At 71.8% G+C, this 57,671-nt stretch carries 40 protein-coding genes and 2 pseudogenes (2 of these 42 only partly in view); 26 read left to right on the plus strand and 16 right to left on the minus strand.

Annotated elements, in window-relative coordinates; genetic code table 11:
- The 6 genes and pseudogenes from QEZ54_RS07820 to QEZ54_RS07845 all read left to right on the plus strand — a co-directional run.
- Positions 1 to 952, plus strand: the 3' portion of a protein-coding gene (locus tag QEZ54_RS07820) for a cytochrome P450 (RefSeq protein WP_281303807.1). 239 nt of this gene lie to the left of the window's left edge; only the last 952 of its 1,191 coding nucleotides appear in the window; its start codon lies off the left edge, out of view; it ends in the stop codon at positions 950 to 952.
- Positions 953 to 1,013: 61 nt separating this feature from the next.
- The gene (locus tag QEZ54_RS07825; protein ID WP_281303808.1) at positions 1,014 to 1,886 is read left to right on the plus strand and encodes a nucleoside hydrolase; all 873 of its coding nucleotides are present in this window, start codon (positions 1,014 to 1,016) and stop codon (positions 1,884 to 1,886) included.
- Between the two features lie 191 nt (positions 1,887 to 2,077).
- Positions 2,078 to 2,449: a YciI family protein gene (locus QEZ54_RS07830; protein ID WP_281303809.1), complete on the plus strand. Its 372-nt coding sequence runs from the start codon at positions 2,078 to 2,080 to the stop codon at positions 2,447 to 2,449.
- Between the two features lie 110 nt (positions 2,450 to 2,559).
- A complete protein-coding gene (locus tag QEZ54_RS07835; protein WP_281303810.1) occupies positions 2,560 to 3,654 on the plus strand; it encodes a family 43 glycosylhydrolase in 1,095 nt (364 codons plus the stop codon).
- Between the two features lie 40 nt (positions 3,655 to 3,694).
- Entirely contained in the window at positions 3,695 to 4,564 is an 870-nt protein-coding gene (locus QEZ54_RS07840) for an endonuclease/exonuclease/phosphatase family protein (protein WP_281303811.1), read from the plus strand.
- Positions 4,565 to 4,678: 114 nt separating this feature from the next.
- Positions 4,679 to 4,924 (plus strand): annotated as a pseudogene (locus QEZ54_RS07845) (helix-turn-helix transcriptional regulator); the annotation flags it as partial.
- 134 nt (positions 4,925 to 5,058) lie between these two features.
- Here QEZ54_RS07845 and QEZ54_RS07850 read toward each other — a convergent pair.
- Positions 5,059 to 5,682, minus strand: coding sequence for an ATP-dependent Clp protease proteolytic subunit (locus QEZ54_RS07850; RefSeq protein WP_281303812.1), 624 nt, complete (start codon positions 5,680 to 5,682; stop codon positions 5,059 to 5,061).
- Between the two features lie 4 nt (positions 5,683 to 5,686).
- Positions 5,687 to 6,283: an ATP-dependent Clp protease proteolytic subunit gene (locus tag QEZ54_RS07855; RefSeq protein ID WP_281303813.1), complete on the minus strand. Its 597-nt coding sequence runs from the start codon at positions 6,281 to 6,283 to the stop codon at positions 5,687 to 5,689.
- A 174-nt stretch (positions 6,284 to 6,457) separates the two neighbouring features.
- On the opposite strand from QEZ54_RS07855, the gene QEZ54_RS07860 reads away from it, so the two are divergent.
- Entirely contained in the window at positions 6,458 to 8,488 is a 2,031-nt protein-coding gene (locus QEZ54_RS07860; protein WP_281303814.1) for a glycosyltransferase family 39 protein, read from the plus strand.
- Between the two features lie 57 nt (positions 8,489 to 8,545).
- Here the strand turns inward: QEZ54_RS07860 and QEZ54_RS07865 are convergent, their stop codons facing one another.
- Together QEZ54_RS07865 and QEZ54_RS07870 are read right to left on the minus strand one after the other, a co-directional pair.
- Positions 8,546 to 11,389: a glycoside hydrolase family 9 protein gene (locus tag QEZ54_RS07865; RefSeq protein WP_281303815.1), complete on the minus strand. Its 2,844-nt coding sequence runs from the start codon at positions 11,387 to 11,389 to the stop codon at positions 8,546 to 8,548.
- A gap of 352 nt (positions 11,390 to 11,741) precedes the next feature.
- Positions 11,742 to 12,239 carry a hypothetical protein gene (locus tag QEZ54_RS07870; RefSeq protein ID WP_281303816.1) on the minus strand — a complete coding sequence of 166 codons (498 nt, stop codon included), beginning with the start codon at positions 12,237 to 12,239 and terminating at the stop codon, positions 11,742 to 11,744.
- 320 nt (positions 12,240 to 12,559) lie between these two features.
- On the opposite strand from QEZ54_RS07870, the gene QEZ54_RS07875 reads away from it, so the two are divergent.
- Complete coding sequence (locus tag QEZ54_RS07875; RefSeq protein ID WP_281303817.1) at positions 12,560 to 16,435, plus strand: ThuA domain-containing protein; 3,876 nt, start codon at positions 12,560 to 12,562, stop codon at positions 16,433 to 16,435.
- A gap of 259 nt (positions 16,436 to 16,694) precedes the next feature.
- Positions 16,695 to 18,116, plus strand: coding sequence for a PepSY-associated TM helix domain-containing protein (locus tag QEZ54_RS07880; protein WP_281303818.1), 1,422 nt, complete (start codon positions 16,695 to 16,697; stop codon positions 18,114 to 18,116).
- Between the two features lie 102 nt (positions 18,117 to 18,218).
- Here QEZ54_RS07880 and QEZ54_RS07885 read toward each other — a convergent pair whose 3' ends face one another.
- The 5 genes from QEZ54_RS07885 to QEZ54_RS07905 form a co-directional block, all read right to left on the minus strand.
- On the minus strand, positions 18,219 to 19,070 hold the full coding sequence (locus tag QEZ54_RS07885) for a geranyl diphosphate 2-C-methyltransferase (protein WP_281303819.1): 852 nt from the start codon (positions 19,068 to 19,070) through the stop codon (positions 18,219 to 18,221).
- Positions 19,071 to 19,134: 64 nt separating this feature from the next.
- On the minus strand, positions 19,135 to 20,334 hold the full coding sequence (locus QEZ54_RS07890; RefSeq protein WP_281303820.1) for a family 2 encapsulin nanocompartment cargo protein terpene cyclase: 1,200 nt from the start codon (positions 20,332 to 20,334) through the stop codon (positions 19,135 to 19,137).
- 35 nt (positions 20,335 to 20,369) lie between these two features.
- On the minus strand, positions 20,370 to 21,782 hold the full coding sequence (locus QEZ54_RS07895) for a family 2B encapsulin nanocompartment shell protein (RefSeq protein WP_281303821.1): 1,413 nt from the start codon (positions 21,780 to 21,782) through the stop codon (positions 20,370 to 20,372).
- 156 nt (positions 21,783 to 21,938) lie between these two features.
- Positions 21,939 to 23,615, minus strand: a complete 1,677-nt coding sequence (locus QEZ54_RS07900) for a copper resistance protein CopC (RefSeq protein WP_281303822.1) — start codon at positions 23,613 to 23,615, stop codon at positions 21,939 to 21,941.
- Positions 23,612 to 24,382: a YcnI family protein gene (locus tag QEZ54_RS07905; protein ID WP_281303823.1), complete on the minus strand. Its 771-nt coding sequence runs from the start codon at positions 24,380 to 24,382 to the stop codon at positions 23,612 to 23,614. Before QEZ54_RS07905 ends, QEZ54_RS07900 begins: the two co-directional genes overlap by 4 nt.
- Positions 24,383 to 24,601: 219 nt before the next feature.
- Between QEZ54_RS07905 and QEZ54_RS07910 the strand changes: the two genes are divergently transcribed.
- Entirely contained in the window at positions 24,602 to 24,826 is a 225-nt protein-coding gene (locus QEZ54_RS07910) for a tautomerase family protein (protein ID WP_281303824.1), read from the plus strand.
- A gap of 57 nt (positions 24,827 to 24,883) precedes the next feature.
- On the opposite strand, the gene QEZ54_RS07915 is transcribed toward QEZ54_RS07910, so the two are convergent.
- The gene (locus tag QEZ54_RS07915; protein ID WP_281303825.1) at positions 24,884 to 25,675 is read right to left on the minus strand and encodes an IclR family transcriptional regulator; all 792 of its coding nucleotides are present in this window, start codon (positions 25,673 to 25,675) and stop codon (positions 24,884 to 24,886) included.
- Between the two features lie 167 nt (positions 25,676 to 25,842).
- Here QEZ54_RS07915 and kduI point away from each other — a divergent pair, with 167 nt between their 5' ends.
- The 8 genes from kduI (at position 25,843) to QEZ54_RS07955 (ending at position 38,334) form a co-directional block, all read left to right on the plus strand.
- A complete protein-coding gene (kduI, locus tag QEZ54_RS07920; RefSeq protein WP_281303826.1) occupies positions 25,843 to 26,658 on the plus strand; it encodes a 5-dehydro-4-deoxy-D-glucuronate isomerase in 816 nt (271 codons plus the stop codon).
- A complete protein-coding gene (gene kduD / locus QEZ54_RS07925; RefSeq protein ID WP_281303827.1) occupies positions 26,655 to 27,434 on the plus strand; it encodes a 2-dehydro-3-deoxy-D-gluconate 5-dehydrogenase KduD in 780 nt (259 codons plus the stop codon). Before kduI ends, kduD begins: the two co-directional genes overlap by 4 nt.
- Before the next feature lie 136 nt (positions 27,435 to 27,570).
- Positions 27,571 to 28,656 (plus strand): sugar ABC transporter substrate-binding protein, encoded by a 1,086-nt coding sequence (locus QEZ54_RS07930; RefSeq protein ID WP_281303828.1) that lies wholly within the window; start codon positions 27,571 to 27,573, stop codon positions 28,654 to 28,656.
- A gap of 98 nt (positions 28,657 to 28,754) precedes the next feature.
- The gene (locus QEZ54_RS07935) at positions 28,755 to 29,651 is read left to right on the plus strand and encodes an ABC transporter permease (RefSeq protein WP_281303829.1); all 897 of its coding nucleotides are present in this window, start codon (positions 28,755 to 28,757) and stop codon (positions 29,649 to 29,651) included.
- Entirely contained in the window at positions 29,648 to 31,201 is a 1,554-nt protein-coding gene (locus QEZ54_RS07940; RefSeq protein WP_281303830.1) for a sugar ABC transporter ATP-binding protein, read from the plus strand. Before QEZ54_RS07935 ends, QEZ54_RS07940 begins: the two co-directional genes overlap by 4 nt.
- Positions 31,198 to 32,193 (plus strand): ABC transporter permease, encoded by a 996-nt coding sequence (locus tag QEZ54_RS07945; RefSeq protein ID WP_281303831.1) that lies wholly within the window; start codon positions 31,198 to 31,200, stop codon positions 32,191 to 32,193. Before QEZ54_RS07940 ends, QEZ54_RS07945 begins: the two co-directional genes overlap by 4 nt.
- Before the next feature lie 52 nt (positions 32,194 to 32,245).
- Positions 32,246 to 33,742, plus strand: coding sequence for an aldehyde dehydrogenase family protein (locus QEZ54_RS07950; RefSeq protein ID WP_281303832.1), 1,497 nt, complete (start codon positions 32,246 to 32,248; stop codon positions 33,740 to 33,742).
- A gap of 284 nt (positions 33,743 to 34,026) precedes the next feature.
- Positions 34,027 to 38,334 (plus strand): LamG-like jellyroll fold domain-containing protein, encoded by a 4,308-nt coding sequence (locus tag QEZ54_RS07955; RefSeq protein WP_281303833.1) that lies wholly within the window; start codon positions 34,027 to 34,029, stop codon positions 38,332 to 38,334.
- 101 nt (positions 38,335 to 38,435) lie between these two features.
- On the opposite strand, the gene QEZ54_RS07960 is transcribed toward QEZ54_RS07955, so the two are convergent.
- On the minus strand, positions 38,436 to 38,636 hold the full coding sequence (locus QEZ54_RS07960; protein ID WP_281303834.1) for a hypothetical protein: 201 nt from the start codon (positions 38,634 to 38,636) through the stop codon (positions 38,436 to 38,438).
- 23 nt (positions 38,637 to 38,659) lie between these two features.
- Here QEZ54_RS07960 and QEZ54_RS07965 point away from each other — a divergent pair, with 23 nt between their 5' ends.
- Entirely contained in the window at positions 38,660 to 39,463 is an 804-nt protein-coding gene (locus QEZ54_RS07965) for a Calx-beta domain-containing protein (protein WP_281303835.1), read from the plus strand.
- Here the strand turns inward: QEZ54_RS07965 and QEZ54_RS07970 are convergent.
- Complete coding sequence (locus QEZ54_RS07970) at positions 39,388 to 42,519, minus strand: BTAD domain-containing putative transcriptional regulator (protein ID WP_281303836.1); 3,132 nt, start codon at positions 42,517 to 42,519, stop codon at positions 39,388 to 39,390. The genes QEZ54_RS07965 and QEZ54_RS07970 overlap by 76 nt on opposite strands.
- A gap of 165 nt (positions 42,520 to 42,684) precedes the next feature.
- Between QEZ54_RS07970 and QEZ54_RS07975 the strand changes: the two genes are divergently transcribed.
- The 4 genes and pseudogenes from QEZ54_RS07975 to QEZ54_RS07990 all read left to right on the plus strand — a co-directional run bounded on the left by QEZ54_RS07975 (position 42,685) and on the right by QEZ54_RS07990 (position 48,130).
- A complete protein-coding gene (locus tag QEZ54_RS07975) occupies positions 42,685 to 43,530 on the plus strand; it encodes a hypothetical protein (RefSeq protein ID WP_281303837.1) in 846 nt (281 codons plus the stop codon).
- 220 nt (positions 43,531 to 43,750) lie between these two features.
- Complete coding sequence (locus QEZ54_RS07980) at positions 43,751 to 46,189, plus strand: PQQ-dependent sugar dehydrogenase (RefSeq protein WP_281303838.1); 2,439 nt, start codon at positions 43,751 to 43,753, stop codon at positions 46,187 to 46,189.
- 66 nt (positions 46,190 to 46,255) lie between these two features.
- Positions 46,256 to 46,723: pseudogene (locus QEZ54_RS07985) on the plus strand (CBM35 domain-containing protein); the annotation flags it as partial.
- Between the two features lie 33 nt (positions 46,724 to 46,756).
- Positions 46,757 to 48,130, plus strand: a complete 1,374-nt coding sequence (locus tag QEZ54_RS07990; protein WP_281303927.1) for a cellulase family glycosylhydrolase — start codon at positions 46,757 to 46,759, stop codon at positions 48,128 to 48,130.
- 72 nt (positions 48,131 to 48,202) lie between these two features.
- On the opposite strand, the gene QEZ54_RS07995 is transcribed toward QEZ54_RS07990, so the two are convergent.
- Complete coding sequence (locus tag QEZ54_RS07995) at positions 48,203 to 50,137, minus strand: KUP/HAK/KT family potassium transporter (RefSeq protein WP_281303839.1); 1,935 nt, start codon at positions 50,135 to 50,137, stop codon at positions 48,203 to 48,205.
- Between the two features lie 338 nt (positions 50,138 to 50,475).
- On the opposite strand from QEZ54_RS07995, the gene QEZ54_RS08000 reads away from it, so the two are divergent.
- Complete coding sequence (locus QEZ54_RS08000) at positions 50,476 to 52,443, plus strand: glycosyl hydrolase 53 family protein (protein WP_281303840.1); 1,968 nt, start codon at positions 50,476 to 50,478, stop codon at positions 52,441 to 52,443.
- A 47-nt stretch (positions 52,444 to 52,490) separates the two neighbouring features.
- Here QEZ54_RS08000 and QEZ54_RS08005 read toward each other — a convergent pair whose 3' ends face one another.
- Positions 52,491 to 53,147, minus strand: coding sequence for a response regulator transcription factor (locus QEZ54_RS08005; protein ID WP_281303841.1), 657 nt, complete (start codon positions 53,145 to 53,147; stop codon positions 52,491 to 52,493).
- Positions 53,144 to 54,298, minus strand: coding sequence for a histidine kinase (locus QEZ54_RS08010; protein WP_281303842.1), 1,155 nt, complete (start codon positions 54,296 to 54,298; stop codon positions 53,144 to 53,146). Before QEZ54_RS08010 ends, QEZ54_RS08005 begins: the two co-directional genes overlap by 4 nt.
- 369 nt (positions 54,299 to 54,667) lie before the next feature.
- Here QEZ54_RS08010 and QEZ54_RS08015 point away from each other — a divergent pair, with 369 nt between their 5' ends.
- Together QEZ54_RS08015 and QEZ54_RS08020 are read left to right on the plus strand one after the other, a co-directional pair.
- Positions 54,668 to 55,462: a MerR family transcriptional regulator gene (locus QEZ54_RS08015; protein ID WP_281303843.1), complete on the plus strand. Its 795-nt coding sequence runs from the start codon at positions 54,668 to 54,670 to the stop codon at positions 55,460 to 55,462.
- 13 nt (positions 55,463 to 55,475) lie between these two features.
- A complete protein-coding gene (locus QEZ54_RS08020; protein WP_281303844.1) occupies positions 55,476 to 56,396 on the plus strand; it encodes a hypothetical protein in 921 nt (306 codons plus the stop codon).
- A 65-nt stretch (positions 56,397 to 56,461) separates the two neighbouring features.
- Here QEZ54_RS08020 and QEZ54_RS08025 read toward each other — a convergent pair whose 3' ends face one another.
- A protein-coding gene (locus QEZ54_RS08025) for a ThuA domain-containing protein (RefSeq protein ID WP_281303845.1) crosses the window boundary here: on the minus strand, positions 56,462 to 57,671 show its 3' portion. It continues 2,222 nt past the right edge of the window; only the last 1,210 of its 3,432 coding nucleotides appear in the window; its start codon lies beyond the right edge, outside the window; its stop codon occupies positions 56,462 to 56,464.

Genomic DNA, 57,671 nt, shown 5'->3' on the forward strand with positions numbered 1-57,671 from the left:
CCACATGCTCAATGCCGACCCGCCGCAGCACACCCGGCTGCGGCGGCTGGTGTCGCGGGCGTTCACCGCCCGGCGGATCGAAGGCTTGCGCCCCCGCGTCGAACAGCTCGCGGGTGAGCTGCTGGACCGGCTGGAGGACAGGCCCGAGGCCGACCTCATCGACGACTTCGCGTTCCCGCTGCCGTTCCAGGTGGTCTGCGAGCTGATCGGGCTGCCCGACGTGGACCGCGACGCCTTCCGCGGCTGGACGAACACGATGGTCGCCGGCGCCGCGGTCGCGCCCGAGCAGACCCACGCGGCCGGCAGGGCCGCCGCCGGGTACGTGGCGCGGCTGCTGGAGCGCAAACGGGCAGAGCCGGACGACGCCCTGCTGAGCGGCCTGATCCAGGCCAGCGACGCCGGCGACCGGTTGACCGCGGACGAGCTCAGCTCGATGGTGTTCGTACTGCTGCTCGCCGGGCACGAGACCACGGTGAACCTGATCGGCAACACGATCTGCCTGCTGCTGCGGCGACCGGAGCTGATGGCGGCGCTGCGGGCCGACGAGTCGCTGCTGCCTCGGGTGATCGAGGAGACCCTCCGGTACGAGAGCCCGGTGAAGAACGCGACCCTGCGGCTGACGGTCGCGCCGGTGACCTACGGGGACGTGACCATCCCGGCTGGGGAGATCGTGGTCCTCTCGCTGATGTCCGCCAACCGCGACGGGGCGTCCTTCACCGACCCCGACGGGTTCGATCCGGGCCGTCCCGACGCCGACCGCCATCTCGCCTTCGGCCACGGCATCCACTTCTGCCTCGGCGCACCGGTCGCCCGGCTGGAGGCCCAGGTGGCCGTCGGTGCGCTGCTGCGCCGGTTCCCCGCCCTCAGCGCTGCGGTGCCGCTGGAGCAGCTGGAGTGGCGGCCGGGCCTGCTCATGCACGGCCCCGTCCACCTGCCGGCCCGGCTGGTCTAGGCGGCGCCCGCCGCAGGCAAATCGGTGGACATCGCTCTGCCGGCACGGTGTGATCATTGCCGTGCTCGACGTGGTGTGGGACATGGAGACCGGCGATCCCGACGACTTTCTGACCTTGCTGCTGCTCGCCGGGCATCCCGAGGTCAACCTGCGGGCGGTGACCGTGACGCCCGGGTCACCGGCTCAGATCGGCGTCGTACGCCACGGGCTGGCGCTGCTGGGGCGCACCGACGTACGGATCGGCGCGTTCAATCTCGCCCACCCCAAGGCGTGCGTGTCGCCGTGGCACTACCGCGTCCTGGGCGAGGTGGCGCCCTCGCTGGACGCCGAGCCCGGCGGGCGGCTGCTGGCAGAGGTCTGCGACGAGGGGACGACGCTGGTCTGCGGGGGGCCGCTGAAGAACCTGGGCGCGGCGATCGCCGGCGGCGACCTGCGGCTGGGCACCCTGGTGGCCCAGGGCGGGTTCGCCGGTGAGGGGGTGGTGCCGGCGGACCGGCAGCTCCCGAAGTTCCGCGGGCTCACGACGTGCCCCACGTACAACCTGAACGGGGACCCGCGGGCGGCGCTGGCCGTCCTGGCCCATCCGGGCATCCGGGAACGCTGGTTCGTGTCCAAGAACGTGTGCCACGGCGTGGTGTACGACCAGGATCTGCACGAACGCGTCGGCGCCGTCGCCCACCGCGGTCCCGCCCTGGCGCTGATCCACCGCCTGATGGGGCAGTACCTGGCGCAGCACCCGGACGGCAAGAAGTTCCACGATCCGCTCGCCGCCTGCTGCGCGATCGACCGGGGCGTCGGCACCTGGGCGCAGGTCGAGATCTACCGAGCCGGCAACGAGTGGGGCGCCCGCCCCGCCGCCGACACGCACACCTCGATCATCACGGACTACGACCCGCACCGGTTCTTCGACATCCTCACGCGCAGCCGCACCTAGGCCGCCGCCGCCGAAGCCGGTGCCTCGGCACGGCGTGCCACCGACCTTCAACCGAGGTTCCTAGGATGCCTAGCGGGTGTGAGCTTGACCCCGGCCGGAGAATCCCTCCGAGCCGTGTCGATCGGAGGGCCGCTCGTTCGACCTGTGTCGGGTGAGGCCGACAGGCGGCCCGCCCGGGTGAGGAGAGTGCGATGGCGAAGTACATGCTGATCATGCGGGGCACCGACGAGTCGAACGCCGCCATGATGGCCGACCTCGAGAACATGATCACCGCGACCCGCCAGTTCATCGACGACATGGCCAAGGCCGGTGCCTACGTCGCGGCCGAAGGGCTGGACGATCCCGGCCAGGGGGTCGTGGTCGACTTCAGCGGCGAGACGCCGGTGGTGACCGACGGCCCGTACGGGGAGACGAGGGAGCTGTTCGGCGGCTTCTTCCTGGTCGACGTCGCCTCGAAGGAGGAGGCGGTCCAGTGGGCCAAGCGGGTCCCGGCGGCGCCCGGGTCGAAGATCGAGGTCCGGCGGGTGCCCGAGGGTGACGAGGTGCCGCAGGTCGGCGAGTGACCCGCGGGCCCGCGTGGTCGCAGGTGACCGCGACCACGCGGGTCGGTACGACGCGCCGCCGTGTAGCCGCTCTGTAGCGGCCGTGGAGACAGGCCTGCTTCGATTGTCCTATGCAGACTCTGCTCGCTGGAGTGGTGCTCACTCTCATCGCGGCGCTCGGCACCGTCCCGGCCGCCGGGCATGCGGCGGCGGTCCTGGACCCCACCGACGAATCGCAGGACTTCCGGTTCCCGGGCGCGGACACCATCGCCCTGCACGACGGGTCCGGCCAGTACATCACCTACGGCGCCAGCGCCCACGGACGCAACGTCCCGTACGCGGTCTCCGGCTCGGGCGACGAGGTCGGCACCTCGCCGGTCATCGCGGGCGACGCCATGCCCGGCGGCGGCGGCGCCTGGGTCGAGCCCGGCTCGGGCATCTGGACCCCCGGCGCCTGGTACCACGTCAAGGACGGCGTCGGCCGCTACTACCTGTTCTACACCGCCACCCGGCGCGACGACGACGGCCGCAAGTGCGTCGGCGTCGCCCGCTCGCAGAACCCGTTCGGCGGCTTCGTCGCCGAGGACGACCCCATCGCGTGCCCCGACAAGGGCAACCGGTGGGCGCTGGACGCCGACGTCACCGCCGGCCCCGAGGGGGCCGTGTGGATGACGTGGCGCGACGGGCAGCGGGCCGAGGGCCAGGAGTCCGCGCTGTCGGTGATGATGCTGAAGTTCAACGGCAACGGCACCGTCGACCGCAACTCCGATCCGGTGGTCATCCTCCGCAGCGACAACCTGGCCTGGGCCAAGTACCGCGACACCAGCGGCGTGACCGTGATCGAGAACCCGAGCGCGCTCTACCACAACGGCTCCTGGTACCTGTTCTACTCCGGCAACAGCTGGAGTGAGAACTACTACTCGACCGGCATCGCGTTCTGCGGCGACCGGATCGACGACGGGCTGTGCTCGCCGATGCCGGGCCCGAACCGGGCCTGGTTCTCGTACTCGGGTCCAGCCGCGCACCTGCCCGACGACCTGCGCAGGTACGGGCTGCCCGGCAACAGGCGGGGCCCGGGCGCCATGGACGTCTACCGCGCCCGCGACGGCAAGCCGTGGGTCACCTGGAACTACCTCGCCGACGACGGCAGCGGGCGGCGCAGCCGCACCGGCCGGCTCGTCATCACCGGCTCCGGCGCCGCCGCCGACTTCAAGGTCCAGCTCTGAATCCGGGCCCGAGCAGCCACAGCAGAAGGGGAGTCACCAGATGAAACCGAGAAGGATCCGACTATCGATCGCCCTGGCCGGCGCGGTGGCCATGCTGGCGACCGTGGTGCCGGCCGCGCCCGCGCAGGCGGCGAACGCGGTGTTCCGGGCCGGCACGCTCAACATCTACAACGGGCTGACCCACGCCCAGTTCCTGGCGGACCTGCAGCTGATCACGTCGAAGGCCGACCTGGTCGGTCTCAACGAGGTCAACGCCCGCAAGGACTTCCTGATCGACTGGGCGCAGAACAACGGCTGGTGGTTCTACGCCCCCGCACCGTCGCAGGCCGAGAACGAGGCGCTGCTGGCCAGGAAGAGCATGTTCGACGTGCTGGACAGGGGGTCGGACTTCGTCTGCGACACCAACGGCCCCGACGAGGTGCCGCCGGCCCGCTACAACAACTGGGTCAAGTACCGGCACAAGGCCAGCGGGCGCGTGGTCTTCCACCTCAACTTCCACGCCAACGCCAGCATCGAGGAGAACGGCCGCCCCGTCGACATCCCGCGCACCCAGTGCGCCGAGCAGCAGTTCCAGGCGATCAAGAGCCTGGCGGCACGGAAGAAGGACGAGGGGCAGGTCATCGTCAGCGGCGACCTGAACGTCGACTTCAGCGCCGACCGGGCCGTCGGCTACGCGAACTTCCCGTGGCGGGTCTTCGAGGCCAACCAGCTGCCGAACCTGCGCTCGGTCTACAACCTGTTCGGCGAGCGCGGCACCGGCACGCACGGCAACCGGCACATCGACTACATCTACTTCTGGAAGCGGGTCGAGGACCATCAGCTGATGTGGATGACCGACTACGGGCTGGTCGTCAACACCAACTCCGACCACAGGGGCGTGGTGGCCGACTTCGCCATCGACATCGCCTGACGCCGAGGCGGCCCGGACCCCCGGGCCGCCTCTCCCGGCGGCGGAGCCCGCCGGCGGCTCTGCCGTCAGCGAACTCGGCTGTCCGGCGGCGGCGGGCCTGGTTATAAAGGAGCCATGTCGAATCCCGCCGAGCGTGCCCGCTTCCAGGAGATCCCGCGTCGGGTGCTGCTGCGTTCGGCGCTGGGGGAGTCGCTGCGGCGGCTGCGCCTGGCGCAGGGGCGGACGCTGGCCGAGGTCGCGGTGGCGGCGCGGATCTCGATGCCGTACCTGTCCGAGGTCGAGCGCGGGCTGAAGGAGATCTCCTCGGAGGTGCTCGCGGCGCTGTGCGCGGCGCTGGGCATCGAGCTGCCGGACCTGCTCGTCGACGTCGCCTTCCACCTGTCGGCGACCCGGGTGACGGCCGTCGCGCTGCCGGAGCGCCGTGCGGCCGCGGTGCACCTGGACGTCGCGGTGCCGCCGACCCGGCGGGCCGGCGACACCTACGCCCTGGCGGCCTAGCCCGCCGGGGTCGTCTTCACGGTCGAGATGACCTGGTCGGCCAGGCCGTACGCGACGGCTTCGGCGGCGCTGAACGTCTTGTGCCGGTCGAGGTCGTGCCGGATCTTCTGCGCGGGGTGGCCGGTGTGCCGGCTGAGGATGCCGTCCATCTCGGCCCGCACCCGGGACACGTCGCGGGCCCGGATCGCCAGGTCCGGCAGTGTGCCCTGGGCGACGTCGAAGGAGCCCTCCTCGGTGGAGGGCTGGTGGAGGACGACCTTGGCGTGCCGCAGCACCGACCGCTTGCCGGCCGTCCCGGCGGCCAGCAGCACGGCGGCGGCCGAGGACGCCTGCCCGACGCAGAGGGTGGCGACGTCGGGCCGGACGTACTGCATGGTGTCGTAGATCGCGGTCAGCGCGCTGTAGGAGCCGCCCCGGGAGTTGATGTAGAACGAGATGTCCAGGTCGGCGCTCTCGGACTGCAGGTGCAGCAGCTGCGCGATGATGACGTTGGCGACGTCGTCGTTGATCTCGGTGCCGAGGAAGACGATCCGCTCCGACAGCAGCCGCGAGTAGATGTCGAAGGCGCGCTCGCCGCGCGAGGTGCGCTCGACGACCGTGGGGATCGTGTACTGGCCCATCGCGCTACACCCCCATCCGCTGCTTGACCGCGTGCGGGCGGATGTCGTCGAGGTGCGCGACGATGTGGTCGACCATGCCGTAGTCGAGCGCCTCCTGCGCGCTGAACCAGCGGTCGCGCTGCCCGTCCTCGACGATCGTGGCGACCGGGCGGCCGGTGTGCCCGGCGGTCAGCGTGCTCATCAGGTTGCTGAGCCGGTCCAGCTGCCCGGCGTAGATCTCCACGTCGGCGGCGGTGCCGCCCAGGCCGGCCGAGCCCTGGTGCATCAGGATCTGGGCGCTGGGCAGCGCGTACCGCTTGCCGGGTGTGCCGGCGCAGAGCAGGAACTGCGCCATGCTGCCCGCCAGCCCCATCGCCACGGTGATCACGTCGTTGGGGATGAGCCGCATCATGTCGTACACGGCCAGCCCCGCGAGCACGGATCCGCCGCGCGAGTTCAGGTACAGCGCGACGTCGCGGCGCGGGTCCTCGGCGGACAGGGTCAGCAGCTGGGTGCAGATCCGGTTGGCGATGTCGTCGTCGACGTCGGATCCGAGCACGATGATGCGTTCGTGCATCAGCCGTTTGTTGAGTTCGTCGTCCAGTGTGGCGGTGCCAGCCATGCGGGTGCTCCTGTTCCTCGGGCCGTTCACTCCACGATCAGGCCCGGGCGGGGCGGCGGCCAAGGGGATCTGCTCTCAGCGACTTAGCCCAGGGCAGATCGGACGTGCTCGCCTGCCGGGCGGTACCGCCGGGGATCCGCTCCGCACGTGACTTAAATGCGATATACCGTTTCTGTGGTTATTACTGCTGTTACGTCCACCATCGACGCGCCGGCCCAGGGCAGACGGCTGCTGCGCGCGGTCTGGCGGTCGCCTCCGGGCCAACCGAGCTGGGCGCGGCCGGCGCTGCTGCTGATCGCGGCGGCGGCCGCACTGGTGTACGCGTGGGGCCTGTCCCGCAACCCGCTGCACCCCTACTACTCGGCCGCGGTCAGGAGCATGTCCGACAGCTGGCAGTCCTTCGCCTTCGGAGCGCTGGACCCGGCCGCCTCGATCACCCTGGACAAGCTGCCCGGCGCGCTGATGGTGCAGGCGCTGTCGGCCCGCGTGTTCGGCTTCCACACCTGGTCGGTGCTCCTGCCGCAGGTCGTCGCGACGGTCGTCACCATCCTGGTCCTCTACCGGGCGGTGCGGCGCTGGCAGGGCCCGCGGGCCGCGATCCTGGGCGCCGCCGCCTACGCGACGATGCCGGTCGTGGCGGTGCTGGCCCGCAGCCAGATCTCGGACACGCTGCTGGTCATGCTGCTGGTCCTGGCCGCCGACGCGTGGACCCGGGCGGTGGCCGAGGGCCGGCTGCGCAGCCTGCTGCTGTCGGGCCTCTTCGTCGGGCTGGCGTTCCAGGCGAAGATGGCGCAGGCCTGGGCCGTGCTGCCCGCCCTGGCCGTCGCGTACCTGGTCGCCGCTCCCGTGCCGGTGCGCCGCAGGCTCGGCCACCTCGGCCTCGCGGGCCTCACCACCGCGGCGGTGTCACTGCTCTACGTCAGCGCCGTCACCCTGGTGCCCGCCGCGCACCGCCCCTACGCCGACGGGTCGCCCGACAACTCGCTGTTCTACACCGTGTTCCAGTACAACTTCCTCAGCCGGTACGCCGTCGGCGCGCAGGCCGGGCCGGACCTGGGCGGAGCGCCGTTCATGTTCAGCGACGGCGTGGCGCCGCAGGTCGGCTGGCTGTACCCGGTGGCCCTGGCCGGTCTGGTCGCGGGCCTGGCCTGGCGCGGCCGTGCGCCGCGCACCGACCTGGCCCGCGCCGGCTACCTGATGTGGGGCCTGTGGCTGCTGATCCACGCGGTCGCGTTCTCCGCCGGCCGGGTGGCGCACGAGTTCTACGTCATCGCGGCGGCCCCGGCGATCGCGGCGCTCGCCGGTGGCGGCGCCGTCACCCTGTGGGCCGCGTGGCGCCGCGGCGGACCGCGTCGCTGGGCCCTGCCGGCCACGATCGTGCTCACGCTGGGCTGGACGCTGCACCTGTCGCTGCGCTTCCGCACCTTCCTGCCCTGGCTGGCCTGGTCCGCCGTGGTGCTCGGGGCGCTCTGCGCCGCCGGGCTGGTCGCGGCACCGGCCCTGCGTGCCCGCTACCGGCGGCTCGGTTCGGCGGTCGGGATGAGGCGCAGTGTCCGGCTCGCGGCCCTCAGCGCCGCGCTCGGCGTCGTCGCGTGCCTGAGCACACCGGCCGGCTGGGCGGGGTCCACGGTCGACAGCGCGTACCGGGGCGGCGGGGCCGGTCCGGCCGCGGGCCCCCGCACCGAGGCGGGGATGGGCGGCCCGCCCGGGTTCGCCGCCCAGATCCCAGGGGCCGGGCAGCCGGGCGGACCGCCGCAAGCCGGTGCCGGCAGCTCCACGTCGGTGAGCGGGACCCCGGCCGGGGGCGGCGGCTTCTCCCTCGACGCCACCGACCGGCCGAGCCGGCAGACCACCGCGCTGCTGGAGTATCTGCGCAGCCGGCAGCCGGGCCGCACCTACCTGTTCGCCGCCCCTGGGCTGCAGGCCCTGCCGTACCTGGTCGCGGGCGCGTCGGTCCTGCCGCTGGGCGGCTTCTCCGGCCGGGTGCCGTTCCCGACGGTCGACCGGCTCCAGCGGCTCGTCGCCACCGGCGAGCTGCGGTACGTGCTGATCGGGGCGAGCGGCTTCGGCGTGTTCAACCGGTACGCGGCCGCCAACCGGGGCGGCGCGCCGGGTATCGGGGCTGCCCTGGCCGCCTGGGTCACCGCCCACTGCACCGGCATCGACGCGGCCGGGACGCGGCTCTACGACTGCGGGGCTCGCTGATCGGCGGAAACGGGTGCCCGCGCCGCCACCGGGTGGTGGCGGCGCGGGCCGATGGCGTCAGCCGATGGTGCAGGTGACGCCGTTGAGGGCGAACGCGGCCGGGCGCGGGTTGCTGCCCGTGTGCGTGGCGTTGAAGCCGAACGACGTGGACGCCCCGGGCGCGAGCGTGCCGTTGTAGCTCTCGTTGGTGATCGCCACGTTCGCGCCGGTCTGGGTGTACTTCGACGACCAGGCCTGGGTGATCTGCTGACCCGCGGTGAAGCTGAAGGCCAGTGTCCAGCCGTTGATCGTGGCGGTGCCGGTGTTCTTGACCGTCACGTTGCCGGTGAAGCCGTTGTTCCAGTCGGTGGTGCCGTACGTGATCTGGCACGCCGACGGCTGCGGCGGTGCCGTGGTGGTCACCGACACCGGGCTGGACGCCGCGGAGGCGTTGCCCGCCGCGTCGAGGGCGACCACGTAGAACTGGTACGCCGTCTGCGCGGTCAGCCCGGTCACCGCGTAGGTGGTGGCGGTGACGGTGGCCAGCAGCGCGTCGGTGGCGCCGGCCTCCCGGTAGACCCGGTAGCCGGTGACGCCGACGTTGTCCGTCGACGCCGTCCAGGTCAGCGTCGCGCCCGAGGACGTGACGGCGGACGCGGCGGGGGTGCCGGGCGTGCTCGGCGGGGTGGTGTCCACCGGGTCGGCGGCCAGCGTGGTGAAGGTCGCCGGGGTCGAGGCCGCCGAGCGGTTGCCCGCGCCGTCCTTGGCCACGACGTAGTAGGTGTAGGAGGTGCTCGGGGTGAGCCCGGTGACCGGCAGGGCCGCCGTGGTCGGCGAGCCGATCAGCACGTCGGTGGCGCCGGCCTCGCGGTACACGTCGTAGCCGGCCAGGCCGCTGCCGCCGGTGTCGGTGGAGCCCGTCCAGGCCAGCGTCAGCGCGGTGCTGGTGACGCCGGAGGCGGTCGGGGTGCCGGGCGCGCTGGGCGCGGTGGTGTCCGGGGTGGTGGACGGCTCGTTGCCCCAGATCCGCACGCCGCCGTGGTACAGCGGCACGCCCGGGTTGACCCCCGCGGTGGCCAGGTACGACGGGTCGTTGGCGGCGTTCCAGGTGCCGCCCTCGCCGACGCCGACCTTGAACTGGACCTCCATCCGGTGCTGGGACTGCCCGGCCGGGGCGATGGTGTATCCGGTGCAGTCGACCTCGACGTACCAGAGGTTGCCCTGGGCCTGCTTGGCGGTGCTGGGCGACGGGCAGCCCTGGGTGTAGCCGGCGGTCACCACGACCGGGCTGGCGTCGTCGCGGTTGAAGTAGTAGCGGAACTTCGCCGTGGTCAGCGCCCGGGCCGGGAACGCGGACTTGTTGTAGACGATCGCCTTGACCCGGGTCTCGCGCAGGTCGGCGGTGAGCGTGGTCTCCACGGTCATCTCGTCCATGTCGGGCGCCTCGACGCCGGGGAACCCGGCCAGCGGGGTGCCGCCGTACTCCTGGGACAGCCGGGCCAGCGCGGAGGTCAGGCCGGCGTTGTAGTCGGTGGCGACCTCGTTCATCACGTAGTCGCTGCGCTCGTCCTTGTAGGCGTCGTCGGCCGAGGACGGGCCGCCGACGAGCGCGCCGTACAGCACGTGCCGGGTGCCGACCGGGACGGTCTGGCTGTCCCACCAGGACCCGTGGGCGGTGCGGTGGTGCGGGTTCTTGGGCGAGTTGGCCCCGAACCCGATCATGTACGAGGAGTTGCGCGGGTTGTCGCCGAGCGCGTAGTTGATCTGGCGCAGCGCGAAGTCGTGGTAGCGCTGCTTGCGGGTGGCGTCGGTGGTCTTGTCGCTGTAGACCAGCGCGGCGAACGAGGTGTTCGCGGCGTAGCGCAGCGCGCCCCAGCTGTCGAGCACGGCCATGCCGCCGGGGGAGGTGCGCACCTTCTCGCCGTTGACGCCGACGGTCCAGTAGTCGAGCCAGCGGTTGGCGTCGTCGACGTACTTCTGCTTGCCGGTCAGGTTGGCCAGCAGCACGTACGCGCCGAACTGCTTGTTGTCCCAGGCCAGCGTCCACTTGTAGGAGCGGGTGGTCGACTGCGGCTCGGTGCCCAGGCTGTCGTAGGCGGCCTCGGCCTTGGCCAGGTAGCCGGCGTCACCGGTGGCCCGGTAGAGCCAGATCCCGCCCCACACCAGCTCGTCGGTGTAGCCGCTCCACGACTTGTAGAAGTTCGTCGCGTCGGTGATGCACGAGTGGTAGGTCTGGCGCACCGTGTCGGCGAACGTGTACAGCTGCTTGGCGTGCGTGACCAGGGTGTCGGCGTAGGTCGGGTCGGTGGGGCGGAACACCATCGACGAGGCGGCCATCGCGGCCGCGGTCTCCCCGGCGAGGTCCGCGCCGCCGCAGCTCGCGTCGATCTTGTACGCGGGCCGGGCCATCGGCATCACCTCGGCCGGTCCCCACCACTTGTGGTCGTCGTCGCCCTTGCCGATCTGCCCGTAGAGCACGTTCGGCGACGGGTGCGCCTTGATGAAGTAGTCGTTGGGCACCCGCAGGTTGTTCAGCAGGGCGGTGAGCTGCCCGGAGGCCGCGTAGCCGGCCCGGTACTCCACCGCGCCCCAGGCCAGCATGGTGGTGGTGAACGCCATCGGGAAGCCGAACTTGACGTGGTCGCCGGCGTCGAACCAGCCGCCGGTCAGGTTGAGCCCGACGTCGGACCCGTCGTTCATGGCGGAGTTGCCGCGCCAGGAGACCCGGCTCCACGACGGCTTGGGCCCGGCGATCTGGGCCTCGTAGAAGTAGAGCGACTTCTGCAGTGCTTCGGCGTAGTTGAAGGTCGGGGCGGCGGTGGCCGGGCTGGGCGCCACGGCGACCGCGAACGCCGCCGCGGTCAGCGCGGCGGCCGCGGCCCCCGCGATGCGGCGACCCCAGCGGGGTCGTGCGTCAGGCATGACGGAACTCCTCGTACGTGGAGCCGTACCGGGCACGGCGGTTCCGGTGCGATGCGGGCGGATGTGGGCGCGTCCGTCCCGCCCGGCGCGCACGACCAGGCACGGTGGATGATCGGATCGAGTTATGGGAGCGCTCCCGTAACCACGATCAATGTAGCCGGACGCGACGATCCTGTGAAGCGGCAATGACAGGCGCGTATCCATTGGACGCCGCGTGCGTCCAATGGCGGCGTGCGTGTGCCGGAAACTTTCGGTGAACGGGACCGGCCGCCGCGCGGTGGTGGAGACCATCGCGCGGCGGCCGGGTTCAATCACTTCCAGGTGGTACGCCGCAAGCGCGTACCCCGCTGGATCAGGCGGCGCAGAGCGCCTCGAGCTTCTTGCCGGCCTGCTCGAACTCGGGGGCGTCGATCGCGTCGGTCGCCTTGTCGAAGTCGCCCGCCGCGGTCTCGATCGCGGTGGTGGCGGCGGTCAGCGCCGCGATGTTCGCCTCCAGGGCGGCCTTGACCTCGGCGTCGGCGCTGTCGGCGGCGGCCGCGGTGAGCGCGGTGCCGAAGTCGACCATGGTCTTCTTCAGCTCGCCGATGAGCTCCTGCTGCTTGGACTCGTCGGTGATGGCGTCCATGGCCTTGCCGAGGGTCGCCAGCATGGCCACCTTCGCGGCCATCTCGGCCTTCTCGTACGCCGCGCAGGTGGTCTTCTTGTCGGCGGTGCCGGCCGGCGCGGCGGCGGCGCTGGCCGACGGGGCGGCGGAGGAGCCCGGCCCCGCCTCGGTGGTGGGCGTGTCCGAGCACGCGGCGGTGCCGAAGACGGCCAGGCTGAGGGCGAGGGTCGCGATGACGCGGCGCATGAGGTGTTTCCTTCGGTTCGGCAGTGGGCGCCCGCGGACGGGGGCCGCCTTGAGTTGATCAATACGCAGCGTAGGACAGGCGGGTCACGGCCCGGTAACCGAACGGTCGCTGCTTGAGCCCTCCGTGCGATGTGCACGGTCGGCACACGATGAGCCTTCACAACCGCGGGGGAGTCTGTTTAACTGTCCACACCGTTCGGAGAGCGCTCTCCCGACGGTTTCTGCGGCCTCACCGAGCCATGGTGCGGGCGGCAGCCCACGTCCGGACGTGATCGGCGCACGTCTTCACCGTTCTCTCTACGCGAGAGGTGCAACCGATCATGTTGCTGCGCAGAGTGCTGCTCTGTGTCACCATCGTGCTGGCCGCGGTCGGCTTCAACGCCGCCGCCGCGCACGCCGCCCCCGACTTCTCCGTCCTGGTCTTCAGCAAGACCGCGGGCTTCCGCCACGACTCGATCCCGGTGGGCGTCACCGCGATCCAGCAGCTGGGCACCGCCAACAACTTCGCGGTCGAGGCGACCGAGGACGCCACCCAGATCAACGACACCAACCTGGCCCGGTTCAAGGCCGTGATCTGGCTGTCCACCACCGGCGACGTGCTCGACGCCACCCAGCAGGCCGCGTTCGAGCGCTACGTCCGCGCCGGCGGCGGGTACGTCGGCGTGCACGCCGCCTCCGACACCGAGTACGACTGGCCCTGGTACGGCAACCTGGTCGGCGCGTACTTCGCCAGCCACCCGGCGATCCAGCCGGTCACGGTGCGCATCGAGGACACCGCCCACCCGTCGACCGCCGGGCTGCCGGTGAGCTGGAACCGGACCGACGAGCTGTACAACTACCGCACCAACCCGCGCGCGTCGGTGCACGTGCTGGCCAACCTGGACGAGTCCACATACACCGGTGGCAGCATGAACGGCGACCACCCGATCTCGTGGTGCCGCGCCTACGACGGCGGCCGCTCCTGGTACACCGGCCTCGGCCACACCCAGGAGAGCTTCAGCGAGGCCAACTTCCGCACCCACCTGCTCGGCGGCATCCGCTACGCGGCCCAGGGCACCGGCAACTGCGCGGTCGCCCCGCCCACCGGCACGTTCAGCCAGGTGACGCTCGCCAAGGGCGTGGCCGAGACCGGCGAGCCGATGGGCCTGACCGTGCTGCCCAACCGCGGCGTGCTGCACACCTCCCGCGACGGCGTCGTCCGCTACACCGACGTCAACGGCAACACCAAGGTCGCGCTGACGCTGCCGGTGTACACCCACGACGAGGAGGGGATGCAGAGCATCAAGGCAGACCCGAACTTCGCCGCCAACCGGTGGGTGTACATCTACTACGCGCCGCCGCTGAGCACCCCGGCCGGCGACTCCCCGGCGACCGGCACCCCGGCGCAGTTCGCCCCGTTCAACGGCTCGAACAAGCTGGGCCGGTTCACGGTCCGCGACGACTACACGATCGACCCGGCGTCGCTGGTCACCATCCTCGACGTCCCGACCAGCCGGGGGCAGTGCTGCCACGTCGGCGGCGACATCGACTTCGACGCGGCCGGCAACCTGTACCTGTCCACCGGCGACGACACCAACCCGTTCGACTCCGGCGGCTCCGCGCCGATCGACGAGCGGGCCGACCGCAACCCCGCGTTCGACGCCCAGCGCACCGCCGGCAACAGCAACGACCTGCGCGGCAAGGTGCTGCGGATCAAGCCCGGCGCGACCGGCGGCTACACCATCCCGGCCGGCAACATGTTCCCGGTGGGCACGCCCAACACCAGGCCCGAGGTGTACGCCATGGGCTTCCGCAACCCGTTCCGGATGAGCGTGGACAGGGCCACCGGCGTCGTCTACCTCGGCGACTACGGCCCCGACGGCGGCGCCGACCCGCAGCGCGGCCCCGCCGGCACGGTGGGCTTCGACCGGATCACCCAGCCCGGCAACTTCGGCTGGCCGTACTGCTCGAACTACAACACCCCGTACCAGGAGTACACGTTCCCCAGCGGTCCGTCGGCCGGGCCGTTCAACTGCACCGGCGGGCCGACGAACAACTCGCGCAACAACACCGGCATCACCGTCCTTCCGCCGTCGCAGGCCGCCTGGCTGCCGTACGGCGGTGCGGGCCCCTGGCGGCCCGAGCTGGGCGGCGGCGGCCCGATGGGCGGGCCGGTCTACAACTTCAACCCGGCGCTGGTCTCCGACGTGAAGTTCCCGGCCTCCTACAACGGCAAGGCCATGCTCGGAGAGTTCACCAGCCGCTGGATCAAGGCGGCCACGATCAACGCCAACGGCACCGCCGGCGCGATCGAGCCCATCCCGTGGACCGGAACCGCGATCATGGACATGGAGTTCGGGCCGGACGGCGCCCTGTACGTCCTCGACTACGGCACGACCTGGTTCGGCGGCGACGCCAACTCGGCCGTCTACCGCATCGAGTACAACAACGGCGGCAACCGGGCGCCGATCGCCCAGGCCGCGGCCAACCCGTCCACCGGGGCGGCGCCGCTGACCGTGCAGTTCAGCTCGGCCGGCAGCAACGACCCCGACGGCGACGCGATCACTTACGCCTGGGACTTCACCAGCAACGGCAGCACCGACTCGACCGCGGCCAACCCGACGTTCACCTACCCGGCCAACGGCGAGTACACCGCGACGCTGACCGTCCGCGACACCGGCGGCCGCACCTCCACGGCCAGCATCGTCATCGGCGTCGGCCGGCCCGGGATACAGATCGTCGTCCCGGGCAACGGCACGGTGTTCCAGTTCGGCGACCTCGTGCCCTACGAGGTGCGGGTCACCGACCCGAACGTCGGCACCGTCGACTGCAACCGGGTCGTGCTCAACTACGTCCTCGGCCACGACAGCCACGGACACCCCATCACCAGCAAGACCGGCTGCACCGGCTCGATCCAGACCACGGTCGACGGCGAGCACGACGCGGCCGCGAACATCTTCGGGGTGCTCGCCGCGGTGTACACCCCGCCGACCGGGACCGCCGTCCAGGCCCAGCACGTGCTGCAGCCGCGCACCCGGCAGGCCGAGCACTACAGCACGATGAGCGGCGTCCAGATCGCCGCCAAGGCCAGCGCGCACGGCGGCAACGCCGTCGGCTACGTCGAGAACGGCGACTGGATCTCCTTCACGCCGTACAACCTGACCGGCGTCACCGGGTTCAAGGCGCGGGTCGCCTCGGCCGGGATCGGCGGCACGCTGACCGTCCGGGTCGGCTCGCCCACCGGCACGGTCGTGTCCACGGTGCCGGTCGCCCCGACCGGCGGCTGGGAGACCTGGGTCGACGTGACCGGCACGGTCACCGCGCCGGGCGGAACGCAGCTGCTGTACCTGGTGTTCACCGGCGGGGCCACCGGCTCGCTGTTCGACATCGACGACTTCACGTTCACCACCGGCGGCACCCAGCCGCCGACGGGGACCAACCTCGCCCTGAACCGCCCGGCGACGGCGTCGAGCGTCGAGGGCGCCTACACGGCGTCGGCGGCGGTGGACGGCTCGCTGACCACGCGGTGGGGCAGCGCGTTCGCCGATCCGCAGTGGATTCAGGTCGACCTCGGCCAGTCGTACGCGGTCAACCGGGTGAAGTTGACGTGGGAGGCGGCGTACGGGTCGGCGTACCAGATCCAGACCTCGCCCGACGGCGTGACCTGGACGACGGCGCGTTCGGTGACCGGCGGCGACGGCGGGGTCGACGACAACACGGGGCTGTCCGCCACCGGCCGGTACGTGCGGATCAACGGCACCGCCCGCGGCACCGCGTGGGGCTACTCGCTGTTCGAGTTCGAGGTCTACGGTGACGGCACCCCGCCCCCGTCGACGAACAACCTCGCCCTGAACCGGCCGGCCACCGCGTCCAGCGTGGAAGGCGCGTTCACGGCGTCGGCGGCGGTGGACGGCTCGCTGACCACGCGGTGGGGCAGCGCGTTCGCCGATCCGCAGTGGATCCAGGTCGACCTCGGCCAGTCGTACGCGGTCAACCGGGTGAAGTTGACGTGGGAGGCGGCGTACGGGTCGGCGTACCAGATCCAGACCTCGCCCGACGGCGTGACCTGGACCACGGTCCGCTCGGTGACCGGCGGCAACGGCGGCGTCGACGACAACACGGGACTGTCCGCCACCGGCCGGTACGTGCGGATCAACGGCACGACCCGCGCCACCGCGTACGGCTACTCGCTGTTCGAGTTCGAGGTCTACAGCTGACCGGCTAGGTTACGAAGTCGCCGGGCGTGGCGGACCGCGCAGGTCAACCACGCCCGGCCGGCGTGCTCAGTCCTTGGCGTAGGTGGGTGGGAAGCGGCCGGGCGGCGCGGTGTCCAGGAGCGGGACCGGTCCTTCAGCGAGGGGATCAGCGGCACTCATCGTGGGCCAGCCGCAACGACAGGAACTTCCACGCATTTCGTGACGACTACGTGGCAACCCGCTCGAGCAGCAGCTCGGTCCCTCCTCCCAGGAGCACGCCATGTCCACCGCCGTCCAAGCCCCGCCGACCTCACCAGCCGAGACGCCCACCGCCGAACCGCGCGGCACCCTGCAGACCGGACTGGGCCCGCTGCTGCGACGACTGCACTTCTACGCCGGGATCCTCGTCGCCCCATTCCTACTCGCCCTGGCCGTCACCGGCCTGGCCTACGCGTTCAGTCCGCAGGTCGACCAGATCGCCTACCACGACCAGTTGTACGTCGACACCGTCGGCACCACCGCGGTCCCGCTGTCGCAGCAGGTCGCGGCCGCGCGGGCCGCGGTGCCGGACGGCACACTGGTCGCGGTGCACCCGGCCGCCGCCCCCGACGCGACCACGAAGGTCGAGTTCGCACTGCCGGAACTGGGCGACAAGCAGCGCACCGCCTACATCGACCCGTACACCGGGCGGCTGCGCGGCATCCTCACCACCTGGTTCGGGGCGACTTCCGCCACCACCTGGCTGGATCAGATGCACTCCAACCTCAACCTCGGCGAACCCGGCCGCGTCTACTCCGAGTTGGCCGCCTCCTGGCTGTGGGTCCTGGTCCTGGGTGGCCTGATCCTGTGGTGGCGCCACCACCATGCCCGCCGCACCGCCCGCCGCCTGCTGCTACCCGACACTGCGGCCAGGGCCGGGGTCCGGCGCACCCGCTCCTGGCACGCCACCACCGGCCTGTGGGCCGCTGCCGTGCTGCTGTTCCTGTCCGCGACCGGCCTGACCTGGTCCCAGTACGCCGGAGCGAACTTCGGGTGGCTGCGCGGCACCCTCAACTCGGACTCCGTCGCGCTGAACCTCAGCCTCGACAACGCCACCGCGCCACCGGACGAGCACAGCCACCACGGCGGCACCACCGGCGGCGGCGCTGCGGACTTCGACGCCATCGCCGCCTCGGCCGCCGCGGTGAACCTGACCGGGCCGCTGACGATCACCCCAGGCGAGCAGGGCCGGGCCTGGACTGTGGAGCAGGTCGACAACGTCTGGCCCGTCCACCGCGACAAGATCGCCGTACATCCGCTGACCGGGCAGGTGGTCGACACCGTCGCCTGGGACCGGCAGCCGCTGCTGTCGAAGCTGACGACCTTCGGCATCCAGGCGCACATGGGGGTCCTGTTCGGCCTGGCCAACCAGCTCGCCCTGGCCGCCGTGGCGCTCGCGCTGATCGCCGTGATCGGGCGGGGGTACCGCATGTGGTGGCGACGGCGCCCGACCCGTGCCCGGTGGAAGCTCGGCTCGCCGCCGCAGCGCGGCACCTGGCGCCTGCCGCGCCCGGCCGCGACCGCCGCCGTCGTGGCCGCTGCCGCCGCGGTCGGGTTCGCCATCCCGTTGCTGGGCCTGAGCCTGCTGGCATTCCTGCTCGTCGACCTCGCCGCCGGTGCCGTGGCCCGGCTGCGGCCGACCCGGTCGGGCGCCGGCGGCTGACCGGGCGCCGCGCGGTCGGCAGCTGCGCGATTGCACGCTGCCGACCGCGTCGACGCCGCACGGTCATCGCGGGGTCGGCCGTCGGGGTGTCGGCCGGCCCGTTCAGGCGCGGTCGGCGGTGATCAGCAGATAGTGGAAGCTGCCCTCGCGGTACGCGGTGAGGAAGGGGTCCTCGATCCCGGTGGCCACCGACGATTTCGCCCGCAGCTCCCAGTAGGGGATGGTCTGGCTGGTCAGGTCGAGCACGCTGATCGGCACGAGCCCGTTGGCCGCCATCGCCTTGAAGTAGGCGCTGCGTGGATGGATGTTGCAGGTGTAGTGCTCGTCGATGCGGCTGACCGCCTTGGACCGTCCGCCGGTCACGTCGTTGTAGCAGCCGGTGATGCACACGTACCGGCCGCCGAACTCCAGCAGCCTGGCGAACTCGGCGAACAGCGGGAGCAGGTCCACGTACATGGTGGTCTCGTTGGTCCAGATCGCGCGCCGGGAGCCTGCTTCGAAGCCGGTGTCGAGCATGTTGCGGAAGTGGAACCGCACCCGGTCCGCGACGCCCCGCCGGACGGCCTGGTCGTCGGCGAACTCGACCTGCGTCTCGGAGATCGTGACGCCGTCGACCTGGCAGCCGAACCGGTCGGCTGCCATGAAGCTGGTGCCGCCGCGCCCCGACCCGGCGTCGAGCAGGCGGTCCTGGGGTGAGATGTCGCCGAGGTGGTCCAGGAGCACGGCGGCCTGCGCGGTCTCCAGCCGGTGCAGCTCCCGGATGATCCGGTCGTCGCGGGTCTGCTCGGGGCCTTCGAGCACGGACGGGTCGTAGTCGCCCAATCCGTAGTGGTGGTGGTAGAGGCCGTCGACCTCACCGAGTCTGATGTTCACCGGGTCGCGTTCGCTGTTCCAGTACGCGGCGACGGACCGCTGGTAGGCGCTGCGCAGCACGTTCGGCGTGGTCGTGGTCATGATGCTCCTCCGTCTGTCGGACTCTCGGATGGGGAAGGTCTGCCGGTCACGTCGACACCCGGGTTCAGGCGCCGCGGTAGCGCTGCGAGGTGTGGTGCCACTCGCGGTTGCCGCCGAGCCACGCCCACACGCCGGTCAGGAAGCGCCGCAACTGCGGCGGCCCCGCGGCGCTCAGCACTGCCGCCTCCGCCTCGAAGGTGTGCACCAGTTCGTCGTGGACTGCCGCGGCCCGCTCGACGGCCTGCTGCGGCGAGCAGCCGTCCTCCGCGGCGATGACGGTCGGCAGGCTGAAGTCGAGCCCGTTCCCGCGCCCCTCCTTGGCCATCGAATACAGGTCGTTGACGAGGGTGGAGGCGAGCGCGGCCAGCTTGACGGCGCGACGGACCGATGGCTGGGCGTATACCGCGGTGGGCAGTTCGTAGCCGCCGACCGCGTCGATGACGGCCAGGCAGGGCAGGAAGCTGTTCAGCTGCCGTGCCGTCAGGTATTCCCATACCGGTGGGATGCGGCCGGCGACCCGCCAGCCGGCTTCGGCCTCATATCCGAGGAACAGGCCCGCGATCTCGTGGGACAACCGGTGCAGTTGCGAGTCTGCGGCGTAGTCGGACAGGTGGCTGACACTGGAACGCAACGCGACCAGTACCGGATCGGCACGCATCGCCCGGTCCAGGTCCGGGCCGTATCTCAGCGGCAGGTGCGCCAGGTCGACGGCCGCCGAGGCCAGCGCGAGCCGGGGACCGATCAGGTCCGGCGCGGCCCCGGCGGTGGGATCGTCGCAGTAGGCGTCGTCGGTGGCCCATTCGGCGGTGGCGCACTTGGCCGCGGCCAGCAGCCGGTCGGGGTCGTCGGTGTCGGGGTGGCACAGCATGGTCATCCGGCCGAGGTCGGTGGCGCGCAGGGAGTCGAGGCGGTCGGCGTAGATGCCGACCCGCTCGGCCCAGGCGATCAGGCGGTCGTTGACCTCCTCGCCCAGGGCCGGGTCGTCACGGAACACCGGTGGGCAGTAGAGCGACGGCACCGCGGAGCCGCCCCGGCCCCGCGACGGCGCGTCGTCTCGGGCCGTGATCCGGGCGGCGGAGGTGCCGATGCCGGTCGGGCCCGGCAGCACCCTGCGTGCGGTTGGGGGATGCTCGGCCGGGTCGGGCAGCCTGCTCGGGGCGGCCTGGCCGGGGGCCGTCGTGTCCAGTGTGGACAGCAGTCTGGTGACCAGGTCGGCGAGATCGTGCCGGGCGGCGGGCGCGAACGCGCGGGACAGCAGCGACACCGGTTGCTCCTTCGTCGTCTGTGGGTCGTCGGTGCTCAGCTGAAGCGGTGCGAGACCTCGACGTTGTCGAGCACACCCAGCGCGTCGGGCACCAGCACCGCCGCCGAGTAGTAGGTGCTGACGAGGTAGGAGATGACCGCCTGCTCGTTGATGCCCATGAACCGCACGTTGAGGCCGGGCTCGTACTCGTCGGGGATGCCGGTCTGGCGCAGGCCGACCACGCCCTGCTCGTCTTCGCCGGTGCGCATCGCCAGGATCGAGGTCGTATGCGCGGCGCTGACCGGGATCTTGCCGCAGGGGAGGATCGGCACGCCCCGCCAGCCGGGCACGGTGCGGCCCTTGATCTCGACACCGTCGGGGTAGATGCCCCGCCGGGTGCACTCGCGCAGGAACGCGGCGATCGCTTTCGGGTGTGCGAGCAGCAGCCGGGTGCCGCGCCGCATCGACAGCAGCTCGTCGAGGTCGTCGGGGGTCGGCGGCCCGGAGTGGGTATGGATGCGCTGGCGCAGGTCGGCGTTGTGCAGCAGGCCGAACTCGCGGTTGTTGACCAGCTCGAACTCCTGCCGCTCCCGCAGCGCCTCGATGGTGAGCCGCAGCTGCTGCTCGAACTGGTTCATCGGCTCGTTGTAGAGGTCGGCGACCCGGCTGTGCACCCGCAGCACGGTCTGCGCGACGCTGAGCTCGTACTCCCTCGGGGCGAGCTCGTAGTCGACGAACGTGCCGGGCAGCTGGTGCTCGCCGACGTGCCCGGCGGACAGCTCGATGGCCGCCTCGCCGTGCTTGTTCTGCTTCCGGTGGGCTCTGGCCCGCGCTCGCGCGACCTGCCCGCGCATAGGTTCGGACTGCTCCAGGAGCTGCTCGAACGCCTGCCGGGACAGCGCCAGCACCGTCACCGCGGTCAGCGCCTTGACCGTGTACTCCCAGATGCCCGCCCGGTCGACCAGCGCCTGCTCGCCGAAGTACTCGCCGTCGGCCAGGACCCGCAGCTGGACCGGGTTGCCGTACTCGCCGACGCCCACCGTGCCGACCTTGCCGTGGGCGATCAGGTACAGGCAGTCGGCTGCCGACCCGAACTCGGCGATGACCTGGCCCGGCTCGAACTCCTCCTGCGCGAACCGCCCCGCCAGCGTTTCGAGCACCTGCTCGTCGGCGAAACCGCGCAGCAGCGGCAGCTCGCCCAGCTCGGCCGGCACGACCTGCACCCGCGCGCCGACATTGGTGAACGTCAGCCGCCCGTCGCCGATCAGGTACGTGAGCCGCCGGTTCACCCGGTAGGTGCCGCCGCCGACCTGCACCCACGGCAGGGTCCGCAGCAGCCAGCGAGAGGAGATCTCCTGCATCTGCGGCGCGGACTTCGTCGTCGTCGCAAGGTTGCGGGCCGCCGCGGTGCTGAGGCTCTGGCGCGATCGTGCCCCGTCGTCGAGTCCGGACTCCACCACATTGGTCATGGGACTTCACCACCTGTCGAGAACTGCGCCCGGCCCGGTCGAGCCGACGCCGCAGAACAGTTATATGCCCATTTCATGGTGGTATGGCAGGTGGGTAATCCTGGTGGATGAGCCTTTCACCGCCCGGCGGCGGCTGTGCAGCCCGGCCCGGCAGGCTCAACTCCCGACGACGAACTCCAGTGCGCCGACGGGGTTGGCGAACTGACTGACGCGCAGCGACACCTGCATCCGCCACGTACCGCCGACGGGGAGCACGACCCGCGCCGTGTACCAGCCCGCCGACACCTGCGTCAGCGGGACGGCGCCCAGCTCCGCTCCGTCGGAGGACAGGCGTACCACCGGCGGTGCGACACCCTCGGCGGGCTCGCCGGCCGCGGAACTCAGCCGCAGGGTGATGGTGTTGGACCCGCGGGTGAGCGGGGTGAGGGAGGCCCGCACCGTGATGTCACCCAGTGTCGTCTCCTGCGTGTCCGGATTGGCCTGGGCCGACACGCTCGCGGGCCGGGAGCCGCCCTCGGGACTCGTGTCGACGAGGAAGCCGGTGACGAGCAGGGCGGCGGCAAGGACGGCGCCCTCGATCGCGGTGGCGCGCACCACCGGTCGGGCGTGCGCCTGGCGGCCGGTCCTGCTCGCCGCACGCGCGAGCCGGGGGAGCAGCGACCACCTGTTCCAGGCCGCGACGGCGACAGCCGCCAGCACGATGGCGATCTTGGCCAGTACCAGCCGGCCGTAGGCGGTGCCGAGCAGTGCCGTCCAGGAGCCGAGGATCCGCCATGCCAGCAGCGTGCCGGTGGTGACCAGGGCCGCGAGGACGCCGGCGGCGGCGGTGGAGAACCGGGCGAGCACCTCGGCCGCGGCGGTGCCGCGACCGGGCAGGCCCGGCAGCGCCAGTGCCAGGCCGACCAGTCCGCCGAGCCAGACGCTGCCCGCGACCAGGTGCAGCGCGTCGGCGCCGACGACGAGGAGTTCGGGGCTCGCCGCGCGGGTGTGCCCGGCCAGCGCGGGGGCCATGACCGCGAGCGCGGCGGCCGCCACCGCCGCGAACCGTCGCCGTCGCGCTGCCGGTCCGGGACCGAGCAGGGCCGCGGCCAGCGCCAGTCCGCCGACGACGGTCCCCGTGACGGCGTACTCGGTCGGCGGCAGGGAGGACCAGGCCGCGCCCTCGCCGAGCCGCGCCAGCCCGCCGCCGAGCAGGTAGAGTGCGGTGATCGGCAACGCTGCCAGCCAGGCGGCGGCCCCGGCGGCCGCGGCGGCACGGGCCAGGGCGGCTATCCGGCGTCGGGGGCGGTCGGCGCCGGGGTCGGCGGGCAGGAACACGGCTGCGAACGCGATGAGCCCGGCGGCGAGCAGTAGACCCGCATAGCCCGCCACGCGGGCCAGGGTCAGCGTCCAGGGGACCTCCGGGACGGTGCCCGAGGCGGCCGGGGGCGGGGTGGTGACCGGGGTCGGCGCGCCGACGGAGAAGGTGAGGGCGCCGCTGATGGGATGCCCGTCCTCGGAGACGACCCGCCAGGTGATCACGGTCGTGCCGTCGCCCAGGCGGGCGGAGAGCACGACTTCGAGCTCGGCGCCGGTGACGGTCGGCTTCGCCTCGACCGGGTCACCCTGCGGGCCGTATACCTGGACGCCGCCTGGGACGCCGCGTACGGCTTCGTCGAACGTGAGCCGGACGCGGTCGGGTGCGGTCCGCAGGATCGCACCCTCGGCGGGGTCGCTGCCGGTGAGGTGCGCGTGCGCGTGTGCCCGCCCGGGCAGGCCGAGCAGCATCGCGGGTACGAAGACCAGGACCAGCAGGGCCGTCGTGCGGATTCGCCGCGCGCGCCGGCCGGTCATGCCCGGCGGCGCTGTCGGACGAGCGCCGTGCCGCCGAGCAGCGAGCCGAGCAGGCCGACCGCCAGGCTGGCGAACGTCAGTGCGCGGTCCGTTCCCGGTACCGGCGCAGCCTGGTGCGCCTGCCCGGAGTGCGAGCCGCCGGTGTCCGTGTGGTGGAGCATGCCGTCTTCGGGCGCGGAGGTGGTGAAGCTCGGGGCGGGCAGCTCGAGGTCGTCGACGTTCCGGCCGTCCTGGGCGACCTCGATCCAGGCGGCTTCGCCCTGCTCGCAGGTCTGGATGGTCGGGAAGGCGAGCTTGGTTCCCGGGGATTCGGGGAGCTGGACCGTGAGTTCGAGGACCTCGCGGTAGCCGTCCGGAAGCGGGGTCTGCGCGCTGAACGTGACCGAGGCGGTCCGCTGCACGATCTTGTTGCCGTGGGGGTCCACCGCGGGCGGGTCGACCGTCTCCGTCTGCTTGGCGATCGTCCAGAGTGCTGTCCGGGTGGGGGTCACCGAGGTGATCTGCGCCGGGATCTGAATGGTGATCCTGGTGGTGGGGGAGTTCCCGCAGCCGTGCCCGACGCTGAACCTCAGCACGGCGTGGGCGCCTGCCGCGGTGGTGGACGGGGTGACGGTGACGTGTGCGCTCGCCGGTGAGGCGAAGCCGAACAGGCTGATGGCCAGCGCGGCGGCACCGGCCTGGACGGCGCGCCGGGCCGGCCTTCGGGCCGGACGGCGGTCGCGCCGGTCGGCCTGGATCCGAGCGGATCCGATGTCACTGCGCCGCATGTCGCATCCTCGCACCTGGGCACGGGTCGGCTCGCCGTGTTGGTCCGGGTGCGGGTTCGCCGACGGGTCGCATTGATTCGACCAACAGGTCGAATCAATGTCAAGTATGTGAACCGATGACGGCCCTCGCATTGCGGCGGTGCAGGCAGCGCGGTACCGTGCGTTCACGAGGGTGAACTGAAGTCGATAACCTGGACAGCCGGTAAAGGGAGGGGCGCCATGCCCAACATCACCGTCGAACTGCTCGCGGGCCGGTCCGTGGAGCAGCGCAGGGCTTTCGCCCGGGCCGTGACCGACAACGCCGTCGAGATCCTCGGAGCCCGTCCGCAGGACGTCCGCATGGTGTTCACCGAGATCACCGCGGATGTCGTGGCCAACGGAGGTGTGCTGGCCAGCGAGGACGCCTCCCGCGCCGGTGTGCTGGCGGCGCTCGAGAAGCACTGACACCGCATGAGGCCGGCCCGTGGGGACGGGCCGGCCTCATCGTCGTGTCGGCGCGGGTCAGCGCACCAGCCTGTTGTCGCGCATCGCCGAGAGGCGGGCCTTCACGCTCAGCAGGGTCTCGATGATGAAGTCCTCCCGGCCCTTCTTGAGGCGGCTGATCGGGACCGCGATGCTCAGGGCGTCGACCGACTGGTGCGAGAAGGGCAGCGCGACGCCGAAGCAGCGCACGCCCAGGCAGGATTCCTCGGTCTCCTCGGCGTAGCCGAGCTGGGCGGCCTTGTCGATGGTCGCCAGCAGGGCGTCCCGGTTGGTGATCGTCTGGGCGGTGATCGCCTTGATCTGGTGCGGGACGAACGTGCCGCGGACGTCCTCGGGCATCTCCGCCAGCATGGCCCGGCCCAGGGCCGTGCTGTAGGCGGGCAGGCGGCGGCCGACGGCCGAGTACATGCGCAGCGGGCGCTTGGACTCGCGCTTGGCGGTGTAGATGACCTCGGCGCCCTCCAGGCGGCCCAGGTGCACCGTCTCTTCGGTGGCGGCCGCGATCTCGTCCATCACGGCGCTGGCGCGCGCCAGCACCGGGTCGCCGTCGATGTAGGCGGAGCTGACCGTCAGGGTGTGCACGCCGAGCCGGTAGACGCTGCCGGTCTGGTCGGTGTCCAGCCATCCGCGCGCGCACATGGTGCGCAGGAGCGCGTGCAGGCTGCTCTTCGGGATGCCGAGTCGGGTGGCCAGCTGCAGCTGGGTGCCGGGGCCGTTGGCCGCGATGTCGTCCAGGACGTCGAGGACGCGTGCCGCGGATTTGACCTCCGAGGTGGCGGAGCTGCTGGTGACCGTCTTGTCCGCGTCCACCGCGGCCTCCTCGTCAATCAATTCCGGTGCATGTTGGCGACGTACCACACTAAACCACAGTTCACATGGAGAGACCGACTTCGGCCCCTTGACTCGTGATCGAAGCCATAGGTATCGTCGCGTTCAGTTCACATAGCGGAACCGGGTTCACAAACGAGGAGCAAGTTTTGATCGAGGTAAGGTACTCCGCATCGCCGTCCAGCGTGGAGACGGCGACGAACGCGGACCTGCGGAAGAACTTTCTCGTCGACAGCCTGTTCCGCACCGGCGAGGTGCGCGGGGTGTACACCCACGACGACCGCCTGGTCGTCGGCGGCGCGGTCCCCGGCGCCGGCCAGCTCGAGCTGCCGGCCTGGGAGGTGCTCGGCACACCGTCGCACCTGACCCGCCGCGAGCTCGGCATCGTCAACGTCGGCCAGCCCGGCCACGTGCTGGTCGACGACGAGAAGTTCGAACTGCGCCACCTCGACGGGCTGTTCGTCGGCCGCGGCAGCGAGGTCGTGTTCGCCGGCGCCGAGGCGGCGTTCTACTTCGTCTCCGCCCCGGCGCACGCGGCCTACCCCACGGCCCTGCTGAGCCACTCGGCGATCGAGCCGGTCAAGCTGGGCACGCCGCAGGGCGCGAGCGAGCGCAGCCTCTACCGGTACGCCTGGGGCCAGGAACTGCAGACGGCGGTGCTCCAGTTCGGCGTGACCGTCATCGCCGACGGCTCCGTCTGGAACACGTTCCCGCCGCACCTGCACGACCGGCGCACCGAGGTCTACCTGTACGTCGACCTCGACGAGAACGCCCGGATCTTCCACCTGATGGGCCAGCCCGGCGCCGCCCGGCACCTCGTCGTCCGCGACCGCGAGGCCGTCATCTCCCCGCCGTGGTCGATCCACTCGGGCGTCGGCACCGGCTCGTACGCCTTCATCTGGGCCATGGGCGGCGAGAACAACGACTACACCGACCTGACGCCGGTGGCGCTGGAGGACCTGTGACCGCCCGGCCCGCCGCGGACCTCCGCTCGCCGTTCGACCTGAGCGGCCGCTGCGCCGTCGTGACCGGCGCCGGCCGCGGCCTGGGGCAGGCCATCGCCCGCGGGCTCGCCCAGGCGGGCGCCGACCTGGTGCTGCTGGGCCGGCCGGGTAGCCACTCGGCCACCCGCGACCAGCTGGCCGGGTTCGGCGGCACCGTGGCGACCGTCGACCTCGACGTCAGCGACCACGATGCCATCGAGCGCGTCGCCGCGCAGGTCAACCGCGACCGCCAGGTCGACATCCTGGTCAACAATGCGGGCGTCATCGACCGCGAGGACTCGGTGGACGTGAGCCGGCAGTCCTGGAACCGCGTGGTGGACGTCAACCTGACCGGCCTGTTCCTCCTCTGCCAGCAGTTCGGGCGCCCGATGACCGAGCGCGGGCAGGGCAAGATCGTCAACGTCGCGAGCCTGCTCTCCTTCCAGGGCGGACTCCGCGTCGCGGCGTACGCCGCCAGCAAGCACGGCGTCGCCGGGGTCACCAAGGCCCTGGCCAACGAGTGGGGCCGCTTCGGCGTGCAGGTCAACGCCATCGCGCCCGGCTACATGAACACCGACAACACGACCGCGCTGCGGGCGGACCCGGACCGCTCCCGGTCCATCCTCGAGCGCATCCCGGCTGGTCGCTGGGGAGACGCCGCCGACATCGCCGGAGCGGCCGTCTTCCTGAGCTCCGCCGCCGCCGACTACGTCAACGGCCACGTCCTGGTCGTCGACGGAGGCTGGATGGCCCGCTGACCCTGGCCTCCAGCGCACCGAACCCGCACCATACAACGACACTGCCGCCACCAGCCGTCCGGCGGCAGCTTTCGCTCTCTGCTTGTGCCACCCCTCCCGCCGGATCCTCCGGCACTGAAGAGAACGAGGAACCATCATGAGAATCGCGTTTCGTCCCACCGCAGTCTTATTGACCCTGTCGCTGGCGGCCGCCGCCCTGGCCGGATGCAGCGAGGAAGCAGCCGGGGACAAGGACCCCGCCAACGCGGGCGCCTGCAAGCCCGCTGACGTCAAACTGGTGGGCCAGGTCCGCAACGAGTCCAACCCCTACGAGGCCTCCTGGCTCGCCGGCGGCGACGACTTCGCCAAGTCGGTGGGCCTCACCCAGCAGCGCCTCACCTACGGCGGTGACTCCACCAAGCAGCAGGAGCAGATCAGCCAGCTCCTCGCCGGCGACACCAAGTGCCTGGTCATGAACGTGCTCCCCAACGGCGACTCGGACACCGCGCCGATCGTCAAGGGCGCCGACAAGGCCGGCGCCTACCTCGTCACCCAGTGGAACAAGCCGGCCGACCTCAACCCGGCCGACTACAAGACGTGGATCAGCCACATCACCTACAACGGCGTCGAGTCCGGCCAGCAGATCGGTGACGCGCTCGTCAAGGCGGTCGGCGGCTCGGGCGGCATCATCGCGCTGCAGGGCGTCCTCGACACCGCGGCCGCCAAGGACCGGTTCGCCGGCCTCCAGGTGTCGCTGAAGAACAACCCCGGCGTCCAGCTGCTCGACCAGCAGACCGCCAACTTCTCCCGCGCCGAGGCGCTGACGGTCACCAAGACGCTGCTGGCCAAGCACGGTGACAAGGTCAAGGGCATCTGGGCCGCCAACGACGACATGGCGCTGGGCGCGCTGGAGGCACTCCAGCAGACCGGCCGCACCGGCAAGGTGGCCGTCGTCGGCATCGACGCCGTTCCCGACGCCGTCAAGGCGGTCCAGGGCGGAACCATGACCGCGACCGTCTCCAGCGACGGCACCTGGCAGGGCGCCATCGGCCTGGCGATCGGGTTCTGCGTCGCGACCGGCAAGCTGCAGGTCAAGGACATCGCCGCCGCCAGCCGGGCGTTCTTCGCCGAGCAGTTCCTGATCACCAAGGACAACGCCGCCGACTTCGCCCAGCCGAAGACGAACCCGTCGGACTTCGAGTGCGGCAACGTCTTCAAGCGTGTGGCCGGGCCCCTGAAGTGACCTCGACATCCGGGGTCGCCGCGCCTCGCCGTATCTTCCGGCGGGGCGCGGCGTTTCGCGACGCTGGCCCACCGGTCGCGCTGGTCGCCATCTTCCTGATGTTCGCGGCCCTGAGCCCGCAGTTCCGCAGCATCGAGAACGTCCAGAACATCGTCGACGCCGCCGCGGTGCTCGCCGTGGTCACCTGCGGCATCACGTTCGTACTGATGATGGGGTCCATCGACCTCTCGGCCGCAGGCGTGATGGGCGCCTCGGCCCTGACCGTGTCGCTGCTGGTGGCCAACAACCGCAACGACAACGACTTCGGCCTCGCCGGCGTCGCGGTCGCGGTCCTGCTGGGCTGCGTGTTCGGCTGCCTGAGCGGGCTCGCGCTGGTCCTGCTGAAGGTGCCGTCGTTCATGGCGACGCTGGGGGTGTCGGCGATCGGGCTCGGCGTCGCGACCCTCATGTTCGCCGGCGTGCAGCCCAACATCTCCGACGCCATGCTCAAGGGCTGGGCGATCGAGCGCCTCCTCGGGCTGTCCTACCTCACCTGGATCGCCGCCGCGTGCGTCCTGGCGGGCTGGCTCGTCCAGCGCTACACCAGGCTCGGCCGGTACGCCTTCGCGATCGGCGGCGCCGAGGAGGTGCTCACGCTGTCCGGGGTCCGGGTGAAGCCGTACAAGGTCGCGGTGTTCACCCTCGCCGGCGCCTTCTACGGGCTGGGCGGGGTCATGGTGACCAGCCAGCTCGGCGCCGGCCTCGTCCAGGCCGGCAACGGCTACGACTTCTCGGCCATCACCGCCGCCGTCGTCGGCGGAACCCTGCTCACCGGCGGCCGCGGCGGCATCCTGCACTCCGCCGTGGGCGTCGTGCTCGTCATGGTGCTCACGAACGGTCTCGTGCAGGTCGGGGTCAGCCCCTACTGGCAGGGCGGCGTCGAGGGCCTCATCGTCGTGGCCGCGGTCGCCGTCGCGGTCATCCCGCAGCGTCGAAGGAACCAGGTGGTCAAGTGAGCGTCCCAGCCGAACGGGAGCCCGCGACGCCCGCGCCGGTGCCGGCGTTGGAGGTGCGCGGCCTCGTCAAGCACTACCCGGGCGTGAAGGCACTCGACGGCGTCGACCTGGTGGTCCGGCAGCACGAGGTCCTGGGCCTGGCCGGCGAGAACGGCGCGGGCAAGTCCACGCTGCTCAAAGCGCTGGTCGGCCTGGTCACCCCCGACGCCGGCGAGATCTACGTCCGCGGTGAGGCCGTCAAGCTGCGCAGCGTCGTCGACGCCGCGAACCACGGCATCGGGATGGTGTTCCAGGAGCAGTCCCTGGTGCCCAACCTGACCGCCGCGGAGAACATCCTGCTCGGCGGCGAGGGCGCCGCGGTCCGCCGCGGCGTCTACCGCTGGGACGTCATGCGCCGCCTGGCCCAGGAGCAGCTCGACAAGATCGGTTCGAACATCGACCCCCTGGCCCGCACCGACACGCTCTCCTTCGCCGACCGGCAGATGGTCGAGATCGCGAAGGTGCTGCGCATCGAGCAGCGCAGCCAGCACCCGCCGGTCATCATCCTGGACGAACCGACCTCGGTGCTGGAGTCCAAGGAGATCGACACCCTGTTCGCGCAGATCCGCCGGCTGCGCGAGTTCGCCTCGGTCGTCTTCGTCTCCCACCGGCTCGACGAGGTGCTGGACGTGTGCGACCGGGTGACCGTGCTGCGCGGCGGCCGGTCGGTCGGCGAGGTCGCCACGGCCGGCGCCGTCCCGCGCGAGCTGCACCGGATGATGATCGGGTCCACCGGATCCGACGACCACTACCACGAGAACGCCGCCGCGGCCGTCGCCGCCGAGCAGCCCCGGCTGTCCGTACGCGGGCTGTCGGGCAGGTCGTTCCGCGACATCGACCTGGACGTCGCGGCAGGTGAGATCGTGGCGATCGTCGGCGTGCACGGATCCGGCCGCGAGGACGTCTGCCGCGCCCTGTTCGGCATCGAACCGACGACCGCCGGTGAGATCCGGATGGACGGCAAGAGGATCAGCCTCCCCAACACCCGGGCCGCGTGCGCCGCGGGCATCGGCTACGTGCCGGCCGAGCGCAAGACAGAAGGCATGGTCGGCCCGATGTCGGTGGCCGAGAACATGACCCTGACCAAGCAGAAGGCCCGCTGCGCCGGCCCCTTCGTGGCACCCCGGAAACAGGCCGGCCTGGTCGACCGCTGGATCGAGCGGCTGTCCATCCGTACGCCCGGCCGCGACACCCCCATCCAGCGGCTGTCCGGCGGCAACCAGCAGAAGGTGGTGCTGGCCCGGTGGCTGATCGGCGGCGACATCCGGCTGCTCCTGCTGGACCACCCGACCCGCGGCCTGGACGTCGGCGCCCGCTCGGAGGTCTACCGGCTGATGCGTGAACTCGCCGCGGGCGGCGTCGCGACCGTACTGCTGGCCGACAGCCTCGAGGAGGCGATCGGCCTGGCCGACCGCATCCTGGTCATGAACGACGGACGGGTCGCCGCCGAGGTCGCCTGCCCCAACGGGGGCAAGCCCAGCCCTCTGGACCTCGTGAAAGAGATGGTATGAGCACTCCCGTCGCCATGCAGCCGGTCGCCGAACCCGCCATCGGCGCGAACAGCCCCCGCCCCGCCCGGCGACTCACCGGATTCATGCCGCTCATCGCCCTGGCGGCGCTGGTGGTGGCCCTGGCGGTCGCCGACCCGGACTTCCTGACCCTGCGGAGCCTGACCGCGGTGTCGCGGACCGCCGCGCCGCTCATCGTGCTCGCCGCGGGGGCGACGCTCATCGTCCTGTGCGGCGGCATCGACCTGTCCATCGCGGCGCTGGCCTCGCTCTCGACCGTCCTGCTCGCGCTCTGGCTGCCGGACCTCGGCGGCCTGGCCACCCCGGCCGTCATCGGCGTCGCGGCGGCGATCGGCGCGGTGCAGGGCGCGGCGCACGTGCTGCTGCGGATTCCGTCGTTCATCGTCACCCTGGGCGGGATGAGCATCCTGTCCGCGGTCGCCCTCGTCGTCTCCGGCGCCGGCACCGTGCGGGTGGTGGACGACACGCCGGTCAAATGGCTCGACCTCTATGTCGCCGGCTACGTGCCGATGTCGGCCGCGATGGCGCTCGTCGTCGTGGCCCTGATCGCCGCGATCCTAAAGGCGACCCCGCTGCACAGCTGGGTCTCGGCCACCGGCTACTCCGAGTCGGCCGCGCGGCTGGCCGGCACGCCCGTCGACCTGGTCAAGATCGGCGCGTTCTGCGTCTCCGGCGCCTGCGCCGGGTTCGCCGCGGCCATGCTGGTCTCGCGCCAGTACAGCGGCGGCCCCACCATGGCCGACAACCTCCTGCTGCCAGCGGTCGCGGCCATCGTCGTCGGCGGCACCGCGATCACCGGCGGTCACGGCAGCCTGTGGCGGAGTCTCGCCGGCGCGCTCGTCGTGACGCTGCTGCGGGTCGGCCTGCCGATCGTCGGCGTGCCGTCCGCGTACGAGCAGATCCTCTACGGCGCGATCATCGTCGTCGCCGTCGCCCTCACCCTCGACTGGTCGAAGGTGTCGATCATCAAGTAACCGATCCGAATCCGGTGTCACGACCAGGTACCCGCACATACGGAAGGCCATCATGTCCCACGAGAACTCCACGCTCCTGCCCGCGGTCCGCTCGTTCCTGTCCTCGCCCAAGCAGCTGCTCATCGGCGGCGAGTGGGTGGACGCCAAGGACGGCGCAACGTTCGCCACCGTCAACCCGTCGACCGAGGAGGAGCTCGTCCAGGTCGCGTACGCGTCCGCCGTCGACGTGGACCGAGCGGTCGCGGCGGCCCGCGCGGCGTTCGAGTCCCCCTCCCCGTGGTCGCGGATGACCCCGCGCGAGCGCTCGCACCTGCTGTGGCGCATCGGCGACCTGATCGACGCCCACGCCGAGGAGTTCGCCCAGCTGGAAGCCCTCGACAACGGCAAGCGCGTCGAAGCGGCCCGCGACGGCGACGTCGCGATCTCGGCCGAGCTGTTCCGCTACTTCGCGGGCTGGGCGACCAAGATGGAGGGCACGTCCATCCCGATGTCCGTGCCGGGCCGCGAGTTCCACGCCTACACCCGCCGCGAGCCGGTCGGGGTCGTCGCGGGCATCGTGCCCTGGAACTTCCCCCTGCTGATGGCCTGTTTCAAGATCGTCCCGGCGATCACCGCGGGCAACACGGTCATCCTCAAGCCGGCCGAGCAGACTCCGCTGACGGCACTGCGCCTGGGCGAGCTCCTGCTGGAGGCCGGTGTGCCCGCCGGCGTCGTCAACATCCTGCCCGGCTTCGGCGACACCGGTGCCGCGCTGGTCGACCACCACGGCGTCGACAAGGTCGCCTTCACCGGCAGCACCGAGGTCGGCAAGAAGATCGCCGCCGCGGCCTCGGGCAACCTGAAGAAGGTCTCGCTGGAGCTCGGCGGCAAGGCACCCAACATCATCTTCAACGACGCCGACATCGACGCCGCCATCGCGGGGGCGGTGCTGGGCGGCTACTTCAACGAGGGGCAGTGCTGCGTCAACGGCTCGCGGCTCTACGTCCAGCGCGGCGTCTTCGACCGGGTCGTCGAGGGGGTCGCCGCCGCCGCGCGCGCGATCAGGGTCGGCGACGGCTTCGACCCGGCCTCGCACATGGGTCCGCTCGTCTCGCGGGAGCAGCATGAGAAGGTGCTGGGCTACATCCGCGGGGCGGTGGCCGAAGGCGCCGTGCTGAACGCGGGAAGCGCCGACGCGGTCAGCGATCGGGGCTTCTTCGTGGCGCCGACGCTCATCACCTCCGTGAACGAGCGGATGGCCGTGCAGACCGACGAGATCTTCGGTCCGGTCGTGACGGCGATCCCCTTCGACACCGAGGACGAGGTCGTCGCGGCCGCGAACAACACGGTGTACGGGCTGGCCGCCGGGGTCTGGTCGCAGAACATCGGCACCGCGCACCGCGTCGGCGCCCGCCTGCGGGCCGGCACGGTGTGGCTCAACACCTGGCACGCCGACGACGTCACCCTGCCGCGTGGCGGCTTCAAGCAGTCGGGCTGGGGGCGCGAGCTCGGATCGTTCGGACTGGACGACTACACCGAGCTCAAGACCGTGATCGCCGAGCTGCGATGAGCACCGGCGGCGACTCGCCGTCGAGGTGAGCGCCGTGTGAGTGACCTGACGAGGTAGGCCCCCGGAAACCTTCCGGCGGGCCTACCGCCGTATCGGCCCACCGCCGCGCCCACACGGACCAAGAGATCGGACTGTGATTCGCATATGAGAACTCGTTCACCAGTAGGTTCATATATGGAAACACAGTTCTTGACAGCACATTCACGGGTGTCTTACGTTCAGCCTCCGCGGCGGTTTCTGTCCCACCGCCACGTCCGCCGAACCTCAAGGGATCTCTTATGAAAGTGCCCCGCAGGTCTGCCCCCTCCCGCCTCTCCGCGCACGTCGATCGACTGCTGGGAGGCCTGTCCGGTCGGGTCGCCGCAGCGCTCGTCGCGCTGGCGCTGGTCGCCGGATCGACCGGCGCCGCCGTGTTCCCCACCGCGGCCCAGGCGGCCCCCGCCGACGACGGCCGGCTCAACGTGCTGCTGTTCTACAAGTCCAACTTCCACGCCTCGCACGTGCAGGCGCGGCAGGCCGTGCGTGACCTGATCAACCAGCTCGGCACGCAGTACAACCAGCCGGTCGAGATCCAGGAGACCGAGGACCCCGCGGTGTTCAACACCGCCAACCTCGCCGTCCGCGACACGGTCGTCTTCGCGCAGACCGGTGGCGTCCTGTTCAACGCGTCCCAGCGCGCCGCGCTCGAGTCCTACATCCGCGGCGGCGGCGGCTTCATGGGCATGCACTACACCGGCTGGTCGGCCGGTGAGAGCGAGCACGACGTCAACCCGTTCTACGCTCGCCTCATCGGCGCGGCCTCCGAGGGGCACCCGGAGAACCCCGGCGTCCGGCCGGGCCGGGTGTTCAGCAAGGACGTCAACCACCCGCTCGTCCAGGGGGTGCCGACGAGCATCACCCGCAGCGACGAGTGGTACGACTGGGTCGTCAACCCCGCGCCCTGGGTGCGCACCCTGATCGAGGCCGACGAGGCCTCCTACGGCATGGGCCGCCAGGGCTCCATGCACCCGCTCACCTGGTGCCAGACGATCGACTCCGGCCGGTCCTGGTACACCTCGATGGGCCACGAGGGCACCGCGTACTCCGAGGCGTACATGCGCGCCCAGATGAAGAACGGCCTCGCCTACGCCGCCAAGCTGCTGCCCGCGGACTGCTCGCCGCCGACGAAGGACCAGGCCGGCGCCTGGAGCGGCGTCACCCCTTGGCCGCTGGTCCCGATCAACATGGCGCTGACCTCCGACGGCCGGGTGCAGTCGTTCGGCAGCGTCGGCGGCTGGGGCACCGACACCACGCCGTACGACTGGACCGGCAACGACTCGGTCACCCAGGGCGGCCAGATGGAGGTCGACGTCTGGGACCCCGCCCAGCCGCGCACCCTGGCGAACCTGCGCAACGGCATCCTGCCGAACACCACCTACACCGACCTGTTCTGCTCCATGCAGGTGCAGTCCCCGCACGACCACTCGACCATGACGGTCGGCGGTGACGACGGCATGGGCGGCAACTCGCCCAACGACGGCGCGATCGGCGTCACCAGCTACTCCACCAACAACGGGCTGCAGAACGAAGCGCCCATGAACATCCCCCGCTGGTACCCGACGGGCACCACCATGCCCAACGGCGACATCGTCGTGCAGGGCGGCAGCCTGCGCGGCGGACCCGGCGGACCCGGCGTCCTCACCCCGGAGATCTACACCCCGGAGCAGGGCTCGGGCTGGAAGACGCTCGACGGCGCCCGGAGCCCGGCCGCGTACGGCGACGGCGGGGCAGACCACCCCGGCGCGGACGAGAACCGCTGGTGGTACCCGCGCGCGTTCGTCTCGCCGACCACCGGGACGCTGTTCAACATCAGCGGCACGCAGATGTTCGAGCTCAACCCGTACGGCAACAACGGCACCGGCCAGCTGACGCTGCGCGGCACGCTGCCCACCGCCATCTCCAACCAGGGCGCCGACGGCAACCCGGTCGGCGCCACGTCCACCGCCACGATGTACCGCCCCGGCAAGATCCTCCAGGTCGGCGGCGGCTGGTGGGGCAACGGCGGCGGCCCCGACGGCGCCCGGGCCGGCTTCACCGTCGACATCACCGGCGGCACCGCCAACCCGGTCGTCACGGCGACCAAGCCGATGAAGTACCAGCGCCACTGGGTGACCTCGACGCTGCTGCCCGACGGCCGCGTGCTGGTCACCGGCGGCGCCCGGGAGAACAACGGCAACGGCGGATACGTCACCAACCCCGAGATCTGGGACCCGAACACCGGCAACTGGACCGAGGTCGTCATCCCGCACGAGCGCGCCCGGCTCTACCACTCCACGGCGCTGCTCCTGCCCGACGGCCGGGTGATGATCGGCGGCGGCGGCGCCCCCGGTCCGCGCAACTACACCGACGTGGAGTACTACTCCCCGTCGTACCTGTTCGACGGCAACAACCCCGCCCCGCGCCCGGTGATCTCCGCCGCGCCGGCGAAGATCGGCTACAACGGCACCTTCCAGATCACCGCCACCGGCACGGTCTCGCGGGTCGCGCTGGTCCGCAACGGCTCGGTGACGCACGGGTTCAACAACGACCAGAACTTCCAGAACCTGGCGTTCAGCCAGTCCGGCGGCACGGTGACCGTCACGTCGCCGCTCAACGGCAACTACGCGCCCCCCGGTGCGTACATGCTGTTCGTCTTCGACGCGGCCGGCACCCCGTCGGTCGCGAAGATCGTCAAGATCGACCCTGCGGTCATCATGACGCAGCTGAACCCGCGGGTCGTCGACCAGTTCGAGTACCCGCGCCTGGCCGCCGAGTGGCGCACCAACAACCCGCCCGCGACCGTCGATGTCGCCGCCGGCAACAGCCGGATGGTGCCGTGGGTGGTCGAGAGCCAGGTCCAGCTGGTGCGCGGCACCGCCACCGGCCAGGGCGGGCTCGGCCTCACCGGCTACCAGCTGTCCCTGGGCACCTCGGGCAGCATCAAGCGGGCGGTCAACGACCTCACTCCCGGCAGCACCTACCGGATATCGCTGCGCTACGCCCGCGACGCCCGGTCGACCGGGACCGCCGCGGCGACGGCGACGCTGTCGATCGGCAATCTGAACGCGACGCTCACCGCCACGACAGCACAGCCGTCGACGGCCGCCTACAGCACGTACACCGGCACCTTCACGGCCGCGACCGCCTCGCAGACGCTCAGCCTGAAGGCTCCGGGGACCGGCGCCGGCCTGATGGTCGACGACCTGGTGATCGTCGGCGACAACGCCCCGCCGCCGGCCACGGGCATCCCGGTGCGGTACGAGTTCGAGGAGGGCCAGGGCACCACCGCCGCCAACACCGGCTCCGTCAGCGGGGTCGGGGCTGCCGTCCTGACCGGGACCACCAGCTGGTCCGCCAACGGCGTCATCGGCAAGGCGATCAACCTGCCCGGTGGCAGCACCGCGAACGCGGTGGACCTGCCGGACAACCTGCTGCAGGGCGCGGCGAACTTCTCCACCGCCTTCTGGGTCCGCCCCGACACGAAGTCCAACTGGACCGGGCTGTTCCACATCGGTGACGGACTCGGCTCCGCCGGGAGCTACTACCAGATCCAGATGCAGACCCAGGCGGGCGGCAGCACCGGACTCGCCGTCACCTTCAAGGGCAAGACCGGCCCCGAGGAGCGGGTCTTCGCCACTCCGGCGCAGGACGTGGCCGTCAACCAGTGGAGCCACGTGGCCTTCACCCGGCAGGGCTCGATCGGCACGCTGTACCTCAACGGCGTGGTGATCGCGACGCGGACCGACCTGACCGTCGGCATGACCGAGGTCGGTCCGACGGCCGACAACTGGCTGGGCCGCAACGGATACGGGGACGCGGCGTACGACGGTCTGATCGACGACGTGCGCCTGTACACGTCCACGCTGACCGCGGCGGACGTCGCCAAGCTGTACAACGAAGGCGTCGCGGTCCGGTACACCTTCGACGAGAACACGGGGACCTCCGCCGCCAACACGGGCACGAGGTCGTCGACCGGCGCAGCCTCCTTCCTGGGCACGACGGGCTGGAGCGCGGCCGGCCGGTACGGCAGCGCGGTGTCGCTGCCGGGCGGTGCCGCGAGCACGAACAACCACGTCAAGATGGCCGACAACATCGCGGCCGGACTGGACGAGCAGTTCACCGTGTCCTTCTGGGCGCGGCCGGACACGCTGCCGTCGTGGGTGCCGCTGGTGCAGATCGGCAGCAGCACCGACACGTTCTTCCTGATCCAGTCGTCCACGAACGGCTCGACCACCGGGTTCGGGGCGACGTTCAAGGCACCGGGGGTGGCCACGCAGGAGCGGCTCCTGCTCGGTGCGGGCCGGGACCTGCCCCTCAACGAGTGGACGCACGTCGTCTTCACGATGAACGGGTCGACCGGGAAGATCTACTTCAACGGCGTGCTGCAGGCCACCCGGACCGATTTCACCATCGGCATCGGTGACGTGGGCGTGGGCGGCAGCACCACGGCCAACTTCATCGGCGGTACGAGCTGGGGGGATTCGAGGTTCGACGGATTGATCGACGACTTCCGGCTGTACGGTTACGAGCTCAGCGCCGAGCAGGTGACGCAGCTGCACGCGGGTCGCCGATGACCGCGCCGCTGCCGTAGGGCGGCGCGGACGACCTGACGACGCAGGCCCTGAGGATCCTCTCGGGGCCTGCGTCCTGCGCCCGACCCCGGCGCCGGACGTCGTCAGCCGACGGTCGGCTCAGCCGGAAGGGTGGCACGCAGCGCCGCGATCCCGGCCAGCAGCTCGTCGCGCCGGTCCAGCGGCATCATCCAGTCCGGCAGGCGCACCCGGTACGCGGGCAGGTAGGCGCCGCCGTCGGCCAGGCGCACCCGGGCCCGCAGGTGCTGCCCGATCGCGTCCAGGAAGCTGCAAGGTGGGTGCAAGCCGAGGGCGCCAGGATGCGGGTATGAGAGTCATCCCTGGTTTCGCTTTCGTCCTGGCGGCCGCCACCGCCGCCCTGGCGCTCGCCGTCCCGGCCCCGGGCGCCGCACAGAGCTGCCAACGCACGGTCAGCGTCAGCCCGCAGGCGTCGGCGGGGGAGGGCAGCGCGACACTGACGTTCGCGGTCTACTCCGGCGGGTGCGCCGCCGCGGGCGAGGTCGGCTACGAGGCTTCGGCCGGCACCGCCACCCCCGGATCGGACTTCCAGCTGCCGCGGGGGACGCTGCGGTGGGCGGCCGGCGACACCTCGATGCGGACGGTGACCGCGGCGGTGCTGCCGGACTCCCACCGGGAGGCGGAGATCGAGGACTTCCTCGTCCGCCTCGGCGACGCCAGCCCGAGCGTGCGCATCACCCGGCCGCTGGCGCAGGGACGGGTCCTCGACGATGACGGGCCGACCGGCAGCGTGGTCGTCGATGACGGCGTCTGCCCCCAGCCCTCGCTGGTCCAGTACTGCTTCTGCGGCCTGGTCGAGTCGATGCCCATCGAACCGCACTGCGTCGACTTCAGACTCAGCGCGGCACTGCCGGCACCGTCGACGCTGCACTGGAGCACCGTCGACGGCACAGCGAAGGCGGGCGTCGACTTCGTCCCGGTCGTGCAGCGGGAGCAGGCCGTGGCGGCGGGGAAGACCTCGGGCGCCCTGTCCGTGCAGCTGATCACGCGGCCCGCGGACACCCCGCCGCGCTACTTCTACGTACGGATCTCGGCCGTGTCGGCGGGGGCCGTCGTGGACGCGGTGGCGACGGTGACCATCGGCGGCTCCTGACCGGTCAGATAGGACCGGGTGGTCGCCTCCAGGTGCGGGTCTGCCAGCTCCCGGGCCAGGGCCAGCGCGCCGCGGAAGTGGGCTGAGGCGGCCACCCGGTCGCCGCGGTCGCGACTGGCCAGCCCGAGTTCGTTGAGGGTGTCCGCCTCCAGCCGACGCTCTCCGAGCTCGCGCCGGATCGCGAGCGCCGCGGACAGGTGCTCCAGCGCCGCGTCCGGGTCGCGGTCGGCGCGGTGCGCCTGACCCAGGCTCATCAGGTAGCAGGCCTCGTGCCTGGGCAGCCCGAGCCGGCGTGCCAGGGCCAGCGCCCGCAGCAGGTGCTCGCGGGCCAGTGCCGGCTCACCGAGCTGGATGTGGAGGTGGCCGATGTTGTTCAGCAGCGTGGCGACGTCGGCATGGTCCGCGTCGGCCGAACGCAGCGCCAGGGCCTGGGTGAACGCCTCCATGGCACTGGCGAGCAGGCCCAGCGCCGTGCGGGCGTGCCCGATGTTGTTGAGCACCATCGCCTGCCCGGCCAGGTCGCCGGCGGCGGTCACCAGCGTGAGGGCCGTCCCGAAGTGCGCCAGCGCCTGCTCGTGGTCGCCGACGGCGTGGCAGGCCAGGCCGAGCAGCGAGCGCAGCACCGCTTCGGCGTCAGGGTCGGCCAGCCGCCGGGCGGCCGCCAGGCCCAGCCGCGCCGCGTCGACCCGGGCGCCGTTGTGCCCGCGCAGCGTGAAGAAGCCGGTGAACAGGTAGGCCAGCCGCCAGGTGTCGCGGTCCGCGCCGCGTCGTGCGGCGAGGTCCAGGACCGCCGGCACGCTGGCGTACTCGCCGTCGACGAAGGCCAGCGCCGCGGCGTGGTCGGCGGGGAACGGGACCTCGATCGGCGGCTGCGCCGAGATCATTCCGGCCCGGTTGCGGGCCGGGCTGAAGACCCGGTTGGCGGCGTCGCCGACGGCCAGGTACCACTCGAAGATCCTCGTCTCCGCTCGGGCCGCCTCCACCGGCTCCGCGACCTCGAACGCATACGCCCTGATGAGATCGTGGAACCGGTACCTGCCCCGCGCCACCTCCACCACCAGGTGCGCCGCGGCCAGCTCGTCGAGCGCCGCCCGCCCGCCGCCCGGCGGCGCCTCGGCCAGCGCCACCGCCAGCGAGACGGCGAAGGTCGGGCCCGGGTGCCGGCCCAGCCGCCCGAACAACCGGGCCGCCGCCGGGCTCAGCGCGCGGTACGCGCTGGCGAAGACCGCCCGGATGCTGCGCGAGTCGCCCGGCACCGACAGCGCGTCGAGCCGGCCGTCGGCCAGCTCGGCGTTGAACGCGTCGATCAGGCCGTGCGGCCCGGCCGCAAGCTTGGCTGCGGCGATCCGCAAGGCCAGCGGCATCCCGCCGCACAGCTCGGTGAGCCGACGGGCGGCGGCCGGCTCGGCGGCGACCCGGTCCGCCCCGAGCACCCGCCGCAGCAGCGCGAGCGCGTCGCCCGGGTGCAGCACGTCCAGGTGTACGGCCGACACGGCGTGGTCCACGGCGAGGCCGGTCAACCGGTTGCGGCTGGTCACCAGCAGCAGGCTCGGCGCCGGCGGCACCAGCGACGAGACCTGGTCGGCGTCGGCGGCGTCGTCCAGCAGCACCAGGACCCGGCGGCGGTGCACGGCCGACCGGTACAGGCCCAGCCGGGCCGTCAGCTCGGCCGGGATCTCGGCGGCCGGCACGCCCAGCCCGGCCAGCAGCTGCGCCAGCGCCTCGGCCACCGGCAGCGCCGCCGCCGGATCGTGGCCGCGCAGGTCGACGTAGAGCTGCCCGTCGGGGCAGCGGTCGGCGGCCCGGTGCGCCCACTGCACCGCCAGCGCGGTCTTGCCGATGCCGGCCGGTCCGCACACCACGCCCACCTCCGCGGCCGCGCCGTGCAGGCCGTCGAGGACCGCCAGCTCACCGTCGCGCCCGGTGAAGTGCCCGATGCGCGGCGGGAGCTGCGCCGGCGGGGGCCGGTGCCACCCTCTGCCCGGGCCCGGCCCGGCGGTCGGGGCGACGTCCAGGCCGGGGTCGCGGCGGACGATCGCCACGTGCACGCGCTGCAGCCGGGCGCCGGGCTCCGCGCCCACCTGCTCGGCCAGGTACGCGCGCAGGCGCTGGTACGCCTCCACCGCCTCGTTCGACCGGCCGCACCGGTGCAGGGCGAGCATGTACGACTCGACCAGACGCTCCCGGCCCGGCGCCCCGACCAGCAGCTTGCCGAGCTCACCGGCGGCATCGGCGTGCTCGCCCAGCGCGAGCCGGGCCTCCCACAGGTCTTCGCGCGCGGTCCAGCACAGCTCGCCCAGGCGCGCCACCTCGGCCGCGCCCCAGCCGTGGACCGGCGCGTCCGCCAGTGCGTCCCCCCGCCACAGCGACAGCCCCTCGGACAGGCAGGTCACCGCTTCCCGTGCCTTCCCGGCCGCGACCGCCGCCCGGGCCTGCGCCACCCGCTCCTCCAGCCGCGCCGCGTCGACCGCGTCGCGCCGCACCGCCAGCAGGTAACCCGAGCTCTTCGTGTGCAGGACGCCCGCCAGCCCGCACCCGTCGAAGGCGTGCCGGATCCGGGCCACGTAGCTGTAGAGGGTCTCCACGGCGGTGCGCGGCGGATCGTCGCCCCACAGGGCGTCGATCAGCTTCGCCTGGCTCAGCACGCTGCCCGCGTGCAGGGCCAGCAGCGCGACGAGAGCGCGCGGTTTGGGGCCCGTCAGCCGGGCGGCGCCCGCCGGTCCCGCCACCACCACCGGGCCGAGCAGCCGGAAGCTCTGCCCGCCGGCTGCGGCCGCAGGCCCCTTGCGGCGGCCGTCCGCCGCGGCGTCCCGCGCGGTGGCCAGCGCCCCCAGCTCGGCCGCAGTGGCGCCGAGCAGCCTGACGAGCACGTCGAACCGGTCGACGGGCGGCACGCTCTTGCCCGAGAAGTACTGCGCCACTATGCCGAGCGACCACCCTGTCCTGGCCGACAGCTCGCGGTAGGTCAGCTCCTGCCCGCCGCGCCGCCGCGCCTCGCGTCGGCGCAGCTGGTGCAGCAGATGGGCCAGTTCCAGCGAAGCCTGCTCTTGACCCATTCACCTACTTAAACATGCCCGCCGGTCGGCGGGGTCCGCGGCGTCGCGGCCCCGACAGCGGCGCGTTCAACGATGTTCACCGGCACCGTTCAGCGGCGTTCAGCATTCCCGGCCGCCGCCCGGCCGCCTCCGGATCCTGGAGGCCCGACAGGACTGGAGGAAGACATGAACTTGCAGCTACGGGTGTACCTCACGGTGGTCGCCCTGGCTACGGCGCTCGTCCCACTCGGCGCGGCCTCGCCCGCCGCGGCCGACCCGGCCGGGCTGGTGATCGTCAAAGAGACCTCGAACCCGACCAGCGGGCAGAGCAAGCACACCGATGTCGTATGCCCCGCCGGCACCGCGGTGGCCGGCGGCGGCGGATACCTCACGGCCCCGGCACCCACCGGCTACGCGGGGCTCATCCGGATGCAGCCCATCGGTGAGTCCCAGTTCTGGGTGGCGACCCAGGAGGCGGTCGCCTACGGCCCGAACTGGACGCACACGACGGTCGCCATCTGCGTCCCGAAGCCGGCCGGCTGGGAGATCGTCTCCAGCGTGGGCGGCAATCAGGAGCAGTACGTGGTCACACCGAGCTGCGGCCCTGGCCGGAGTGTGATCGGGGCGGGCGGCCGCATCAACGGGGGAGTGCCCGACGTCGTCCTGGAGGACGTCGTCCCCTCCGCCGATCTGAAGACCGTCACGGTACGGGGCGTGGAGGTGCCGGAGTCGGTCGACGACACCTGGTCGGTCACCGCCTACGCGGTCTGCGCCGACACCCCGGCCGGGCTGCAGCGTGTCTCGTTCCCGTCGGCGAGCAGCAGCGACTCGCGCCAGACGGCGACCGGACTCTGCCCGGCGGGCAAAGCGCTCCTCGGCACCGGCGTCGAGGTCAACGCGGGCAACGGCCATGTGCTGCTCAGCGGCATCAACACCGTCGGCGTCGACCGGGTGAGCACCTGGGCCGACGAGATCGTCGGCGGGTACAGCGGCAACTGGAGCATCACCGCGTACGGCATCTGCGCCAGCTGACGCAGTTTCGGCCCCCGGCCCCGCGACCCTCGTCGCGGGGCCGGTTCTCGTCGTAAAAGTGCCAATTCGGACTGTTCGACTTGACCGTACTTACCGGAGCCAATATGGTCGGCTATCGATAAGTTAACTTAACTAACTCTCGACGGCGAGTGCCCCGCTCGGTCCAGCCGTCCGCGCGCCCCGCGCCAGTCGCGGGCCGCCACCAGGAACGGAGCCCCCGATGAACGCACCGCCGATCAGGCGCATCGCCCTGCTCGCCGCCGCGCTGCTGCTCACCGCGACCGTCGAGATCGCCGCAGCCGCCCCCGCCGCGGCCGACACCGTCGGCCCGATCACCGGCGTCGCGTCCGGCAAATGCATCGACATCCCCTCCGCCGGCACCGTCAACGGCACCCAGGTGCAGATCTACACCTGCAACGCCAGCCCGGCCCAGACCTGGACCGTCGGCACCGACGGCACCATCCGCGCCCTCGGCGGCAAGTGCCTCGACGTCGCGGGCGGCGTCAACGCCAACGGCACCAAGGTGCAGATCTGGGACTGCTCGGCGACCAACCCCAACCAGCAGTGGAGCTACAGCAGCACGGCGCGCACGCTGGTCAACCCGGTCACCGGCAAGTGCCTCGACGTCGTCGGCGGCGCCACCACCGACGCCGCCAAGCTGCACATCTGGACCTGCATCGCCGGCCTGACCAGCCAGCAGTGGAACGTGGCCACCGCGCCGCCGCCCGCGTTCACCGACTACCAGGCCGAGAACGCCGCGATCGCCCAGGGCGTGGTCGAGTCCAACCACGCCGGCTACACCGGCACCGGTTTCGTCAACTATGACAACGTCACCGGGTCGTACGTGCAGTTCACCGTGTCGGTCACCGCCGCCGGCAACTACCCGCTGACCCTGCGCTACGCCAACGGCACCACCATCGACCGCCCGATGGACATCACCGTCAACGGCAGCCCGGCCGCGCCCGCGGTGTCCTTCCCCGGCACCGGCGCGTGGCCGACCTGGGCGGAGAAGACCGTCACGGCGAGCCTGAGCGCCGGAACCAACACCGTCCGCGCCGCGGCGACCACCGCCAACGGCGGGCCGAACCTGGACCGGCTGCGCGTCACCGCCCCGTCGGACGGCCAGCCGCCCACCGCGCCCGGCAACCTGCGCGTCGTCGGCGAGATCCGGCCCAACGGCGTCGACCTGGCCTGGAACGCCGCCACCGACAACGTCGGCGTCTCCCGCTACGTCGTCTACAACGGCGGCAACGTGGTCGCCGAGGTCGGCGGGAACATCGTCGCCGCCACCCTGAACCTGCAGCCCAACACGTCGTACGTGTTCAGCGTGCTGGCCTACGACGCGGCCGGCAACCCGTCGCAGGGCAGCAACAACGTCCCCGTCACCACCCCGCCCGGCACCGACGCCCAGCCGCCGACCACCCCGGGCAACCTGCGCACCACCGGCGTCACCGCCAGCACGGTGACCCTGGCCTGGAACGCCGCCACCGACAACGTCGGCGTCCGCGGCTACCGCGTCTCGCGCAACGGCACCCAGATCGCCGACGTGCCCGACCTGACCGCCTCCGACACCGGGCTCACGCCCGCGACGACGTACCAGTACACGGTCCTGGCCTACGACGCCAACGGCAACACCTCACCGGCCAGCCCGGTCCTGGCGGTGACCACGTCCACGCAGGCCGGTGGCGGCGACCCCGTCTTCGACCGCAACGTCACCCAACTCGACCTGCCCTGGGGCATCGCGTTCCTGCCCGACGGCAGCGCACTGGTCGCCGAGCGCGACCGGTTCGAGATCGTCCGGGTGACCCTGGCCGGGCAGAAGACCGTCGTCGGCACCATCACCGAAGCGGTGACCACCGGCGGTGAGGGCGGGCTGCTCGGCCTCGCCGTCGGCCCGACCTTCGCCACCGACCACTGGGTGTACGCCTTCCACACGGCGGCCGGCGACAACCGCCTGGTCCGGTTCAAGTTCGAGAACGGCGCCATCGGCCCGCGCGAGGCGCTGGTCACCGGCATCGCCAAGAACCGCTTCCACAACGGCGGCCGGATCAAGTTCGGCCCCGACGGCTACCTGTACGTCACCACCGGCGACGGCCAGGACAGCAGCCGCGCGCAGAACCTCAGCTCGCTCAACGGCAAGATCCTGCGCGTCACCACCACCGGCGCGGCCGCGCCCGGCAACCCGTTCGGCACCCGCGTCTACAGCCTCGGCCACCGCAACCCGCAGGGCCTGGCCTGGGACTCCCAGGGCAGGCTGTGGTCGTCGGAGTTCGGCGACAACACCTGGGACGAACTCAACCTGATCACCCCGGGCGCCAACTACGGCTGGCCGACCTGCGAAGGGGTGTGCAGCAACCCGAGCTTCACCAACCCCGTACGCACCTGGAGCACCGCCTCGGCCTCACCGAGCGGCCTGGAGATCGTCAACGACTGGATCTACATGGCCGCCGTGCGCGGCACCCGGCTGTGGGTCATGCGCATCACCGGCAGCACCACCGACACCCCGCGGGCGTTCTTCAACGGCTCCTGGGGGCGGCTGCGCACCGTCGTCAAGACCCCCGACGGCGGCCTCTGGCTCACCTCGACCAACAACGACATGAACGGCGGCACGCCGACGGTCCTCGACAACGTGGTCGTGCGCCTGCGCTTCGCGTCCTGACCAGCTCGGGCCCGTGGCGGCGACGCCACGGGCCCGCACCCCGACGACAGCAGAAGGAGAACGTGCATGAAGATCCTCAGCCGGCCCTGGCGCGCGGCCGCCGTCGCGTCGCTGGTGGCGCTGACCGGCCTCGCCGCCGGCGCGGCCCTGCCGGCCTGGGCCGCCCCCACCCGCTACGAGGCCGAATCGGCGACCGTCTCGCAGGGCGTCGTCGAAGCCAACCACGCCGGATACTCCGGCAGCGGCTTCGTCAACACCGACAACGCGATCGGCTCGGCGGTGCAGTGGACGGTGACCGTGCCCAGCGCGGGCAGCGCCACCCTGACCATCCGGTACGCCAACGGCAGCGGCGCCAACCGCCCCGCCGACATCATCGTCAACGGCACCACCGTCTCCGCCGCCAGCGCCTTCAACGCCACCAGCGGGTGGACCACCTGGACCGGCAAGACCGTCACCGCGCTGCTGGCCGCCGGGACCAACACCGTCCGCGTCGCGGCGACCACCGCCCAGGGCACCGCCAACCTCGACTACCTCGAGGTCGAGGCGGGCACCGCGCCGGCGGAGGCGCTGCTGTCGCGCGGCAGGCCCGCGACCGCGTCCTCGGTCGAGGACGCCACCACCGCGGCCGGCAACGCCGTCGACGGCAGCAGCACGACCCGGTGGGCCAGCGCGGCGGGCGTCGACCCGCAGTGGCTGCGGGTGGACCTGGGCGCGCCGTCGGCGATCAGCCGGGTCGAGCTGAACTGGGAAGCGGCCTACGCCACCGGGTACCGGATCGAGGTCTCATCCGACGGCAGCGCCTGGACCAGCGTCTACAGCACGGCCGCCGGCAACGGCGGCACGGACTCGATCACCGGGTTGAGCGCGAGCGGACGGTACGTGCGGGTGTACGGCACGGCGCGGGCCACCCAGTGGGGCTACTCGCTGTGGGAGTTCGACGTGTACGGCACCGGCCCGTCCGTGCCGCCCAGTCCGACCGCGTCGCCGAGCCCGCCGACCGGCACCACCCCGGCGGCGGTCAACGGGCAGCTGCACGTCTGCGGCGTGAAGCTGTGCAACCGGTACAACCAGCCGATCCAGCTGCGCGGCATGTCGACCCACGGCATCCAGTGGTACCCGCAGTGCGTCAACGACGCCTCGCTCAACGCGCTGGCCACCGACTGGAACGCCGACGTGCTGCGGGTGTCGATGTACGTCCAGGAGGACGGCTACGAGACCAACCCGCAGCTGTTCACCGACCGGGTGCACGGCTACATCGAGCAGGCCACCGCGCGCGGGATGTACGTCATCGTCGACTGGCACATGCTCACCCCGGGCGACCCGAACTACAACCTGGCCCGGGCCCGCACGTTCTTCACCGCCATCGCGCAGCGGCACGCCGCCAAGACCAACATCCTGTACGAGGTCGCCAACGAGCCCAACGGCGTCGGCTGGCCCGCCATCAAGAGCTACGCCGAGCAGATCATCCCGACCATCCGCGCCGTCGACTCCGACGCCGTCGTACTGGTCGGCACCCGGGCCTGGTCGTCGCTGGGCCTGTCGGACGGCGCGAACGAGACCGAAGTGATCAATAACAAGGTCAACGCGACCAACATCATGTACACGTTCCACTTCTATGCCGCCTCGCACGGCAGCAGCTACCTCAACGCGCTGTCGCGGGCGGCCGACCAGATCCCGATGTTCGTCACCGAGTTCGGCACGCAGGAGGCCTCCGGCGACGGCCCGAACAACTTCACCCAGGCGCAGGCCTACCTCGACCTGATGGCCAGCAAGAAGATCAGCTGGACGAACTGGAACTTCAGCGACGACTTCCGCACCGGGGCCGTGTTCACCACGGGCACCTGCGGGACCGGGCCGTACGCCGGCACCTCCCGGCTCAAGGCCGCGGGGGTGTGGGTCCGCGACCGGATCCGCACCGCCGACGACTTCCCGACCGGCTGACCCGTACCGCGACGCCCGTGCTGACGGGCGGCCCCTCGGCCGCCCGTCAGACTTGACCGGTCCGCCCGCCGCCTACACGTCGATGTGGCTGCCCATGATGATGGTCCGGTCGCGCGGCAGGCCGAAGTGCGCGGCCGCGTCGGCGGTGATGTACGAGGTGGCGATGAACAGCCGCTTGCGCCAGTCCGCCATCGTCGGCTCCGGACCGCGCCGCAGCTCGATCTTCGACAGGAAGTACGTCGCGTTGTCCAGGTCCAGCGGACCCTCGGTGACGGCCGGGTCCAGGGTGCGCAGCGCGGCGGGCACGTCCGGGGTGTCCATGTAGCCGAACCGGGCGGTCACGTGGGTGATGCCGTCGTCGGCGTACCCGAGGTCGTCGACGGTGACCCGCTGGTCGGCGGGCACGTACGGCACGGTGTCGGTCTCCAGCGACATGATGACGACGTGCTCGTGGCGGACGTGGTTATGCTCCAGGTTCGCGCGCAGCGCGAGCGGCGCGGTCTGCTTGCCGCGGTTGAGGAAGATCGCCGTGCCCGGCACGGTGGCCGTCGTCGCGCGGGCCTCGCGCAGCTGCTCGACGAACTCCGGCAGCGTGCCCTCGGTGCGTTCGCGCTCGGCGGTGACGACCTGGCGGCCGCGCTGCCACGTCGTCATGATAGTGAACGCGGTGAGGCCGATGAGCAGCGGCAGCCACGCGCCGTGCACGAGCTTGGTCAGGTTCGCCGCGACGAACAGCAGGTCGACGCCGAGCAGCAGGGCCGCGCCGGTGCCCAGCAGCCACCGCGGGGTGCCCCACTTGAGCCGGGCGACGTAGAAGAACAGCAGCGTGGTGATGGTGATCGTGCCGGTGACGGCCATGCCGAACGCGTAGGCGAGGGCGGCGGAGTTCTGGAAGGCGAACACCAGCGTCAGCACCGACACCATCAGCAGCCAGTTGATCCACGGCACGTAGATCTGGCCCATGGTGGACTCGGAGGTGTGCGCGATGCGCAGCCGCGGCAGGTAGCCCAGCTGCGCGGCCTGGGAGGCGACCGAGTAGGCGCCGGTGATGACGGCCTGGGAGGCGATGACGGTCGCGGCGGTGGCCAGGACGACCAGCGGCAGGCGGGCCCAGCCGGGGGACAGCAGGAAGAACGGGCTGCTGATGTTGGCCGGGTCCTCGAGGATCAGGGCGCCCTGGCCGAGGTAGCTGAGCACGCACGCGGGCAGGACGAGCCCGAGCCAGCCCCGGGTGATGGCGCGGCGGCCGAAGTGGCCCATGTCGGCGTAGAGCGCCTCGGCACCGGTGACCGACAGGACGATCGCGGCCAGCGCGAAGAACGCGATGCCGAAGTGCTGGGACAGGAAGCTCAGGGCGTACGTGGGGGACAGGGCCTTGAGGATGTCGGGGTGGTGGGCGATGCCCCCGACCCCGAACACGGCGATGACTCCGAACCAGGCGATCATGATCGGGCCGAAGACGCGCCCGACCGCGGCGGTGCCCCTGCGCTGGACCATGAACAGCGCCACGATGATGACCGCGGTGACCGGTACGACCGCCGCCTCCAGATCGGGGTTGACCGTCTTGATCCCTTCGATCGCCGACAGCACTGAGATCGCGGGAGTGATCATGCTGTCGCCGAAGAACAGGGCCGCACCGAAGATGCCCACCACCGCGAGTACGCCCGCGACCCGTCCGCCGCGGCCGGAGCTCCACCGGCGCAGCAGCGTGATCAGGGCCATGATGCCGCCCTCACCCTGGTTGTCGATGCGCATCGCCAGCAGGATGTAGGTGACCGTCACGATGATCATCACGGACCAGAAGACCAGCGACGCCACCCCGAACACGTTGTCGACGCTGACCGGCACCGGGTGCGGGTCGGCGGGGTTGAACACCGTCTGCATCGTGTAGATCGGGCTGGTGCCGATGTCGCCGAAGACGACACCCAGGGCGCCGACGACGACGGCGAGCCGTACCACGTCGCGTGCGCCGGTGCCGTGCTCCGGCTCTTGCTGACGGCTTGTCACGGGCGGTCTCCTGCGTCTGTTCCAGATGATCCGGTGTCGTGCGGGACGATACCGCCCTTTCGGCGAGTGCCTCAGCACCCCACACCTCCCCACCCGGTCTGTGCACGTTCACAGACTCGGACGGGCCGAATGGGCCGACCTGGACGGCCATTCTCCGCTCGGTCAGCCGGCATCGGCGCCACCCTTCGCCAGCTACCACCTGCTGGTAAAGGAATATCGGGCGAAACGGCGATGCCGTGGCCGCTCTTGACACCTTCAACATCGCCGCTACCTTGAACTGTGAACGTGCACAGAAGACACGTCGAGCGCCTCTGTGCGGTCTGACCAGGAGGATTCACATGCGCGACAGGTACACGATCCGGGCCCCTTTGGCGATCGTCGTGGCCACGGCCACGGTGCTTGCCGGAGCCGTCGCGGGCACCGCGGTGCCCGCGACGGCAGCGGCCGGCGGCGTCACCATCGCACCGATCGAGAGCGACCTGGCCGCCAAGCCCTGGGTCTCGACCACGGCCAGCAGCGCGGCGGCCAAGGCTTCCCGGGCGATCGACGGGGATCCCGCCACCGCGTGGGTGGCCGGGCGGCAGCGAGCGGGGGAGTGGCTGACCCTCCACCTCGGCGGCGCCTACGACAACGTGCGCAAGGTCGAGGTCGTCTTTCCGGACAGGGGCGCCGTCTACCAGTACGTCGTCGACGCGTCCACCGACGGCACCACCTGGACGACGGTCGTCGACCGCTCCGGCACCCGGATGCCGGGCCGTGGCGGGGTCGGCCTGTTCACCCGCCCCGGCACCGCCTACCTGCGCGTCACCATCACCCGCGCCTCGCCCGGGGCGAAGATCGGCATCAGCGAACTCTCGGTCTTCAACTACCTGCGCGACGACCTGCTGCTGGGCGCCGACCTGTCCTACGCCGACCAGAACACGGCCCGGGACGGCCTGACGTACTACGTCAGCGACCCCGCTCAGGCCGTCGACCTGCTGTCCCTGGCCAAGAACTCCGGCATGGAGTACGTCCGCCTCCGGGTCTTCAACGACCCGCGCGACGAACGGAGCCACGAGTTCCTCGACCCCGCCTACCAGGGTCCCGAGCGGACTGCGGCGGTCGCGAAGTCCGTCAAGGGCAAGGGCATGGGGCTCGGCATCGACCTGCACTACTCCGACCACTGGGCCGACCCGGGCAAGCAGGCCAAGCCCACCGCCTGGACCGGCCTGCCGTTCGAGGACCTCACCGCCGAGGTCTACCACTACACGCACGACTACATCCAGGCGCTGGTCGACCAGGGCACGGCGCCCGACAAGGTGGCCGTCGGCAACGAACTCATCAACGGCTTCCTCTGGGGCAGCGAGAAGGCCCAGCCGTGGTTCGCCGACCCGGCAGACTGGTGCTACAGCTGCTACTTCAACCATGACCCCGCCTTCGTCGCGCAGCCGGGCGGCGCCCTGCTGTGGAACTACTTCGGCTCCGCCGACCCCGCCGAGCAGGCCGCGTACGACGCGGCGTGGGACCGGTTCACGACGCTGCAGGCCGCCGGCATCAAGGCCGTCCGCGACGTCTCCGCGGCCAACGGCCTGCACATCAAGCTCGAGACCCACGTGATCATCGACAGCGGCAGGCTCGACCGGACGCTGGAGTTCTGGAACCAGCTCCTCACCCGGCTGAAGGCCAAGGGCCAGGACATCGACGTGATCGCGCACTCCTACTACCCCGAGTGGCACGGCGCGGCGGAGTACTACGAGAGCAACCTGCACGCGGTCGCCGCGGCGCACCCGGGCTACGAACTCGAGATCGCCGAGACCTCCCACCCGGCCAACGACTGGGACGGGGTGCCGGTGCCGAACTCGCCGTACCCGAAGACGGCACAGGGCCAGGCCGACGCGTACCAGCGGGTGTTCCAGATCGCCAACGACCTCCCGGACAACCGCGGCGTCGGCGCGCTCGTCTGGGAGCCGGCCAACTTCCAGGAGGTGGTCGACTGGGGCGGCTCCAGCTGGCCCGTCCTGAAAGTCTTCCCGTCCGTCGACGTCTACCGCGACAGCGATGCCGAGCAGGTGCTCCAGGACACCGTCTACACCGCGACGCAGGTCCGGCACACCCCGCGCCTGCCGGCCACGGTCGACGTGCTGACCGCGGCCGACGGCTCGATCACACCCGTCGCCGTCACCTGGGACGCGGTCCCGGGCAGCGCCACCGGCGCGCCGGGCGAGGTCGTGGTGCACGGCACGACCGCACTCGGACCGGTGACCGCCGTCGTGGACGTGGTCAGGCACCTGCCGCCGCCGATCCGCGGCTCAGGGCCGGCAGCCTGACGCACCCGGTGCGCGCGACCCGCGGCGCCGCCTCGGCGCCGACATCGTCACCCGGTGAGGCCGTGGCGATAGGCGTACCTGGTGACGTCGGCGCGGTCGCGCGCACCGATCTTGGCGAAAGTGTTGTTGACGTGCGTCTTGACGGTGCTCTCGCCGATGAACAGCGTTCTGGCGATGTCGCGGTTGCTCAGACCCTGCGCCATCAACCGCAGCACCTCCACCTCGCGGGCGGTGAGCCGGTCCGGATTGTGCCACCGCTGCCCGTCGGCGGCCGGACGCAGGCCGCTGACGAGGCGCTGCGACACGGCGGGATCGAAGGTCGCCTGGCCCTGGGCGGTCGCGCGCAGCGCGGCGGCTATCTGGTCCCGGCTCGCGTTCTTGGTGAGGTAGCTGCGCGCTCCGGCACGCAGCGCCTGCCCGATCGAGTCGTCGTCGGCGTACGTGGTCAGCATGATGACGGACACGTCCGGGTGCCGGCGGGTGATCTGCCTGGTCGCCTCGATGCCGTCAGTGCCGGGCATCCGCAGGTCCAGCAGGGCGATGTCGGCGGTGACGGCGTCCAGCAGGGCGAGCACCTGCGCGCCGTCGCCGGCGTCGCCGACGACCTCCACCCCGTCGATCAGCCCCAGCAGCGCCACCAGTCCTTCCCGGACGATCTGCTGATCGTCGGCGATCACCACCCGGATCGGGTCGCCGCTGCTCATCCGGGCACCTCCACGGTCACGAGCCACCCGTCTGCGTCCGCACCCGCCGCGAAGGTGCCACCCGCCAGCGCCACGCGTTCGGCCATTCCGGTCAGGCCGTAGCCGCGGGGGCCGCTCGGCTCCGCCGGCCGGCCGTCGGGCGTGTTGCGCACCGACAGGCGGACACTGCCGGCCAGGTACGCGACGACCACGGTCACGGCAGCGCCGGGGGCGTGCCGGGCGGCGTTGGTCAGCGCTTCCCGGCCGGTACGGATCAGGGACACGGCGGCGTCCGCGGGCAGCGGCCGGGGCGTGCCGTCGACGGTGATCCGCACCGGATTCGCGCCGCCGTCGGCGTGCTCGGCGACCAGCTGCGACAGCGCCTCGGGCAGCGGCGGTGCGTCGTCGCGCAGCGCCGCCACCGCATGGCGTGCCTCGGTCAGCCCTTCGACGGCCAGGCGGCGCGCTCGCCGCACCCGCGGCAGCGCGGCGTCGACGTCGCGCCGCTCGGTCAGCAGCGCGTCGGCGACCTCGAGCTGAATGGCGAGCGACCCCAGCGCGTGCGCCAGGATGTCGTGCAACTCGCGGGCGATCCGGGCGCGCTCATCCAGGGCCGCCGCGCGCGCGTGCTCCCGGCGCGCGTGCTCCTCCCGCTCCAGCAGGGTCTGCGAGTGCTCGGCCTTGACCCGGTAGTCGCGGCGGACCAGCGCGAGCACCACCACGATCAGGAGCACGGACGCGTCCTCGGCCACGGCCGACAGCGGCAGGCCGCGGAGCAGCCCGCCGAGGGCGGCGGAGCCCAGCACCAGACCGGTGACCGCCATGATCGTGCCGAGCGAGGGCCGGGTGTGGGTCGCCAACCCCGTCAGCGCCACGCACACCATGATCACACCGGTGCCGTCGCCGGTGGCGGCGACCGCCTGGGCGGTGACCACGGCCGCGATCCCGAGCACGGTCAACGCGGCGACCGGCCGGCGGCGCTCGATCAGCAGGAACGCGAACCATCCCGCGACGCCGCACCCCATCGCCGCCCAGGCGCCCGCCGTCGGCACGGCACGCGCCGTCAGCGGCGCCGCCACCATCATGACCGTGCCGATGATCCGCTCGACGCCCCAGCCCGGCGGCCGGTAGGCCGACCAGGGCAGGCGCGGGGCGGACCGTGGCATGTCCATGAGGCGGCGGCTCCAATGAACGGTCAGTGGCGCAGGTCGGTTATCAGCTCCAACATGAGCAGTCGATATCCTACGAACACCAGCAGCACGACCAGGCCCACCACTGACAACCCGATGATCGACTTCGTGCTCATGCGCGTGCCCTTCCTCGCCGCGAACCTGCGTACCAGTTCCCTGAGCAGGTAATCCATCGGTTCCCTCACCGGCAGAACACTAGGCAGGCAGGCGCTTGCGCAGGACCACCCACGGGTGGAGAACGAGGTGGAGAAGGACACGGTCGGCGGCGCCCGGGTGTCGGCTGCCCGTACGCGGCGACCGGCGGGGCCGCGACTTGACCTCGCCCCATGGGCACGGCGCAGAATCGGCGCCGTGGAGAGGAAACACCTGCTGGCGGGCGAGTTCGGGGCGGCCGCCCGGCTGTCGCCGAAGGCGCTGCGGCTCTACGCCGAGCAGGGCGTTCTCGTGCCCGCCAGCGTCGACCCGGCGACCGGCTACCGCTACTACGCCGCCGACCAGCTGCCCCGGGCCCGCCTCATCGGCCGGCTGCGGGCGCTCGGACTGCCGCTCGCGCGGGTCGGGTACCTGGCCGACCTCACCCCGGCCGCCCGTGAGCTGGAGCTGCGGGGATGGCTGCGTGCCCAGCGGGAGCTGCTGGACGAGCGGGCGGCGCTGATCGAGGCGCACGGGCCCGCCGTGGACGTCGCGCTCGTCGGGGGCGTCGCGCTGCGCGACGTACCGGCCACGAAGGTGCTGTGCCGCAGCCGCCGGGTCGACTCCGGCGCCCTGCCGGAGCTGGTCGGTACCGCCGAGCGCGACATCCGCGCGCACCTGCGGGCGTCGGGGCTGCCCGGCGACGGGGCCAGGCTGGTGCACTTCCACGACCTGGTGACCCCCGACAGCGACGGGCTCGTCGAGGTGGCGGTCGCCTACGACGGCAGTGTCGAGCCGGTCGGGGACCTGCACATCCGGCTCGTGGCCGCGCACACCGAGGCCTACCTGCCCGTACCGGTGGAGTACACGGAACTGCCGCTGATCCTGCGCGTGTACGACGCGCTGGAGGCCTGGATCGACGCGCGGCCCGACCTCACCTGCACCGGCCACCCGTACGAGATCTACCCGGGCACCCGCGCGCTGTTCGACGTGGCATACCCGATCGCTCACTGACGAAAGGCATTCCGTGCGACACCTCGCATACGTGGGCAGCGGCCCGTACTGCTACGCCAACTCCTTCGCCATGCTGCTCGGCGCGCAGTCCCCGCCGACCGCGGTCATCGAGGTCGCCACCGGCGGCCCGTTCGGCATGCAGCTCATCGGCGGCGACCTGGTGTTCTTCGACGCCTACGGCTGGAACCCCGAACTGGGCTTCGACCATGCGCTGGCGGCGATCGGCTGGACCTCCACCGTCAGCAAGGGCGGCGACCGGGCCGGGGCGCTGGCCCGCCTGGCCGCCGCGGCCGGGCAGGGCCCGGTGTGGGTGGGTCCGCTGGAGATGGGCCACCTGCACCACCAGCCCGAGATGACCGGGCCGATAGGCGCCGACCACTACGTCGTCGTGCTGGACGTCGACGACGAGCGGGTGCTGGTCCACGACCCGCACGGCTACCCGTACGCCGAGGTGCCGGTCGAGGACTTCATGCTCGCGTGGCAGGCCGAGACGCTGAGCTACGGCGGGCCGTACACGATGCGCACCGGCTTCGCGAAGGTCGCCGACGTCGCCGATGCCGACGCGATCCGGTCGATCATCCCGGCCGCGATCGAATGGCTGTCCATGAGCACCGACGAGAAGATGCCGCCGGGCAGCCTCGGCAACGGCGCGGCGGCCGAGCGGGTCGCCGAGCTGATCGAGGCTGGGGCAGGGAACGGGCTGCGCGAACACCTGATCTACTTCGCGATCCGGGTGGGGGCGCGGCGGCTGAGCGATACCGCCGACTGCCTGCAGCTGGCGGGCTACCCGGAGGCTGCGCGGATCGCCGCGGTCCAGGCCAGGCTCGTCGGCTCGCTGCAGCACCCGATGGTGCGGGGTGACTTCCCGGCGGCGGCGGCCGCGCTGCGCGAACTCGGCCCGACGTACGACCGGCTGCGCGCGGCGCTGAGCTGACCGACCGAGGCAGGGACCGGGAGTCGTTTCCCGGTCCCTGCCTCGCGGTGGGCCTTGGTGCGGCGTCAGTTCACGGTGATCACCGCGCTGCTGGAGTGGGTCGCCCCGACGCTGTCGGTCAGCGTCAGCCAGGCGGTGTAGACGCCCTTGCGGGTGTACACGTGGCTGGCCGAGGCCGCGTGCACGGTGGCGCTGTTGTCGCCGAAGCGCCACTCGCGGTCCACGATGGTGCGTCCGGGCGGCGCGGTGGCGGTGCTGCTGAAGGCGACGGTCAGCGGGCCCGTGCCGGTGGTGGGCGTGGCGGTGACCGTCAGGGTCGCGCCTGTCTCGGCTTTCACGCCGCGGCCGTTGAAGCGCAGCCAGTCCAGCGCCAGGATGTCCGGGTCGCCGGTCTGCCCGGCCTTGACGAACTTCAGGTACAGCGTGAACGTGCCGCCCGGATTGGTCAGCGCGACCGTCGGCGACACCACGTTGTCGTAGCCGCCGGTGACCGGGATGGTCGCCGTGCCCAGCAGCGTGCCGGTGGGGGAGCCGTTGCGGAACTCGATCGTGCCGCCGGTGCCGCCGGAGCTGGCCCCGACCACGACGCCGCTGATGTTCTGCAGGTTGACCGGCCCGATGTTGATCCAGTCCCCGTTGTCGACGTCGCCGAGCCTGCGCCCGGCCTGCGCGGTGGCCCGGTCGAGCACGCTCACCCCGGAGGAGGCGTCGAAGTGCTCGGCCTCCATGCTCCGCGTCTGCAGCTCGACCTGCACCGAGCCGACCAGCGCGGGCGCGCCGGTCGCGCCGCCGTCGGTGTACTGGGCGCTGATCAGCGTGAACAGGTTCGTGCCCGGTCCGTGGCCGTCGCCGCCGCCGGACTCGGTCACCAGCGTCCCGGAGCAGCCGATGTAGTTGTCCAGCGGATGGGCGTGCGAGTCGTGGCCGAGCAGCGTCTGCACCACCACCCGGTTGCAGTCGACGGCGGTGTCCTCCGGGTCGGTGACCGTGACCGTGTACGGGATGCGGTCGCCGAACTCGAAGAACCCGCCCTGCGGCACGTTGATCGTCACGACCGGGCGGGTGTTGCCCACGGTGATCTCGGTGCTGGCCACGGCCGTGAGCCCGCCCGCGCCGGTGACGGTCAACCGGGCGTTGAACCGGCCGCGGGTGGTGTACGTGTACGACGGGTTGGCCGCGGTCGAGTCGACGGTGCCGTTGCCGTCGAAGTCCCACGCGTAGGAGGTCGCCCCGCCCGATCCGGCGCTGGAGAAGCTGACCGCCAGCGGAGCGGGC

The sequence above is a fragment of the Catellatospora sp. KI3 genome (assembly GCF_029948125.1).
GTDB lineage: Bacteria > Actinomycetota > Actinomycetes > Mycobacteriales > Micromonosporaceae > Catellatospora.

What these genes read in the sequence shown, in the direction of transcription:
- QEZ54_RS07835 (WP_281303810.1), top strand. Translation starts at nt 2,560, where the DNA reads ATGCAGACTCTGCTCGCTGGAGTGGTGCTCACTCTCATCGCGGCGCTC.
- QEZ54_RS07970 (WP_281303836.1), bottom strand. Translation starts at nt 42,519, where the DNA reads ATGGGTCAAGAGCAGGCTTCGCTGGAACTGGCCCATCTGCTGCACCAG.
- QEZ54_RS07945 (WP_281303831.1), top strand. Translation starts at nt 31,198, where the DNA reads ATGAGCACTCCCGTCGCCATGCAGCCGGTCGCCGAACCCGCCATCGGC.
- QEZ54_RS07910 (WP_281303824.1), top strand. Translation starts at nt 24,602, where the DNA reads ATGCCCAACATCACCGTCGAACTGCTCGCGGGCCGGTCCGTGGAGCAG.
- QEZ54_RS07885 (WP_281303819.1), bottom strand. Translation starts at nt 19,070, where the DNA reads ATGACCACGACCACGCCGAACGTGCTGCGCAGCGCCTACCAGCGGTCC.
- QEZ54_RS07905 (WP_281303823.1), bottom strand. Translation starts at nt 24,382, where the DNA reads ATGCGGCGCAGTGACATCGGATCCGCTCGGATCCAGGCCGACCGGCGC.
- QEZ54_RS08000 (WP_281303840.1), top strand. Translation starts at nt 50,476, where the DNA reads ATGCGCGACAGGTACACGATCCGGGCCCCTTTGGCGATCGTCGTGGCC.
- QEZ54_RS07875 (WP_281303817.1), top strand. Translation starts at nt 12,560, where the DNA reads ATGTTGCTGCGCAGAGTGCTGCTCTGTGTCACCATCGTGCTGGCCGCG.
- QEZ54_RS07830 (WP_281303809.1), top strand. Translation starts at nt 2,078, where the DNA reads ATGGCGAAGTACATGCTGATCATGCGGGGCACCGACGAGTCGAACGCC.
- QEZ54_RS07855 (WP_281303813.1), bottom strand. Translation starts at nt 6,283, where the DNA reads ATGGCTGGCACCGCCACACTGGACGACGAACTCAACAAACGGCTGATG.
- QEZ54_RS07930 (WP_281303828.1), top strand. Translation starts at nt 27,571, where the DNA reads ATGAGAATCGCGTTTCGTCCCACCGCAGTCTTATTGACCCTGTCGCTG.
- QEZ54_RS07935 (WP_281303829.1), top strand. Translation starts at nt 28,755, where the DNA reads ATGTTCGCGGCCCTGAGCCCGCAGTTCCGCAGCATCGAGAACGTCCAG.
- QEZ54_RS07840 (WP_281303811.1), top strand. Translation starts at nt 3,695, where the DNA reads ATGAAACCGAGAAGGATCCGACTATCGATCGCCCTGGCCGGCGCGGTG.
- QEZ54_RS07865 (WP_281303815.1), bottom strand. Translation starts at nt 11,389, where the DNA reads ATGCCTGACGCACGACCCCGCTGGGGTCGCCGCATCGCGGGGGCCGCG.
- QEZ54_RS07900 (WP_281303822.1), bottom strand. Translation starts at nt 23,615, where the DNA reads ATGACCGGCCGGCGCGCGCGGCGAATCCGCACGACGGCCCTGCTGGTC.
- QEZ54_RS07870 (WP_281303816.1), bottom strand. Translation starts at nt 12,239, where the DNA reads ATGCGCCGCGTCATCGCGACCCTCGCCCTCAGCCTGGCCGTCTTCGGC.
- QEZ54_RS07980 (WP_281303838.1), top strand. Translation starts at nt 43,751, where the DNA reads ATGAACGCACCGCCGATCAGGCGCATCGCCCTGCTCGCCGCCGCGCTG.
- QEZ54_RS07975 (WP_281303837.1), top strand. Translation starts at nt 42,685, where the DNA reads ATGAACTTGCAGCTACGGGTGTACCTCACGGTGGTCGCCCTGGCTACG.
- QEZ54_RS07950 (WP_281303832.1), top strand. Translation starts at nt 32,246, where the DNA reads ATGTCCCACGAGAACTCCACGCTCCTGCCCGCGGTCCGCTCGTTCCTG.
- QEZ54_RS07880 (WP_281303818.1), top strand. Translation starts at nt 16,695, where the DNA reads ATGTCCACCGCCGTCCAAGCCCCGCCGACCTCACCAGCCGAGACGCCC.
- QEZ54_RS07895 (WP_281303821.1), bottom strand. Translation starts at nt 21,782, where the DNA reads ATGACCAATGTGGTGGAGTCCGGACTCGACGACGGGGCACGATCGCGC.
- QEZ54_RS07965 (WP_281303835.1), top strand. Translation starts at nt 38,660, where the DNA reads ATGAGAGTCATCCCTGGTTTCGCTTTCGTCCTGGCGGCCGCCACCGCC.
- QEZ54_RS07850 (WP_281303812.1), bottom strand. Translation starts at nt 5,682, where the DNA reads ATGGGCCAGTACACGATCCCCACGGTCGTCGAGCGCACCTCGCGCGGC.
- QEZ54_RS08010 (WP_281303842.1), bottom strand. Translation starts at nt 54,298, where the DNA reads ATGGACATGCCACGGTCCGCCCCGCGCCTGCCCTGGTCGGCCTACCGG.
- QEZ54_RS08005 (WP_281303841.1), bottom strand. Translation starts at nt 53,147, where the DNA reads ATGAGCAGCGGCGACCCGATCCGGGTGGTGATCGCCGACGATCAGCAG.